The sequence below is a fragment of the Rhizobium laguerreae genome (assembly GCF_002008165.1).
GTDB lineage: Bacteria > Pseudomonadota > Alphaproteobacteria > Rhizobiales > Rhizobiaceae > Rhizobium > Rhizobium laguerreae.
In genome coordinates this window covers 611107-665935 of record NZ_MRDM01000002.1, presented here as the reverse complement: position 1 = coordinate 665935, position 54829 = coordinate 611107, and the positions used below count along the sequence as shown (strand labels likewise).

Annotated in this window: 45 protein-coding genes, 3 tRNA genes and 1 pseudogene (1 of these 49 cut by a window edge); 21 read left to right on the top strand and 28 right to left on the bottom strand. The window is 61.4% G+C overall.

Translation table 11 applies throughout. From position 1 onward, the window contains the following. The 3 genes and pseudogenes from BS630_RS37630 to BS630_RS03535 form a co-directional block, all read right to left on the bottom strand. Positions 1-79 (bottom strand): annotated as a pseudogene (locus BS630_RS37630) (GTP-binding protein); the annotation flags it as partial. Positions 80-425: 346 nt separating this feature from the next. Beyond that, positions 426-499: transfer RNA gene (locus tag BS630_RS03540), tRNA-Gly, on the bottom strand. Between the two features lie 24 nt (positions 500-523). Beyond that, positions 524-608: transfer RNA gene (locus BS630_RS03535), tRNA-Tyr, on the bottom strand. A gap of 200 nt (positions 609-808) precedes the next feature. On the opposite strand from BS630_RS03535, the gene rlmB reads away from it, so the two are divergent. Further along, entirely contained in the window at positions 809-1699 is an 891-nt protein-coding gene (rlmB, locus tag BS630_RS03530; RefSeq protein WP_017960032.1) for a 23S rRNA (guanosine(2251)-2'-O)-methyltransferase RlmB, read from the top strand. Positions 1700-1985: 286 nt separating this feature from the next. Continuing rightward, entirely contained in the window at positions 1986-2144 is a 159-nt protein-coding gene (locus tag BS630_RS37245; RefSeq protein WP_017960031.1) for a hypothetical protein, read from the top strand. A gap of 96 nt (positions 2145-2240) precedes the next feature. Here the strand turns inward: BS630_RS37245 and BS630_RS03525 are convergent, their stop codons facing one another. Then, positions 2241-2627, bottom strand: a complete 387-nt coding sequence (locus BS630_RS03525; protein ID WP_170269531.1) for a hypothetical protein — start codon at positions 2625-2627, stop codon at positions 2241-2243. A gap of 226 nt (positions 2628-2853) precedes the next feature. Further along, positions 2854-2929: transfer RNA gene (locus BS630_RS03520), tRNA-Thr, on the bottom strand. A 159-nt stretch (positions 2930-3088) separates the two neighbouring features. Here BS630_RS03520 and BS630_RS03515 point away from each other — a divergent pair. The 3 genes from BS630_RS03515 to BS630_RS03505 are packed head-to-tail and all read left to right on the top strand — an operon-like array spanning position 3089 to position 5460. After that, positions 3089-3862 (top strand): NAD kinase, encoded by a 774-nt coding sequence (locus tag BS630_RS03515; protein WP_025394132.1) that lies wholly within the window; start codon positions 3089-3091, stop codon positions 3860-3862. A 4-nt stretch (positions 3863-3866) separates the two neighbouring features. After that, a complete protein-coding gene (locus tag BS630_RS03510; protein WP_077976257.1) occupies positions 3867-4382 on the top strand; it encodes a hypothetical protein in 516 nt (171 codons plus the stop codon). 34 nt (positions 4383-4416) lie between these two features. Then, a complete protein-coding gene (locus BS630_RS03505; protein WP_077976256.1) occupies positions 4417-5460 on the top strand; it encodes an alpha/beta hydrolase family protein in 1044 nt (347 codons plus the stop codon). Positions 5461-5539: 79 nt separating this feature from the next. Here BS630_RS03505 and prfB read toward each other — a convergent pair. The 3 genes from prfB to BS630_RS03490 all read right to left on the bottom strand — a co-directional run bounded on the left by prfB (position 5540) and on the right by BS630_RS03490 (position 10985). After that, positions 5540-6671 (bottom strand): peptide chain release factor 2 gene (prfB, locus tag BS630_RS03500; protein WP_128404385.1). Its coding sequence is split into 2 segments (ribosomal slippage): positions 5540-6601 and positions 6603-6671, totalling 1131 coding nucleotides; the frame shifts between segments, so codons are not numbered across the junction. 228 nt (positions 6672-6899) lie between these two features. Then, entirely contained in the window at positions 6900-9359 is a 2460-nt protein-coding gene (locus BS630_RS03495) for a penicillin-binding protein 1A (RefSeq protein WP_077976255.1), read from the bottom strand. Positions 9360-9734: 375 nt separating this feature from the next. Next, complete coding sequence (locus BS630_RS03490; protein ID WP_077976254.1) at positions 9735-10985, bottom strand: N-acetylmuramoyl-L-alanine amidase; 1251 nt, start codon at positions 10983-10985, stop codon at positions 9735-9737. Between the two features lie 622 nt (positions 10986-11607). Between BS630_RS03490 and BS630_RS03485 the strand changes: the two genes are divergently transcribed. Then, positions 11608-14472, top strand: coding sequence for an Rne/Rng family ribonuclease (locus tag BS630_RS03485; RefSeq protein WP_077976253.1), 2865 nt, complete (start codon positions 11608-11610; stop codon positions 14470-14472). Between the two features lie 144 nt (positions 14473-14616). Next, on the top strand, positions 14617-14826 hold the full coding sequence (locus tag BS630_RS03480) for a type II toxin-antitoxin system VapB family antitoxin (RefSeq protein ID WP_077976298.1): 210 nt from the start codon (positions 14617-14619) through the stop codon (positions 14824-14826). Between the two features lie 67 nt (positions 14827-14893). On the opposite strand, the gene BS630_RS03475 is transcribed toward BS630_RS03480, so the two are convergent. After that, complete coding sequence (locus tag BS630_RS03475) at positions 14894-16552, bottom strand: acyl-CoA dehydrogenase family protein (RefSeq protein WP_028741374.1); 1659 nt, start codon at positions 16550-16552, stop codon at positions 14894-14896. A 179-nt stretch (positions 16553-16731) separates the two neighbouring features. Between BS630_RS03475 and BS630_RS03470 the strand changes: the two genes are divergently transcribed. From BS630_RS03470 to rpmG, 9 genes are all read left to right on the top strand, one after another. Then, complete coding sequence (locus BS630_RS03470; protein ID WP_007626148.1) at positions 16732-17688, top strand: aspartate carbamoyltransferase catalytic subunit; 957 nt, start codon at positions 16732-16734, stop codon at positions 17686-17688. Continuing rightward, on the top strand, positions 17685-18974 hold the full coding sequence (locus tag BS630_RS03465; RefSeq protein ID WP_077976252.1) for a dihydroorotase: 1290 nt from the start codon (positions 17685-17687) through the stop codon (positions 18972-18974). The genes BS630_RS03470 and BS630_RS03465 overlap by 4 nt, the downstream gene beginning before the upstream one ends. A gap of 78 nt (positions 18975-19052) precedes the next feature. Then, positions 19053-19673 (top strand): glycerol-3-phosphate 1-O-acyltransferase PlsY, encoded by a 621-nt coding sequence (plsY, locus tag BS630_RS03460; protein ID WP_077976251.1) that lies wholly within the window; start codon positions 19053-19055, stop codon positions 19671-19673. Beyond that, a complete protein-coding gene (gene dprA / locus BS630_RS03455) occupies positions 19673-20815 on the top strand; it encodes a DNA-processing protein DprA (protein ID WP_077976250.1) in 1143 nt (380 codons plus the stop codon). The genes plsY and dprA overlap by 1 nt, the downstream gene beginning before the upstream one ends. Before the next feature lie 249 nt (positions 20816-21064). Beyond that, the gene (topA, locus tag BS630_RS03450) at positions 21065-23719 is read left to right on the top strand and encodes a type I DNA topoisomerase (protein WP_077976249.1); all 2655 of its coding nucleotides are present in this window, start codon (positions 21065-21067) and stop codon (positions 23717-23719) included. Position 23720: 1 nt separating this feature from the next. Beyond that, positions 23721-26087 carry a ribonuclease R gene (gene rnr, locus BS630_RS03445; RefSeq protein WP_077976248.1) on the top strand — a complete coding sequence of 789 codons (2367 nt, stop codon included), beginning with the start codon at positions 23721-23723 and terminating at the stop codon, positions 26085-26087. 122 nt (positions 26088-26209) lie between these two features. Further along, positions 26210-26662 carry a DUF983 domain-containing protein gene (locus BS630_RS03440; RefSeq protein ID WP_077976247.1) on the top strand — a complete coding sequence of 151 codons (453 nt, stop codon included), beginning with the start codon at positions 26210-26212 and terminating at the stop codon, positions 26660-26662. A gap of 254 nt (positions 26663-26916) precedes the next feature. Further along, positions 26917-28101, top strand: coding sequence for an MFS transporter (locus BS630_RS03435; RefSeq protein WP_077976246.1), 1185 nt, complete (start codon positions 26917-26919; stop codon positions 28099-28101). A gap of 92 nt (positions 28102-28193) precedes the next feature. Next, on the top strand, positions 28194-28361 hold the full coding sequence (gene rpmG, locus BS630_RS03430) for a 50S ribosomal protein L33 (RefSeq protein ID WP_003547442.1): 168 nt from the start codon (positions 28194-28196) through the stop codon (positions 28359-28361). A gap of 747 nt (positions 28362-29108) precedes the next feature. On the opposite strand, the gene BS630_RS03420 is transcribed toward rpmG, so the two are convergent. Together BS630_RS03420 and BS630_RS03415 are read right to left on the bottom strand one after the other, a co-directional pair. Then, complete coding sequence (locus tag BS630_RS03420; protein WP_020049511.1) at positions 29109-30482, bottom strand: PleD family two-component system response regulator; 1374 nt, start codon at positions 30480-30482, stop codon at positions 29109-29111. 18 nt (positions 30483-30500) lie between these two features. Next, on the bottom strand, positions 30501-30872 hold the full coding sequence (locus BS630_RS03415; protein ID WP_003547430.1) for a response regulator: 372 nt from the start codon (positions 30870-30872) through the stop codon (positions 30501-30503). Positions 30873-31005: 133 nt separating this feature from the next. Between BS630_RS03415 and BS630_RS03410 the strand changes: the two genes are divergently transcribed. Then, positions 31006-31314, top strand: coding sequence for a DUF3572 domain-containing protein (locus BS630_RS03410; RefSeq protein WP_003547422.1), 309 nt, complete (start codon positions 31006-31008; stop codon positions 31312-31314). Between the two features lie 2 nt (positions 31315-31316). Continuing rightward, the gene (locus BS630_RS03405) at positions 31317-31991 is read left to right on the top strand and encodes a hypothetical protein (RefSeq protein WP_077976244.1); all 675 of its coding nucleotides are present in this window, start codon (positions 31317-31319) and stop codon (positions 31989-31991) included. On the opposite strand, the gene BS630_RS03400 is transcribed toward BS630_RS03405, so the two are convergent. Next, a complete protein-coding gene (locus BS630_RS03400) occupies positions 31966-32553 on the bottom strand; it encodes a GNAT family N-acetyltransferase (RefSeq protein ID WP_077976243.1) in 588 nt (195 codons plus the stop codon). The genes BS630_RS03405 and BS630_RS03400 overlap by 26 nt on opposite strands. A 76-nt stretch (positions 32554-32629) precedes the next feature. Here BS630_RS03400 and BS630_RS03395 point away from each other — a divergent pair, with 76 nt between their 5' ends. Beyond that, complete coding sequence (locus BS630_RS03395) at positions 32630-33922, top strand: DNA polymerase IV (RefSeq protein WP_077976297.1); 1293 nt, start codon at positions 32630-32632, stop codon at positions 33920-33922. A 92-nt stretch (positions 33923-34014) separates the two neighbouring features. Continuing rightward, on the top strand, positions 34015-35271 hold the full coding sequence (locus BS630_RS03390) for a L,D-transpeptidase family protein (protein ID WP_077976242.1): 1257 nt from the start codon (positions 34015-34017) through the stop codon (positions 35269-35271). Here BS630_RS03390 and dnaE read toward each other — a convergent pair whose 3' ends face one another. After that, positions 35272-38769 carry a DNA polymerase III subunit alpha gene (gene dnaE / locus BS630_RS03385; RefSeq protein ID WP_077976241.1) on the bottom strand — a complete coding sequence of 1166 codons (3498 nt, stop codon included), beginning with the start codon at positions 38767-38769 and terminating at the stop codon, positions 35272-35274. It abuts the gene before it with no gap. Positions 38770-39274: 505 nt separating this feature from the next. Between dnaE and BS630_RS03380 the strand changes: the two genes are divergently transcribed. Then, a complete protein-coding gene (locus BS630_RS03380) occupies positions 39275-39739 on the top strand; it encodes a DUF5680 domain-containing protein (RefSeq protein WP_077976240.1) in 465 nt (154 codons plus the stop codon). A 13-nt stretch (positions 39740-39752) separates the two neighbouring features. Here the strand turns inward: BS630_RS03380 and BS630_RS03375 are convergent, their stop codons facing one another. From BS630_RS03375 to nuoG, 15 genes are all read right to left on the bottom strand, one after another. Then, positions 39753-40436 (bottom strand): ABC transporter ATP-binding protein, encoded by a 684-nt coding sequence (locus BS630_RS03375; protein ID WP_025394108.1) that lies wholly within the window; start codon positions 40434-40436, stop codon positions 39753-39755. A 14-nt stretch (positions 40437-40450) separates the two neighbouring features. Beyond that, positions 40451-41755, bottom strand: coding sequence for a lipoprotein-releasing ABC transporter permease subunit (locus BS630_RS03370; RefSeq protein ID WP_077976239.1), 1305 nt, complete (start codon positions 41753-41755; stop codon positions 40451-40453). Between the two features lie 15 nt (positions 41756-41770). Then, positions 41771-43093 (bottom strand): proline--tRNA ligase, encoded by a 1323-nt coding sequence (gene proS / locus BS630_RS03365; protein ID WP_077976238.1) that lies wholly within the window; start codon positions 43091-43093, stop codon positions 41771-41773. Between the two features lie 591 nt (positions 43094-43684). Beyond that, entirely contained in the window at positions 43685-43960 is a 276-nt protein-coding gene (locus tag BS630_RS03360; protein WP_077976237.1) for a DUF1467 family protein, read from the bottom strand. Between the two features lie 113 nt (positions 43961-44073). Then, complete coding sequence (gene mce / locus BS630_RS03355) at positions 44074-44478, bottom strand: methylmalonyl-CoA epimerase (RefSeq protein WP_018494112.1); 405 nt, start codon at positions 44476-44478, stop codon at positions 44074-44076. Between the two features lie 2 nt (positions 44479-44480). Next, positions 44481-46151, bottom strand: a complete 1671-nt coding sequence (locus tag BS630_RS03350) for a ribonuclease J (protein WP_077976236.1) — start codon at positions 46149-46151, stop codon at positions 44481-44483. Positions 46152-46168: 17 nt separating this feature from the next. Next, positions 46169-46933 carry a biotin--[acetyl-CoA-carboxylase] ligase gene (locus tag BS630_RS03345; RefSeq protein WP_077976235.1) on the bottom strand — a complete coding sequence of 255 codons (765 nt, stop codon included), beginning with the start codon at positions 46931-46933 and terminating at the stop codon, positions 46169-46171. Further along, on the bottom strand, positions 46933-48378 hold the full coding sequence (nuoN, locus tag BS630_RS03340; protein ID WP_025394102.1) for an NADH-quinone oxidoreductase subunit NuoN: 1446 nt from the start codon (positions 48376-48378) through the stop codon (positions 46933-46935). The genes BS630_RS03345 and nuoN overlap by 1 nt, the downstream gene beginning before the upstream one ends. Positions 48379-48396: 18 nt before the next feature. Next, the gene (locus BS630_RS03335) at positions 48397-49908 is read right to left on the bottom strand and encodes an NADH-quinone oxidoreductase subunit M (protein WP_077976234.1); all 1512 of its coding nucleotides are present in this window, start codon (positions 49906-49908) and stop codon (positions 48397-48399) included. Beyond that, positions 49908-51908 (bottom strand): NADH-quinone oxidoreductase subunit L, encoded by a 2001-nt coding sequence (gene nuoL / locus BS630_RS03330; protein WP_077976233.1) that lies wholly within the window; start codon positions 51906-51908, stop codon positions 49908-49910. The genes BS630_RS03335 and nuoL overlap by 1 nt, the downstream gene beginning before the upstream one ends. Before the next feature lie 7 nt (positions 51909-51915). Further along, complete coding sequence (gene nuoK, locus BS630_RS03325; RefSeq protein ID WP_003547388.1) at positions 51916-52224, bottom strand: NADH-quinone oxidoreductase subunit NuoK; 309 nt, start codon at positions 52222-52224, stop codon at positions 51916-51918. Between the two features lie 23 nt (positions 52225-52247). Continuing rightward, the gene (locus BS630_RS03320) at positions 52248-52862 is read right to left on the bottom strand and encodes an NADH-quinone oxidoreductase subunit J (protein ID WP_003547387.1); all 615 of its coding nucleotides are present in this window, start codon (positions 52860-52862) and stop codon (positions 52248-52250) included. A gap of 144 nt (positions 52863-53006) precedes the next feature. Next, positions 53007-53498: an NADH-quinone oxidoreductase subunit NuoI gene (gene nuoI, locus BS630_RS03315; RefSeq protein WP_017959943.1), complete on the bottom strand. Its 492-nt coding sequence runs from the start codon at positions 53496-53498 to the stop codon at positions 53007-53009. 40 nt (positions 53499-53538) lie between these two features. After that, positions 53539-54582 (bottom strand): NADH-quinone oxidoreductase subunit NuoH, encoded by a 1044-nt coding sequence (gene nuoH / locus BS630_RS03310; RefSeq protein ID WP_077976232.1) that lies wholly within the window; start codon positions 54580-54582, stop codon positions 53539-53541. A gap of 11 nt (positions 54583-54593) precedes the next feature. After that, on the bottom strand, positions 54594-54829 hold the end of the coding sequence (nuoG, locus tag BS630_RS03305; protein ID WP_077976231.1) for an NADH-quinone oxidoreductase subunit NuoG. The gene runs 1846 nt beyond the window's last position; only the last 236 of its 2082 coding nucleotides appear in the window; its start codon lies off the right edge, out of view — the gene reads right to left on this strand; it ends in the stop codon at positions 54594-54596.

The window sequence follows — 54829 nt, the reverse complement described above, 5'->3', positions numbered from 1 at the left end:
ACGTCTTGCCGTGGTCAACGTGGCCAATCGTGCCAATGTTGACGTGCGGCTTGTTGCGCTCAAACTTACTCTTTCCCATTTGAATGCTTCCTGTGAACGAAATGGTGGCCCCGGCGAACCGGTTTAGTGCCGCCGTTTAAGGCTTTCGGCGACATTGCGCAAGACTTAATTGCAGACGCCAAACTTGGCCTGACAGCGCATATGGGAGACAATTCGCCTCCTGCAAGGCGATTCGCCAAAGCCCCCTCGAAAATCGCTGAAATCTTAGAGAAAATCGCATTGACCGCCGGAGACGCACCATAGACGTTCGGCGTCGAGCGCCCTTCCCTGCCAGCCGATAACCGCAATCATCAGCTTCTCAGGCGGCGCCGGAGACATCTAGGGACGACCGCTGCAGCGGTCATATGAAGTAGCGTAACGGAAACTGGAGCGGGTAGCGGGAATCGAACCCGCGTATTCAGCTTGGAAGGCTGCTGCTCTACCATTGAGCTATACCCGCGGGGTGGTCCGATCCGATGACGAATGGTGGAGAGAGTTGGATTTGAACCAACGTAGGCTGAGCCAACGGATTTACAGTCCGTCCCCTTTAACCACTCGGGCATCTCTCCAGTTTCGTCCGGATCGCAAGACCAAGTTCGTCAGACTTCGAAGCGTTGCCGCCCGTCGTCTGCGCCGCGTATATGACCGGAGCATTTCAGTCTGTCAACACGATGACAACGGAAAAAACACGAAAAATTTCATTCGCCACCGAAAGCCGGCATATGAAAGAAAGCCTATGCGGCAGCGAGCGCCATGGCTATAAAGCTGCATGAGCAAAGACAACAAATCCGGCGGCAAGACCGCGACAGACCCATCCGCCAAGGATACGCATTACGCCACTCTGCGGCGCGCCCACCGTGACGCCAAGCGCGAACGCGGCGAGATTCCGACACCTCAGCCGCAGAAGCGCAAGCGCGGCGGCGAGGACTGGAAGCCGCCAACGCTGGCGCCCGACCAAGTGCATCTCTATGGTCTGCATACGGTGCGTGCAGCGCTCGACAATCCCGAGCGCAAGAAGATCAAGCTGTTCGTGACGCAGAATGCACTGGCGCGCCTCGAAGTCGACGTCGAGGCGCTCGGCATTCCCTTCGAGATCGTCTCGCCGCAGGAGATCGACAAGGTGCTCGGCCCGGAGGCGATCCATCAGGGCGTGATGCTGGAAACACGGCCGCTTCCGGTGCGCCGGCTCGAAGCGCTGAAGGAAAGCCCTCTCCTGCTCGTCCTCGATCAGGTGACCGATCCGCACAATGTCGGCGCGATCATGCGCTCGGCCGTCGCCTTCAATGCGGGAGCGGTCATCACCACCCAGAGACATAGCCCGACCGAATCGGGCGTGCTCGCCAAGTCCGCCTCCGGCGCGCTGGAACTGATACCTTATATACAGGTCACCAATCTCGCCGATGCGCTCGGTGAATTGCACAAGCTCGGTTTCTCCACCATCGGCCTCGATTCGGAAGGGCCGGCGCCACTCGAAGGCACCTTCTCGGGCGAGAAAGTGGCGCTCGTGCTCGGCTCCGAGGGCAAGGGACTTCGGCAGAAGACGCGGGAAACCGTCAACGCACTTGCCCGTCTCGACATGCCGGGCTCGATCAAATCGCTCAACGTCTCGAATGCAGCGGCAATCGCGCTTTATGCGGCGCGGATCCACCTAAAGGCATAGGCTGGCCCGCAGGCAGTCATTCAAAGTGCTACAACGTCCTTTGCGCGTCTGAAAAGGCGCGTGACGCTGTCGTCGCGGCAATAGGGGAATTGTCATGATCCGTTTTATTCCCACGCTCGCGGCTCTGGAAGGCGGCAGGCCGCTTTCGCTCGTCCGCCGCTGCCGCAGTCCGGCTCCGATGCCAGAAAAATCCACTTTTGCCTTGGAATGACACCCCGGAGCACTATGATCGGCCAATGATTGGTCACAGCGACCCACTCAGAAGCAAGAAGGAACGATCCCTATCATGGCCATTCGACCGCTGATTTTCGGTATCCTCTTCATCGCGGTCTTCGTCGTGATTATCCTCAGCATCATCTGGGTGGACACGTCGCACCCCGTCCACCAGCCCGATCCCCTGTCACCGATAGTGCCCGGCCCCGCGACGCCGGGACCGGTGCAATAATTCTGGCAGGAACGCGGACGGAGATCAGGATCGAGGCGGCGTCAACGAGCCCGTCACTCATTAAAGTAACGGCCCGGATGATCCGGGCCGTTATCGTCAGCTGCGGTAGAGCCAGAACGGCATGCCGCGATCGCGATCGCGCCACTCGCGGCGCTCCTGCCAACGCTCGGCACGCCACCGCCGCCAATGACGGCGATCATCGCGCCAGTCGGACCGGCGCCAATCGCGCTCATGGCGCCAACCACGATCGTCACGGTCGCGATCACGTCGCCAGCCATCACGAATTTGAACGATTTCGCCCTCAGTCGACACCGCCGGCCGCTCGGCCGGCATGGCGGCCGCCGGTGCAACGGACGCGAAAGCCGCACCGACGGAAATGGTTGCGGCAAGAAAGAGATGTGCGAGCTTCATGGCTGTTTCCTCATTGATGATGAGGCGAAGATAGGCGGGCGCGGCTGAATTGGCGCTGAAGCAGCCCTTCACGCGCGGTTCATCAAACGATATGAACCTTCTGAAAAGTCTGCCGGTGCGATTGAGCCAAACAGCATCGAACCCAGACTATGGGGTAGCAGACGGTATTGTGGGGAAAAGATGGTGGCCGGATCATTCTCGAACCAGTCCGCCTTCGTTCCTGACGGAACTACGACGCGACAGCCTCCGCTTAGCTGCTCTCTTCGACTCGCCGAGCCGAAGCTCACAGAGCGTAGGCTGGTGCCCCCGCCAGGGTTCGAACCCGGGACCCCCTGATTACAAATCAGGTGCTCTACCAACTGAGCTACAAGGGCGTTAGTTGCCCCAACTAGCAGATTCTATAATTCTGTAAAGGGAAAATCCGTGTCTGCGCGGACAACTCGGCTGCAGCTCAAAACGCTTCGCGATAGAAAACGTCCTTGTCGCGCAAGGCCTTTATCCTTTAGCTAGGGCAGCATCATAAAGGGCATTGCATGGGCCGTTCATTTCAGACGCTTTCCTTTCTCGCCTCACCAACGACGGAGGCGCTTGCCGCGCGCGAGGAGTTGATTGGCATCTATGGCGACGTACCGGCTGACGAAGCCGACGTCATCGTCGCGCTCGGCGGCGACGGTTTCATGCTGCAGACGCTGCACAACACCATGAATTCCGGCAAGCTGGTTTACGGCATGAATCGCGGCTCGGTCGGCTTCCTAATGAACGATTATCGGACCGACCGGCTTCAAGAGCGAATCTGCGTCGCCGTCGAAAACGTCTTTCGGCCATTGCAGATGACGACGGCCAACGCCGACGGCACCAACTCGACGGCGCTCGCCATCAACGAAGTCTATCTTTTTCGCCAGTCCTATCAGGCCGCTAACCTGAGGGTCATGGTGGACGGGCGCGTCCGGCTGGAGGAACTGATCTGCGACGGGCTGATGGTGGCGACACCTGCCGGATCGACGGCTTATAATCTTTCCGCCCATGGCCCGATCCTGCCGCTCGAGGCGCCGCTGCTCGCAATGACGCCGGTCAGCGCTTTCAGGCCGCGGCGCTGGAGGGGCGCTCTGCTGCCGAACAAGGTGACGGTCGATATCGACATTCTCGAGCCTGAGAAGCGGCCGGTCAACGCAGTGGCCGACAATACCGAGGTCAAGTCGGTGCTGCATATCCGCATCGCCCAGTCGGAGCATGTGACGGCGCGCATTCTTTCTGATCCCGACCGCTCCTGGTCCGACCGTATTCTCGCCGAGCAGTTCAAGGATTGAGACGATGGCAATGCGACGGATATTGATGACCAGCCTCCTGCTTGCGGGATGGAGCGTCACAGCGGAGGCCGCGCCGGCGCAGGATGCCCTCCTGCCGGCAGCGGTGATTTTCGCGACCAGCACCGGTTATTGGGAGGACGACGGCAACGCACCTAATGTCGAGCGGGCGCCGACGGGCGCCGAGAGCGTTGCTAACCCCGAAGAAGAAGGGACGCAGCGCCACGGCTACTACAAGCTCTTTGCCGTGCGCCAGCCGGACAGGACCTCGAAGGTCTATCTGCAGCAGATTGCCCAGACCGAGACCGGCCCGGCGATCGCCTCGACCATCGAGCTGCAGGAGTTCAGCGACCTGAAGCCTTACGTGACCGATATCCGCCCCGAAAATTCGAACGGCATCATCAAGCAGCCGGGGCTCTTCGCCACAGTCTATCTGAAGACCGACCCTGCCGCGGAGCCAGATGGCTGGACCGTGCTGATCGACGAATTCGGCGACATCACCGTCGAGAAGGCGACGAATTGAACGGCTGGGAATTGTTCAGAGGGGCATCCAAGCGATGAAACTGGGCTTTCGCGACGGCGTCCTCTGCGACGAGAACAGGTCGAGCTGGGACGCCGCCGGCCCCAGACCCATCAGTTGGTCCCTCTGGTACCCCGCCGCCGACGACGCGCAAAGCGACGTCCCGGAAAGAAGCTGGTTCCAGAAGGCGGCCGTCGCCCGCGATGCACCCATCCGGCCGGAGGCCAGGCCCTATCCCCTCGTCCTGTTGTCGCATGGCACCGGCGGCTCCGCGGCCGGACTGGAGTGGCTGGCGCGACGCCTGGTCGATCGCGGATTTGCAGCGCTCGGCGTCAGCCATCACGGCAATACCGGCATCGAGCCCTACCGCGCTGAAGGCTTTGCCTGCCTTTGGGAGCGGGCGCCGGATCTAAGCTACATGCTCGACCATTGCGATGCGTGGCTCAGCGATCTCTCAGGCCATATCGATACGAACAACGTCTTCGCAGCCGGATTTTCGGCCGGAGCCTATAGTGTGATGCTGCTGCTTGGCGCTGTCGCCCAGTTCTCGCAGTTCGAACCGTCCAGGATGAAGCCGGGTGGCGCGCGCGGACCGAGGGAATTTCCCGACCTTGCCGATCATATCCCGGCATTGCTGCGCACCAGCGATGTGTTTCGCGATTCGTGGTCCCGGATGTCGGAGTCTTACCGAGACGACAGAATCAAGGCCGCACTCATCTGCGCGCCGGGCCGGTCCGTTCTCGGCTTCAGCGAGGAAAGCCTGAAAGCCGTCGATGCGCCTGCCTTTATCCTGGTCGGTGATGCCGACCGGGCGTCACCGGCCGAAGAATGTTCGTCGTGGCTGCATGCGCGACTGCGGCGCGGCGCTCTTAGAATCTTCGGCGGCGGCCTTGGGCACTATGTCTTCGTGCCAGAGGGCACAGCGCTCGGCCTCGCCTTTGCGGCGGAACTCTTTACCGATCCCCCGGGCATTGAGCGCGCAGCCATTCATGACGAGATTGCCGATCTGTCGGCAGCACTGTTTCAAGACAGCGGCATTACAGCGCCGCGCGTCTTTTCAGAGGCGCAAAGGACGCTGTAACATTTTGAATTGCTGCATAATGGTTTGAGCAAAAGGAAAGCCCCGTCGGGGCTTTCCAACTCATCCATCGTCAATCCGATCAGTCGACATCCTCGACAACCGCGTCGGCGGCGCCGCTGATGCGGTGAGCGAGTGCTGCTTCCATGAACTCGTTCAGGTCGCCGTCGAGAACGTCATCCGGCGCGCTGCTGGCGACGCCGGTGCGCAGGTCCTTGACCATCTGATAGGGCTGCAACACATAGGAGCGAATCTGGTGGCCCCAGCCGATCTCCGTCTTGGAAGCGGCTTCGGCGCTGGCGGCGTCCTCGCGCTTCTTCAGTTCGGCTTCATACATGCGGGCACGCAGCATGTCCCAGGCCTTGGCGCGGTTCTTGTGCTGCGAGCGCTCCTGCTGGCACTGCACGACGATGCCGGTGGGGATATGCGTGATGCGCACGGCCGAGTCGGTGGTGTTGACGTGCTGGCCGCCAGCACCCGACGAACGATAGGTATCGATGCGGCAGTCGCTTTCGTTGATCTCGATCTGGATCGAGTCGTCGACAACCGGATAGACCCAGATCGACGAGAAGGAGGTGTGGCGACGCGCATTGCTGTCGTAGGGCGAGATGCGCACCAGTCGGTGCACGCCCGATTCCGTCTTCAGCCAGCCATAGGCATTGTGGCCCTTGACGAGCAGGGTCGCGGACTTGATGCCCGCCTCTTCGCCGTCATGGACTTCGAGAAGCTCGACCTTGAAGCGCTGGCGTTCGGCCCAGCGGGTGTACATGCGCAAAAGCATGTTCGCCCAGTCCTGGCTTTCGGTGCCGCCGGCGCCGGAATGGACTTCGAGATAGGTGTCGTTGCCATCGGCTTCGCCAGAGAGCATGGCTTCCACCTGACGGCGCCCGGCCTCGGCCTTCAAGGCCTTCAGCGTGTCTTCGGCTTCCTTGACGACGCTCTGGTCGCCCTCTTCCTCGCCAAGCTCGATCAGCTCGATATTGTCGTTCAGCTGCTGCTCGAGCTGCTTGACGCCGTTGATGCCGTCATCGAGTTGCTGGCGTTCGCGCATCAGCTTCTGCGCTTCGGAAGCGTCGTTCCAGAGGTTCGGATCCTCTGCCTTGTTGTTCAACCAGTCCAGCCGTCTTATCGCCTGGTCCCAGTCAAAGATGCCTCCTCAGCAGGGTGATAGCCTGCTTGGTTTCATCGACCACGTTTTCGATTTCCGCTCGCATTTTCCTGCTTCTCTGTCTCGGTCTTCTTCAGGTGCTGGTGAGATAGCGCATTTCCGTTTTTCTCCGAGCCACGGAGATGCTCTATCTTTTTGGTTTCGCGCAATTCCCTGGGAAAGTCGCTTTGCGCTTTTCTCGGCAAAACCGCTATGCACTTTTGCTGGAATTGCTCTAGAGACGCCCACCGCGGATGTAAAGGGCCGCGGCGGGCATACAAAATTCAGGTCTCGGTCAGAACAGGCCGGGCGTGCCGGTCTGGACAGCCTGGTTTGCCTGCGGCGACGTTTTCAGGATTTCCTCCGGCGCCATGGTGCTGTCCATTCCGATGACGGAGAAGCTGTCGGCCGGGCCGGTTCCGGGCTTGAAGGCCTCGATGATGGTGTTCGGATCGCCGTCGACGGCGGCCATGCCGGTCTTGCGGTCGATCGGGATCAGGTTCATGCCTGATGGAATGACGAATTTCGATTCCGGCGTGTCCTTGACAGCCACCTGCATAAATTCGTTGAAGATCGGGGCGGAGAGACCGCCGCCGGTGCCGCCGCGGCCGAGCGGGCCCGGCGTATCGAAGCCCATATAGAGGCCTGCGACCAAATCCGGCGTGAAGCCGACGAACCAGGCATCCTTCTCGTCGTTGGTGGTGCCGGTCTTTCCGGCGACGTCGCGACCGCCGAGATCGATCTTGCCGGCAGCGGTGCCGCGCTGGATGACGCCCTGCATCATCGACGTGATCTGGTAGGCGGTCATCGGATCGAGAACGGTTTCGCGATTGTCGACGACATTCGGCTCTTCCTGGTTCTGCCAGTCGCCGGCATTACAGCCCTCGCACAGACGCTCCTCATGCTTGAAGATCGTCTTGCCGTAGCGGTCCTGGATGCGGTCGATCAATGTCGGCTTGATCTGCTTGCCGCCATTGGCGATGACCGAATAGGCCGAGACCATGCGCAGCACTGTCGTGTCGCCGGCGCCGAGCGACATGGAAAGAACCGGCAGCATGTGATCGTAGATGCCGAAGCGCTCGGCATATTCGGCGACGATGTTCATGCCGAGATCGTTGGCGAGGCGCACCGTCATCAGATTGCGCGAATGCTCGATGCCCGAACGCAGCGTCGACGGGCCGCCGGATTCGCCGCCGTAGTTCTCCGGCCTCCAGACTTGGCCGCCCGAGACGATTTCGATCGGCGCGTCCATGATGACCGAAGCCGGCGTATAACCATTGTCCATCGCCGCCGCGTAGACGAAAGGCTTGAACGAGGAACCCGGCTGGCGCATCGCCTGGGTGGCGCGGTTGAATTCGGACTGGGCATAGGAGAAGCCGCCGACCATGGCGAGCACGCGGCCGGTCTTCGGATCCATGGCGACCAGGCCACCCTGCACCTTCGGCGGCTGCTGCAGGCGATAGGAGGTCGACGCGTCGTCACCGAGCTTTGCGACATAGACAACGTCACCGGGGGACACGGCGCCGACCGGCGATTTCGTGGTCTTGCGGGCGCCGTCGGACGAACGGAAGGCCCACTGCATGTTCTTGGCGTCGATCGTGCCGCGCTGGCGATCGGCTGCAACCTTGCCGCTTCCATCCTTGGCCGGCTGCAGGCCGATGTCGACGGTCGACTCGGATACGGCGAGCACGACGGCGAGCCGCCATTCCGGCACGTCGGACAGTGTGGGAATATCGGCAAGCGCCTTGCCCCAATCACCGCTGGCATCGATCTGCTTGATCGGGCCGTGGAAACCGCGGCGCTCATCATAGGTGACCAGACCGTCCTGCAGCGCCTTGCGGGCAGCGAGCTGCATCTGCGGATCGAGCGACGTGCGCACCGAAAGGCCGCCCTCATAGAGGACCTTTTCGCCGTACTGGTCGATCAGCTGGCGGCGCACGGCTTCGGCGAAATAATCCGAAGCAAAGAGCGAAGGGCCGGTGGTGCGGGCGGTGACGCCGAGCGGCTGCTTCTTGGCTTCCTGGCCGTCGCTCTGGCTGACATAGCCGTTCTCGACCATGCGGTCGATCACCCAGTTGCGACGCTCGAGTGCAGCTTCCGGATGGCGGAACGGATGATAATTGGCAGGACCCTTCGGCAGCGATGCCAGATAGGCGGCTTCGGCGACGGTCAGTTCGGTGACGGATTTGTTGAAATAGGTGAGTGCTGCGCCGGCGATGCCATAGGAATTCAGACCGAAGAAGATCTCGTTCAGGTAGAGTTCGAGGATCTTGTCCTTGCTATAGGCCTGCTCGATACGGAAGGAGAGGATCGCTTCCTTGATCTTGCGGTCGATCGTCTGGTCCGAGCTCAAAAGGAAGTTCTTGGCCACCTGCTGGGTGATTGTGGAGGCGCCGACCGGGCGGCGGCCGGAACCGAAATTCTGCAGGTTGACGAGGATTGCGCGGCCGAGACCGGTCAGATCGACGCCCGGATGATTGTAGAAGTTCTTGTCTTCGGCCGACAGGAAAGCCGCCTTCACACGGTCGGGAACCGCCTGGATCGGCAGGAAGAGACGCTTTTCCTTGGCATACTCGGCCATCAAAGCGCCGTTGCCGGCATGGACGCGGGTCGTCACCGGCGGCGCATAGCTGTTCAGAACGGCATAGTCCGGAAGATCCTTCGCGACATTGGCGAGATAAATGGCAATACCCGCCGCCGCGACCAGAAACAGGACGCAGGCCATTCCGAAGAAATATCCAAAAAGTCTAACCATATTTCAGCTACCGGTCATTTCGATCTTCAATCGGCGCAGACGCAACGATTGCAAAGATCAAGGCAATTTGCACGTTGCGCGGCTTACTCCATGAGCGCTACCGCCACAAGCCGATTCCGCGCCTCAGGCTGCGAAACATAAGCCGGAGTAACGGCGCGAATGTGAGCAAAATAGGGCTGTCTGCGCCGCATTCACCGCTGCGGCGGCGTTTCATTAGAACTGTCACATCCAAGCAACGCCCGCTCCCGCCGCCAATCTGAGGTATCTTGCTCAGAATTTGATTCATGCGGCGCACTTAAATCTTTGTTTTTATGTATGTTTGTTTTCAGGTGGGCCGCCGTGCCGCAACCGCTACAGATTTTTAGGCGGCGGCCGTCAGCCGCCATTCGCCATGACGGCGGCGCGGTATCGCTTCACTGCGTCGGTCAAGAGACCGGCGATCTTGCCGCGCCAGCCCTCGTCGAGCAGCAATTTCTCGTCCTCGGCATTCGAGAGGAACCCGATTTCGAGAAGGATCGACGGCACGTCGGGGGCCTGCAGCACGCGGAAGCCGGCATGACGGTGCGGATTGTTGATGGTGCCGACCTGATCCTTGAAAGAATTCAACACACTCTCGGCCAGCGAGATGGAGAAAGCCTGGGTCTCGCGCCGCGTCAGATCGAGCAGGATGTCGGCGACCTCGGGCGGCTCGGCGACCGTCTCCTTGCCGGCGATCTGATCCGATAGGTTTTCACGTTCGGCAAGGTCGGCGGCGAGCTTGTCGGATGCCTTGTCGGAGATCGTGTAGACGGTCGCGCCGCGGATATCCTTCTGCTTCAGCGTATCGGCATGCAGCGAAATGAAGAGGCCGGCATGGTTCTGGCGGGCGATCAGCACACGCTGCGAAAGCGACAGGAACTCGTCGTCCTCGCGCGTCAGGAAAGCCTTGATGCCCGGTTCCTTGTTCAGCCGTTCGGTGAAGGCCTTGGCGAAGGCGAGCGTCACCTGTTTTTCCTCGGTCTTGGTGTCGACGCCGATCGCGCCGGTGTCGATGCCGCCATGGCCGGCGTCGACGGCGATGACGAAATCGCCGGGAGCAGCCTTTTGCGGTGCCGGAATGGCGCTTGTCGTCTGAGCCGCCTCAGTCCGATCGCTCCAGGATTGCGTCTTCACCAGTTCGGCAAAGGCCTTCTTGTCGATCATCTCCGCATCGAGCACCAGGCGATGGCCGTTGCCCGTCTCATCGGCCTGCACCTTGGCAAGCGCCAGCTTCACCGGCCCTGCCGTCGTCAGCACGATGCGGGCGCTCTCTTCGTCCATCTTGCCGTAGCGGATATCCTTGAACAGGCCGCGGGCGGCAAGATCCTTCGCCGGAAACCCGAAGGCGGTCGCCGGCAAGTCAACGACGATGCGTTCCGGATTGGCGATATAGTGGACGGAGAAACGCGGCTCGCGATCGAAATCGATGACGATGCGGGTCCTTGCGTCGTCGCCGACGATGCGCGCGCCATAGGCAAGCAGCGGATCCCTGGCCTCGACAGAGCTGGCCGGCAGGAGACTAGCAGTCAAAAGCGCCGCCAGAACCCGCCTTGCGAATGTCGATCGCCGCGCTGCGGATTTCGCCGCGATCCGAGCCCTCTTAAACAATAAACCGCCACACCCTATCTGTATTGCGAGGGACCCGACGCGGCTGCGGCCAACGTCCTGTGACGAAACACCCGCTGCAGCCTGCCGAATCGCGATCACTTTATCCCAGCTTGTATGCGTTGCGAAATCCATCAATATTATGGCACATTTGGCTTTCCCCTTGCTATTGTGACACGGAAAACATACAACGAATTTCAGGGTAAAGTGTTGACGGGATAGAGTCGCCGCAAAGGCTGCCAGCCAGATCAGGACCTGGCGCCACACCGGTCATCGTCCGCCGTCTCATGCGCTTCATCCCTAGAACTCGATCCTGATTTTCCGGCTTATTGTCGGAATTCATTGGTGGATCAGCCACCACGCTCTCAGGGAGCAAACTCATCGGACCCGAACGGGTCTTCGTATTTGTCGATCACGCTTGGTTGTTGATGGTTTCGCAGCAGGTTTTATCTGAAGTGTACAGGCCCCGGACCGAAATGGTTCCGGCTGCGGTCTGGCTGCTGCCCTCCCCCTCGCATCAGGCGCGACTTTCATTATCCGGCGCGGCCACAGTGGACCGCATTCTTTCTGTCTCAACAGCAGTCGGGAATGCGCTCTCGCGGCCACGCCGAGGAGCACAGCTTACATGGCAGACAAAATGCTTATCGATGCGTCTCACGAGGAAGAGACGCGCGTCGTTGTCGTTCGCGGGAACCGCATAGAAGAATTTGACTTCGAGTCCCAGCACAAGAAGCAGATCCGCGGCAACATCTATCTTGCAAAGGTAACGAGGGTCGAACCCTCGCTGCAGGCCGCTTTCGTCGATTACGGCGGCAACCGGCACGGCTTCCTGGCCTTCGCCGAAATCCATCCCGACTATTATCAGATACCGCTTGCCGACCGTCAGGCACTGCTTCGGGCCGAGGCCGAGGAGCATCGCCGCGACGAAGATGTCGAGCATGTCGAAACCGCACCGATGGTCGATCTTTCCAAACAGGATCAGCCGGATGTCGGCATCGTTCCGGCAGAGGCGCCGGAAACGGCTGCCGTAACGGAAGAGACCGCAGCGGTAGAGGCCGCGGCACAGGCCACCGAGGAAGCGCCGGCCAAGAAGGCAAGGCCGCGCCGCAGCCGCAAGAAGGTCGTCGAACCGGTTGTCGAAACGACCGCGACCGAGGATGCTGTTCCCACAGACGTCGAAGCCGAAGGCGCTTCGAGCGTCGACAATGAGGATGACGGTTCGACCGGCGGCGCGATGGCTGCGATGGTGGAAACCGACTCGATTTCCGAGGACGTCGATACCAGCAAGCGTCGCCACGATGACGACGACGACGATGACGATCACGGCGAAGAGGAAGTCATCGAATCCGTCGGCGCCGAAGACGCGATGGAAGAAGTGCCGGACCGCGTGCAGCGCAAGCCGCGCAAGCAGTACCGCATTCAGGAAGTCATCAAGCGCCGCCAGATCCTGCTCGTGCAGGTCGCCAAGGAAGAGCGCGGCAACAAGGGTGCAGCCCTTACCACCTATCTCTCGCTCGCCGGCCGCTATTCGGTGCTGATGCCGAACACGGCGCGCGGCGGCGGCATTTCCCGCAAGATCACCAACCCTGCCGACCGCAAGCGCCTGAAGGAAATTGCGCGCCTGCTCGAGGTGCCGCAGGGCATGGGCGTCATCCTTCGCACCGCCGGTGCCAACCGCACCAAGGTCGAGGTCAAGCGCGACTTTGAATATCTGATGCGCCTCTGGGAGAATGTGCGCACGCTGACGCTGGCGTCCACCGCTCCCTGCCTCGTCTATGAGGAAGGCTCGCTGATCAAGCGTTCGATCCGCGACCTCTACAACAAGGATATCAGCGAAGTCATCGTTTCCGGCGAAGAAGGCTATCGTGAAGCGAAAGACTTCATGAAGATGCTGATGCCGAGCCATGCCAAGGTGGTTCAGCCCTACCGCGACATCCATCCGATCTTTTCGCGTTCCGGCATCGAGGCTCAGCTCGACCGCATGCTGCAGCCGCAGGTGACGCTGAAGTCCGGCGGCTACTTGATCATGAACCAGACCGAAGCGCTGGTCTCGATCGACGTCAACTCCGGCCGCTCGACCCGCGAACATTCGATCGAGGACACCGCGCTACAGACGAACCTTGAGGCTGCAGACGAAGTCGCCCGCCAGCTTCGCCTTCGCGACCTTGCCGGCCTGATCGTCATCGACTTCATCGACATGGAAGAGAAGCGCAACAACCGCGCTGTCGAGAAGAAGCTGAAGGAATGCCTGAAGAACGACCGCGCCCGCATCCAGGTCGGCCGGATCTCGCATTTCGGCCTGCTCGAAATGTCGCGCCAGCGCATCCGCGCTTCGGTTCTCGAATCGACCACGCAGGTCTGCTCGCATTGCGGCGGCAGCGGCCATGTGCGTTCGCAGTCCTCCGTCGCCCTGCATGTCCTGCGCGGCATCGAGGAATATCTGCTGAAGAACACCACGCACAACATCACCGTGCGCACAACGCCTGACATCGCTCTCTACCTGCTCAACCACAAGCGCCAGACGATCGTCGATTATGAGAGCCGCTTCGGCGTCGCGATCATCATCGATGCTGACGGCTCGGTCGGCGCGCAACATTTCGCGATCGATCGCGGCGAGCCGGTGGAAAACCCGGTCAAGATCGAAACCCTCTTCAACTTCGCAGCCATTCCCGAGGATGATGACGACGATATCGTCATCGAAGTGGATGAGGAGGAAGACGAGGAACTCGAGGAAAAGCCGGCCGTCGCCGAGCGGCCCGTCGCGGCCCGCGCGGAAGGCGAAGCTGACGGCAACCGCAAGCGCAAGCGCCGCAGGCGCCGCCGCGGCCGCAACGGCAATGCCGAACAGCCGGTATCAGCAGGCGAAGCCGGCGACGAGGATGAGGAAGGCGACGACGAGGGCGGCGAAGGTGATGAAAACACCGAGGCCACGCCCGAGACACGCGCTGAAAGCGAGGAATCGCAGCGCCGCAAGCGCCGCCGTCGCGGCAAGCGTGGCGGCCGCCGCAATCGCGCCGAGGATGGCTCCGAACTGACAGCTGGCGAAGCCGGTGAAGACAATGGCGACGACGAGGACGAAGGCGACGACGTTTCGAACGACGGCGCTCCGAGCGAAGCCGTAGCGGTCGAGGCGATTGCCGAACAGGCCGACGAAGGCCAGGCCGCGATGGCAGCCGTCGAGAGCGCGCCTGTCATAACCGAAGAGGTAAAGCCCGCCCGCGCCCGCGGCCGTCGTAAACCGGCCGCAGCGCCGGTCGAGGAACCGGTTGCAGAGACGGCCCCTGTGGCCGAGGCCGAACCGGAATTGGTGGAAGCCTCCGCCGATCTCGAAACATCAGTTCAGGAAGAAGCAAAGCCGGTTCGCGCCAACCGCGAATCCAACATCTCCTCCTCCGAGCCAACGGTGAAATCCACCCGCGTCGAGAATGGCGAAGGCGATGACGGCAAGCCGAAGAAAGCCGGCTGGTGGCAGCGCCGTGGCTTCTTTTGAACGCTGATTTTCGGACGTAAACATTGATATCCGGCCGCGGCGACGCGGCCGGATTTTCGTTTATGGTGACGGCATCGTCGCCGAGCTTGAACCGCCGTGGCGTGGATGTATATCTTCTACGATGATCCCATATGGGGCGCGATCATGCGGACGAATATCGATATCGATGATGCCTTGCTCGACGCGGCAATGACCGCCGCGGGATTGGCGACGAAAAAGGCCACTGTCGAGCAGGCTTTGCGAACCCTTGTCGAGAAGCACCGGCGGAAAAATGCGATCGCAGATCTCGCGGGGATCGGCTGGGAAGGCGACCTCGACGAGATACGTCATGACCGGTCGGACGATACAAGGTGATCGTCGTCGACAGTTCGATCCGATGGCCGAGCGTCTCGGCCTTGAGATCGCCTGACCCTGCTTGCGATCAGGCGGCCGGGGGATAGAGCAGGTCGACGATGTAGCTGGCGTCGAAGCGGGAATCGAGCATGCCGTAGGTGGAGCGCCAGCCGCCGGCAAGACGCGTCTCGATGAAGGCATCGGCAATGCGCCCTGCCCCCAGCCGATAGAGTTCGGCGGCACCGGCGGCGAGCGCCAACTGCTCGACGAGCAGGCGCGCGGCGCCCTCATCCTGTTCGCACAGCGCGATTGCGGCGCGCAGCACGTCGATGGTCTTCTTGCCGGCGGGGCCGAGATCGCGGGCAAGGCCGGCAAAGACCGTTTCGAACAGATCCTTGCCGCGGTTCAGCACGCGCAGCACGTCGAGCGCCATGACGTTGCCGGAGCCTTCCCAGATGGCGTTGACGGGAGCCTCGCGGTAATGGCGGGCGATCGGGCGCTCTTCGATGTAGCCATTGCCGCCGATGCATTCCATAGCCTCATAGATCAGCGCGGGCGCAATTTTGCAGCACCAGTATTTGGCGACCGGCGTCATGACACGGGCATAGGCCGCTTCCTCGGCATTGCCGCGCGCCTTGTCGAAGGCGTCGGCAAGACGGAAGGACAGTGCCGTCGCGGCGGCAACATCGAGCGCCATGTCGGCGAGCACGCGCGTCATGATCGGCTGGTTGACGAGCATCTTGCCGAAGACGCTGCGGCCGCGGGTGTGGTGCACGGCTTCGGCGAGCGAGGCGCGCATCATGCCTGACGAGGCCAGCGCGCAGTCGAGCCGAGTCAGCGTCACCATGTCGAGGATGGTGCGGATGCCGGCATCCGGACCACCGAGCAGGAAACCGAACGTGTCTGTAAACTCGACCTCGGAAGAGGCGTTGGAGCGGTTGCCGACCTTGTCCTTCAGCCGCTGGAATTGCAGTCCGTTGGCGGAACCATCCTCCAGAAGGCGCGGCACGAGAAAGCAGCCCATGCCCTCCTTCGTCTGCGCCAACATAATGAAGGCATCGCTCATCGGCGCCGACATGAACCATTTGTGCCCGGACAGCCGGTAGATGCCCTCGCTGACCTTTTCGGCAGCGCTCCTGTTGGCGCGCACATCCGTGCCACCCTGCTTTTCTGTCATACCCATGCCGATGGTCACGGCGGATTTCTGCATGGCGGGCTTGTTCGACGAATCATATTTGCGCGAGAGAATTTTGGGCGCCCAGTCCTTCTGGACCGCGGGCGAGGCCGAGAGTGCCGCAACGGAGGCGCTCGTCATCGTCAGCGGGCAGAGATGGCCGGATTCCAGCTGCGATGTCAGATAAAACCGCGCGGCGCGAACCTTATGGGCCTCATCCTTGGCCTCGGTATCAGCCTGGGGATCCCAGACGGAGGAATGCAGGCCGACCGACATGGAGCGGCGCATCAGCGCATGCCAGGCGGGGTGAAACTCGACGACGTCGACGCGTTCACCGCGCGGACCGTGGGTGCGCAGCTGCGGCGCGCCCTGGTTCGCCATGCGCGCCATCTCCTGCGCCTCCGGCGAGGTGACGTAGCGGCCCATGTTTTCCAGGTCTTCGCGGATGCCGCGCGGCAAAGCCGCGGTCAGATCGACGATCAGCGGATCGGATCGATAGGCGTTGATGCCGGACCACAGGCTCGGCTGGTTGAGTTCTGCGAGTTTGTCGTCAGTCCGGTTGGCGGAGGTCATAATTCGCTTCTAGTGTAAGAACCCGACAAAGGGAAACCGGAAGTTATGATTCGGTTCATTCTGCTCTATCGGAATTCGGGCGAAAATGCATGGGGACATAAGCCTTTGCCCACAGCACATGCTTGCCCCGGCGGGCAGCACTCTTTATAGACCCGCCAGAGACAGCAAGAGGCAGGGTCATGGTCTTTTTCCCCCACCGCCACCTCATCGGCATCAAGGGCCTCACCGAGCAGGATATCACCTATCTTCTCGACAAGGCGGACGAGGCCGTCAAGATCAGCCGGCAGAGAGAAAAGAAGACGTCGACGCTGCGCGGACTGACGCAGATAAACCTCTTTTTCGAGGCATCGACTCGCACGCAGGCCTCCTTCGAGCTTGCCGGCAAGCGGCTCGGCGCCGACGTCATGAACATGTCGGTCGGCAATTCCTCGGTGAAGAAAGGCGAAACGCTGATCGATACGGCGATGACGCTGAATGCGATGCGCCCCGACGTGCTGGTGATCCGGCATTCCAGCGCGGGTGCCGCCGCCCTTCTCGCCCAGAAGGTCTCCTGCTCGGTCGTCAATGCCGGCGACGGGCAGCACGAACATCCGACCCAGGCACTGCTCGACGCGCTGACGATCCGTCGAGCCAAGGGCAAGCTTTCGCGCATCATCGTGGCGATCTGCGGCGACGTGCTGCATTCGCGCGTGGCGCGCTCCAATATCCTGCTGCTCAATGCGATGGGCGCCCGCGTGCGTGTCGTCGCGCCCGCGACCCTCCTGCCGGCCGGCATCGCCGAGATGGGCGTCGAGGTCTTCCATTCGATGAAGGAAGGGCTGAAGGACGCCGACGTGGTGATGATGCTGCGGCTGCAGCGCGAGCGCATGTCCGGCGCCTTCGTACCTTCGGTGCGCGAATATTATCACTTCTACGGGCTCGACGCCGAAACGCTGAAGGCGGCCAAGGAGGATGCGCTGGTCATGCATCCCGGCCCGATGAACCGCGGCGTCGAAATCGCTTCGGAAGTGGCGGACGGACCGCAGAGCGTCATCGCCGAACAGGTGGAAATGGGGGTCGCGGTGCGCATGGCCGTCATGGAGACGCTGCTCGTCTCGCAGAACCAGGGTCCCCGAAGCGATGGAATGATGGCATGAGCAACCCGATCGTCCTCAAAAACGTCCGTATCATCGACCCGTCGCGCAATTTCGACGAGATCGGGACGATCATTGCCGAAGACGGCGTGATTCTCGCCGCCGGCCACAAGGCGCAGAACCAGGGCGCGCCTGATGGCGCAGTCATCTGCGACTGCACGGGCCTTGTGGCGACGCCTGGCCTCGTCGATGCGCGCGTCCATGTCGGCGAACCCGGCGGCGAACACCGCGAGACGATAGCCTCGGCGAGCCGGGCGGCAGCCGCCGGCGGCGTCACCTCGATCATCATGATGCCGGACACCGATCCCATCATCGACGACATCGCGCTCGTCGAATTTGTCAAGAAGACGGCGCGGGATACGGCCGCCGTCAACGTCTATCCGGCAGCCGCCATCACCAAGGGACTTGCCGGCGAGGAGATGACGGAGATCGGCCTGCTGATGCAGGCGGGCGCCGTCGCCTTCACCGATGCCCATTCCAGCGTCCACGACACACAGGTGCTGCGCCGGATCATGACTTATGCGCGCGAATTCGGCGCCGTCGTCTGCTGCGAGACGCGCGACAAATATCTCGGCGCCAACGGCGTCATGCATGAGGGGCTTTTTGCCAGCTGGCTCGGGCTTTCCGGCATTCCAAAAGAAGCCGAGCTCATCCCGCTCGAACGCGATTTGAGGATCGCGCAGCTGACGCGTGGCCGTTATCACGCCGCGATGATCTCGGTGCCGGAATCCGTCGAGGCGATCGAACGCGCCCGCAACCGCGGCGCCAAGGTGACCTGCGGCATCTCGATCAACAATCTGGCGCTCAACGAAAACGACATCGGCGAATACCGCACCTTCTTCAAGCTCTATCCGCCGCTGCGTCCGGAAGACGACCGGGTGGCGATGGTCGACGCCCTTGCGAGCGGCGCGATCGATATCATCGTCTCCTCGCACGACCCCCAGGACGTCGATACGAAGCGTCTGCCTTTCGGCGAGGCGGAGGACGGCGCGATCGGCCTCGAAACCATGCTGGCGGCAGCGCTCAGGCTTCACCATAGCGGCCAGGTGAGCCTGATGCGCCTGATCGACGCCATGTCGACCCGCCCCGCTCAGATTTTCGGCCTGAATGCCGGCACGCTGAAGCCGGGCGCTGCGGCCGATATCGCGCTGATCGATCTCGATGAGCCTTGGCTTGTCGCCAAAGACATGCTTCTCTCCCGCTCGAAGAATACGCCGTTCGAGGATGCGCGCTTCAGTGGGCGGGCGGTCGCGACATACGTCTCGGGAAAGCTTGTCCACGCAATTTAGAACCGACACGATCGCCGTCCATCCCCCAGCGGGAGAAGGCTGACTCGAGGATAGGCCACGGAGAGGCTGAGGGGGCATATGTTATCCAATCTCATGTCATGGCAGATCACGCTGCCGATCGCGCTTGCCGCCGCCGTTATCGGCTATCTCTTCGGCTCGATCCCGTTCGGCCTGATCCTCACGCGCGCCGCCGGCCTCGGCGACGTGCGCAGCATCGGCTCCGGCAATATCGGTGCGACCAATGTGCTGAGAACAGGAAACCGGACGCTCGCCGCGGCGACGCTGCTGCTCGATGCGCTGAAGGCATCGGCGGCAGCCTGGGTCGTCGGCTATTTACTCGGTGAGGAAGCCGCGATCATCGCCGGCTTCTTCGCCTTTATCGGCCATCTTTTCCCGGTGTGGATCGGCTTCAAGGGCGGCAAGGGTGTCGCCACCTATATCGGCACGCTGCTCGGCGTTGCCCCGATCATGGTCGTGCTCTTCGCCGCCGTTTGGCTGGCGGTCGCTTTCACCACCCGCTACTCCTCACTGTCGGCGCTGGTTGCCATGCTTGTCATTCCAGTTGCACTGTGGATATTGGGCAATGAAAAGGTTGCAGCTGTCATGGCGATCATGACCCTCATCTCCTACTGGAAGCATAGAGCGAATATTTCGCGCCTGATGGGCGGGACGGAAAGCAAGATCGGGGCAAAGGGATAATGGATGCGCTAAGCGCCGGACCGAAAGGCGTCGTGCTGACCGAGCGGCAAAGAATTGCCTGGCTGCGCCTCATCCGTTCCGACAATATCGGCCCTGCCACCTTTCGTGACCTCATCAATCATTTCGGTTCGGCCGAGGCAGCACTTGCCGCATTGCCGGAGCTTTCGGCGCGCGGCGGCGCGACACGGGCAATCCGCATCGCCAGCGAGGCCGAGGCGCATCGGGAGCTGGAGGCGGCACGTCGCTTCGGCGCCCGCTTCGTCGGCATCGGTGAACCGGACTATCCGCAAGCGCTGAAGCAGATCGACGGCGCGCCGCCGCTTCTGGCCGTCAAGGGCGCGCTGGCCGCTGCCAAACGACCGGCCGTCGGTATCGTCGGCTCGCGCAACGCCTCGATCGCAGGCGCGAAATTCGCAGCGATGGTGGCGCGTGACTGCGGCCGGGCGGGTTACACCGTGGTCTCCGGCCTGGCGCGCGGCATCGACACATCAGCCCATCGGGCAAGCCTCGACACGGGCACGATCGCAGCACTCGCCGGCGGCCTCGACCAACCCTACCCGCCAGAGAATATCGGCCTGCTCGAAGAGATAACCGGTGGCAATGGCCTGGCGGTGAGCGAGATGCCCTTCGGCTGGGAACCCCGCGCCCGCGACTTCCCACGCCGAAACCGGCTGATCGCCGGCATCGGGCTCGGCCTCGTCGTCATCGAAGCGGCGACGCGTTCGGGCTCGCTGATCACGGCGCGGCTTGCCGGCGAGTTCGGCCGCCTGGTGTTTGCCGTGCCCGGCTCGCCGCTCGATCCGCGCTGCCATGGCACCAACGGCCTGCTGAAGGACGGCGCTTCGATCGTCACCGCGCCCGCCGATGTCATCGAGGCCCTGGCGCCGCTTGCGCAATTCGACCTGTTCCCATCGTCGATGGCGGAGAAACCGGCACCTGACGGCAAGGCAATGTCGGTGCCGCCAGGCGATTCCGATCGAAACCGCATCATCGATGCGCTCGGGCCGACGCCGGTCGAGATCGACGACGTCATCCGCCATACCGGCCTGTCGGCATCCGCGGTCTATCTCATCCTTCTGGAACTCGATATATCAGGCAGGCTGCACCGGCATCAGGGCGGTCTCGTCTCGCTTTCCGATTGAACCTGGGTACGACATCAGGCGGCGGCTTTGCGAATTGCCGAACCGTGAGTCGAAAACCTTCGATAGACTATCTATAATTGTATTCCATCGATACTCTCCCTTCGGCTGCAGAAGACACAAGAGGTAAAATTGTAGCAAACCCCTTGACCGCGGCGATTTCCCTGTCCATGTCGGAGGGCCGATATCCATGTTGCGGTGTGTGTCGCGCTGGCTTCAACGCTGGCGTCGTTTCCTTTTTAGAGAATCATCATGAATGTTGTAGTGGTGGAATCGCCTGCCAAGGCCAAGACGATCAATAAGTATCTGGGTCCGGGATACAAAGTGCTCGCCTCCTTCGGTCATGTGCGCGATCTGCCTGCCAAGGACGGCTCAGTTCTTCCTGATCAGGATTTCGAAATGCTTTGGGAGGTCGACAGCGCCTCCGCCAAGCGGATGAAGGACATTGCCGACGCGGTGAAGTCCGCCGATGGCCTGTTTCTCGCGACCGACCCGGATCGCGAAGGCGAAGCGATTTCCTGGCACGTTCTCGACATGCTGAACAAGAAGCGCGTGCTGAACGGTAAACCGGTCAAGCGCGTCGTCTTCAATGCGATCACCAAGAAGGCGGTGCTCGACGCGATGGCCGATCCGCGCGACATCGACGTGCCGCTGGTCGATGCCTATCTCGCGCGCCGCGCGCTCGATTATCTCGTCGGCTTCAATCTTTCGCCGGTACTGTGGCGCAAGCTGCCCGGCGCACGTTCGGCCGGCCGCGTTCAGTCGGTGGCGCTTCGCCTCGTCTGTGACCGTGAATCCGAGATCGAGCGCTTCATTTCGGAAGAATACTGGAACATCTCGGCGCTTCTGAAGACGCCACGCGGCGACGAGTTCGAGGCGAGGCTGGTTTCGGCGAACGGCAAACGGCTGCAGCCGCGCGCAATCGGCAACGGCGAAGATGCCGGCCGGCTGAAGGCCTTGCTCGAAGGTGCGAGCTATGTGGTCGACACGGTCGAGGCGAAACCGGTCAAGCGCAACCCGGGACCGCCGTTTACGACCTCGACGCTGCAGCAGGCCGCCTCCTCCAATCTCGGCTTCTCCGCTTCGCGCACCATGCAGATCGCGCAAAGGCTCTATGAGGGCGTCGATATCGGCGGCGAGACGGTCGGTCTCATCACCTATATGCGAACCGACGGCGTGCAGATGGCGCCAGAGGCGATCGACGCGGCGCGCAGCGCCATCGTCGACCAGTTCGGCCAGCGCTACGTGCCGGAAAAGCCGCGCTTCTACTCGACCAAGGCGAAGAACGCCCAGGAGGCGCACGAGGCGATCCGCCCGACCGATTTCGACCGCTCGCCCGACCGTGTGCGCAAATTCCTCGATGCCGACCAGATTCGGCTCTACGAGCTGATCTGGAAGCGCGGCATCGCCAGCCAGATGGCGTCGGCCGAGATCGAGCGCACGACGGCTGAAATCACCGCCGACAATAAGGGAGAGAAGGCCGGTCTGCGCGCCGTCGGTTCGGTCATCCGCTTCGATGGTTTCATCGCCGCCTATACCGACCAGAAGGAAGATGGCGAGCAGAGCGACGACGGCGACGAGGATGGCCGCCTGCCGGAGATCAATGCGCGCGAGGCGCTCGCCAAGCAGAAGATCAATTCAACGCAGCATTTCACCGAACCGCCGCCGCGCTATTCGGAAGCCTCGCTGATCAAGAAGATGGAAGAGCTCGGCATCGGCCGCCCCTCCACCTATGCCGCGACGCTCGCGACGCTGCGCGACCGCGACTATGTGATGATCGACAAACGCAAGCTGATTCCGCAGGCCAAGGGCCGTCTGGTGACGGCTTTCCTCGAGAGCTTCTTCACCAAATATGTCGAATACGACTTCACCGCCGATCTCGAAGAGAAGCTTGACCGGATTTCCGCCGGCGAGTTGAACTGGAAGCAGGTGCTGCGCGATTTCTGGAAGGATTTCTTCGCACAGATCGAGGACACCAAGGAACTGCGCGTCACCAACGTGCTCGATTCGCTGAACGAGGCGCTGGCACCCCTCGTCTTCCCGAAACGGGAGGACGGCAGCGACCCGCGCATCTGTCAGGTCTGCGGCACCGGCAACCTGTCGCTGAAGCTCGGCAAATACGGCGCCTTCGTCGGCTGCTCGAACTATCCGGACTGCAACTACACCCGCCAGCTCTCCTCCGAAAACGGCGGAGAAGCAGACGGTGCTGCGCTCAACGAGCCGAAGAACCTCGGCACCGATCCGACGACCGGCGAGGAGCTGACGCTGCGTTCCGGCCGCTTCGGCCCCTATATCCAGCGCGGCGACGGCAAGGAGGCCAAACGCGCCTCGTTGCCAAAAGGCTGGAAGCCCGAGGATATCGATTATGAAAAGGCGATGGCGCTGATCTCGCTGCCGCGCGATATTGGCAAACATCCCGAATCAGGCAAGATGATCTCGTCCGGCATCGGCCGCTATGGGCCGTTCCTCCTGCACGACGGCTCCTATGCCAATCTGGAAACCGTCGAGGACGTGTTCTCGGTCGGCCTCAACCGCGCCGTGACTGTTATCGCTGAAAAGGCGAAGCAGGCCCCAGGGCGGGGTGCGCGCGGCACGCCGGCGGCACTGAAGACGCTCGGCGATCATCCTGATGGCGGCGCCATCACCGTGCGCGACGGCAAGTACGGCCCCTACGTCAACTGGGGCAAGGTCAACGCCACGCTGCCGAAGGGCAAGGATCCCCAGGCGATCACCGTCGAGGAGGCGCTTGCGCTGATCGCCGAAAAGGCCGGCAAGGCGCCTGTGGGCAAAGCGGCCAAGGCGAAAGCCAAGCCGAAGGCGGCGGCGGCCGAAGCCAAGACCACCAAGACGGCTGCCAAGCCGAAAACAACGAAGGCGAAAGCGCCCGCGAAATCGAAAAAGGGCTGACGTGAGCAGGATACCGCGCGAGAGAACGAACCCTGCGGGCAAGCGTCCGGGCAAGATCGGCCGCAAGGATGCTTCCGCCGTCGAGCCGCTGAACATCGTCCATGGCACGCTGCCTTCGCGCGAGGTGATCCTGCGCTTCATCGCCGACCATCCGCAGAAAGCGTCCAAGCGTGAACTCGCCAAGGCTTTCGGCCTGAAAGGCGATAGCCGCGTCGAGCTCAAGCAAATGCTGCAGGAGCTCGAGCAGGATGGCATGCTGCAGAAGAACCGCAAGTCGCTGATCCGTCCCGGTGCGCTGCCGCCCGTCACCGTTCTCGACATCACCACACGCGACAAGGACGGCGATCTGATCGGACGGCCGGCGGAATGGCCGGAGGATCAGGGCGTAGCACCCGCCGTCGCCATCCGCCAGCAATCGCCCGCAGGCCGCCAGGGCAAGGGCAAGGCGCCGGTCGCAGGCCTCGGCGACCGCATCCTGGCGAAGATCTTCCCGGCTGTCGATCGCGGCGGTCCGGCTTATACGGCGCGGATCATCAAGGTGATCGACAGGCGCCGCGGCGCCTCGATGGGCGTCTTCCGTACGGCACCCGGCGGCGGCGGCCGGCTGCTGCCGATCGAACGGCGCGGCGAGGAGATGGTAATCGATCCCGACTTCACCGGCGGCGCCACGGACGGCGATCTGGTCGAAGTCGAAATCGCCCGTCTCGGCCGTTTCGACCTGCCGCGCGCCAAGGTGCTTTCCGTCGTCGGTTCCGTCGGTTCGGAAAAAGCGATCTCGATGATCGCGATCCATGCGCACGGCATCCCGCATGTCTTCCCGCCGGCCGTCATCGCCGAGGCGGAGGCCGCAAGGCCCGCCAGCATGTCGCATCGCGAGGATTGGCGCGACGTACCGCTGATCACCATCGACCCGGCCGATGCCAAGGACCATGACGACGCCGTCTATGCCGAGCTCGACCCCTCGCCCGACAATCCCGGCGGCGTCATCGTCACCGTCGCGATTGCCGACGTCTCCTGGTATGTCCGCTCCAATTCGCCGCTCGACCGCGAGGCGCTGAAGCGCGGCAACTCCGTCTATTTCCCCGATCGCGTCGTGCCGATGCTACCGGAGCGCATCTCCAACGATCTCTGCTCGCTGAAGCAAGGCGTTGACCGCCCGGCGCTCGCCGTGCGCATGAGTTTTTCCGGGGAAGGCCGCAAGATCGGCCACATCTTTCATCGCATCATGATGAAAAGTGCCGCAAAGCTATCCTACCAGCAGGCGCAGGCGGCGATCGACGGAAAGCCGGACGATCAGACCGGGCCGATGCTCGAGCCGATCCTGAAGCCGCTCTGGCACGCCTATGAGGTGATGAAGCGCGGACGCGACCGGCGCCAGCCGCTGGAACTCGACATGCCGGAGCGCAAGATCCTCCTGAAGCCCGACGGCACGGTCGACCGGGTGGTCGTGCCGCCACGCCTCGATGCGCATAAGCTGATCGAAGAGATGATGATCCAGGCGAACGTTTGCGCCGCCGAGACGCTCGAAAAGAAGCGTCAGCCGCTGATCTACCGCATCCATGACGGTCCGACGCTTGCCAAGCAGGAGATCCTGCGCGAGTTCCTGGCCACGCTCGGCATCTCGCTTGCCAAGGGCGGCAACATGCGCGCCAACAACTTCAACGGCATTCTGGCGAAGGCGGAGGGCACGCCGCATCAGACCATGGTGAGCGAGATGGTGCTGCGTTCGCAGAGCCAGGCGATCTACGGCCCGGAGAATATCGGCCATTTCGGCCTCAACCTGATGAAATACGCCCACTTCACCTCGCCGATCCGCCGCTACGCCGATCTCATCGTGCATCGCGCCCTCGTCGGCTCGCTCGGCTTCGGCGAAGGCGGCATCACGCCGGACGAGGAGGCAGCACTCGACGATATCGCGGCCGAAATCTCGACATTCGAGCGCCGGGCCATGGCAGCCGAGCGCGAGACCGTCGACCGGCTGATCGCGCATCACCTCAGCGGCCGGGTCGGCGAGGAATTTGCCGGGCGGGTCTCGGGTGTGACGAAATCGGGGCTTTTTATCGCCCTGCCGGACTATGGCGCCGACGGTTTCGTCCCTATATCTACGCTCGGCACCGATTACTTCATCTATGACGAGGCGCACCAGGCGCTTTCCGGTGAAAAGACGGGGCTCGGCTATCGCCTGGGCGACAGCGTCACAGTAAAGCTTGCCGAAGCGATCCCGCTTGCCGGCGCGCTGCGTTTCGAGATGATCAGCGAGGGCCGCGAAATGCCGGCGGCGATGCGCTCCTTCCACAAGGCGGGGCGCCGCGACAGGGGCCAGGTTCGCAAGAAACCCGGAACGAGGCCGCCACGCGGACGGCACTAAAGCACGTCGCAATCTTTCAGATTGGCTCCCCGCGCTATAGGCCCTTGTTTTCACGCATGTCGTTATCGCAAACCGCTGCAGAGTTTCGCGCGACGTGTTTTAGATCCGAAGAGGAACATGCGATGAGCACACCGACCGATCCGGCCCTCCGCTACGGCGATACGCCCGAGGTCGAGCGTCCGCTTGGGCGCTCCGTCTTGCGCGGGCTGATGAACCGCTGCCCGGCCTGCGGCAGCGGCAAGCTCTTTCGCGCCTTCCTGAAGCCGGTCGATCATTGCGCAGCCTGCGGCGAGGCGATGCATCACCAGCGCGCCGACGACCTGCCGCCCTATATCGTCATCCTCGTCCTCGGCCACGTCGTGGTCGGCGGCTATATGCTGACCGACCTGACTTTCGTGCTGCCGGTCTGGGTCCATCTGGCCATCTGGGCGCCGATCACCGTCATCACCGCGCTTGCCTCGATCCAGCCGATCAAGGGCGGGGTCATCGGTCTGCAATGGGCGCTGCGCATGCACGGCTTCGGTGGCGAGAGCGACGGTCCGGACGATTACGACATCCCCGGCCGGCCGAATTAGCGCCTTCACCTTCCAGACATATTTAACGTGTAGTGCCAGCCCTCCACCGACCACCACCCAAATGCGGGAGCCGACGATCCTCAAGACCTGACATGGTAAGCATTTCTTGCCCGAACGGGCTTTACATTCCGCAGATGGTCACTCACATCGGAAATACTGCGAAGCGGCATCCGTCACCTGGATTTGGCACGTCCGTGTCTATCTATCTGACGGGATCGGCCGATGCGTTCGCGCACCTCTCTAAGGATGGATAAATGTCTCAGCCGAGAACCGGCACACCGGGCGATGTCGAAGAAATCCATTGGCCTTCTCTGGTGGCAGCCATCTCGTCCATATCAGCCGTTGGCATAGCAATCGGCCTCGGTCTGCCCCTCCTCAGCATCATCCTCGAAAAACGTGGCATCTCGTCCACCCTGATAGGGCTGAACACGGCGATGGCCGGGGTCGCGGCGATGGCCGCCGCACCGATCACCACCAAGCTCGCCCATAAATATGGCGTGGCTCCGACAATGATCTGGGCCGTGCTGATTTCGGCGCTGAGCGCGCTGGGTTTCTATTACGCCCAGGATTTCTGGATGTGGTTTCCGCTGCGTTTCGCCTTCCACGGCGCGACGACGACGCTGTTCATCCTCTCCGAATTCTGGATCAACGCCGCTTCGCCGCCTTCCAAGCGCGGTTTCGTGCTCGGCATCTATGCGACGGTGCTTTCCCTCGGCTTCGCGGCCGGACCATTGCTCTTTTCCATCCTCGGCAGCGACGGCATCTTTCCCTTCCTGATCGGCGCCGCCGCCATCCTGCTGGCGGCCATCCCGATCTTCATCGCCCGCGACGAAAGCCCGGTGCTCGAGGAAAAACCGGAGCTGCATTTCATGCGCTACGTTTTCCTGGTACCGACGGCGACGGCGGCGGTCTTCATCTTCGGCGCGGTCGAAGCGGGCGGGCTGTCGCTTTTCCCGATTTTTGCGGTGCGCGCCCATTTCACCGAATCGCAGGCCGCACTTCTGCTCACCATGATGGGCGTCGGCAACGTCATCTTTCAGATCCCGCTCGGCCTGCTTTCCGACCGCATCGCCGACAAGCGGCCGCTTCTGGCCGGCATGGCGCTGATGGGCTTCATCGGCTCGATGATGTTGCCGCTGTTGCTCGACAACTGGCTGCTGATGGCCGGGCTCCTGCTTTTCTGGGGTGGCTGCGTCTCGGGCCTCTATACGGTCGGCCTCAGCCATCTCGGCTCGCGGCTGACGGGCTCCGATCTTGCAGCGGCCAATGCCGCCTTTGTCTTCTGTTATGCGATGGGAACCGTGGCCGGGCCGCAGGCGATCGGCGCGGCGATCGATCTCGCCGGAAATAACGGTTTTGCCTGGGCGATTGCGGCTTTCTTCGGTCTTTACGCCCTACTTTCCGGCATCAGACTGATGTTCATTCGAAAACGGGCTTGACTTTTCGGGCGGGATTCGTAGTTTCGCGCCAGGATTTGCCGTGGAGCCCATCCGGCTTCCACGGCTTTCATTTTCTTAAAGGCAGGACGACCATGGCCAAGGCTACAACAATCAAGATCAAGCTGCTGTCGACAGCCGACACTGGTTTCTTCTACGTCACCACGAAGAACAGCCGTACGATGACGGACAAGATGACGAAGACGAAGTACGACCCGGTTGCAAAGAAGCACGTCGAGTTCAAGGAAACCAAGATCAAGTAATCACTTGGCCTGACGGATTTCAAAAAAGCGCGCGCCCTCGGGTTGCGCGTTTTTTATTGCCCGGATTGATCGTCTTTAAAAAATGATAGCGCAAACAGAAAAACGCCGCCCTTCCATCTTCGGGAAGTGGCGGCGTTTTCTTGAAAGGGGGTCGGCCAGCATGCAAAACGGCACGAGGAACCGCTATAACTTGCCTACTAGCCGACCGACCCCACGACCCAGGAGATGCGGCGGACCTGAGCATCATGGGGTATCGACAACTCCTCAACGGGAGCGCTTCTCTTATGAGCCGATAATTTGCGCAAAAATGAAAGAAAATCAACAAATTCTTAATGGTGAATGTTTGCAGCTTGATTCTATGGTTAAAAGCCCAGATTTGGGACATACAAAGATTTATCCGCTCTGCTTGGACTCGAAGCGTAGCGCCTGACGTTTGGAAGAAATTCGACAATATAACTGAACAACTTACGCCTCGCCTCCCCCTACGTGAGGTGACGCCGCCGCAATCTATTTGATCCTGTTGGCGACAGGCATTCTTTATAGTCTTCATTTCATTGTGAGCTACGGCCTGACACTCTCAAGACTATCGCGCGGCAACACATCCGCAGCAACGCGGCGAGTCCATTTTTGGGCTATTGAGTTGCGAAATTTTAGCCCTGCATTGCACAGGCGAAATTAAAAATCGGTAACAATTGGCTTACCGCAGTGGAAAACTCGCAAATGGCACATATGGCGGCAAGTGATTCGTCACGCGGCCGCGGCCACCACACGGTTGCGACCGGTATTCTTGGCCTCGTAAAGGGCCAGATCCGCCTGTTTCATCAGCTGGCCCGGGGTCAGCACCGACGCAATACGCGAGGCGATGCCGAAGGAAGCAGTGACATTCAGCGCTTCCCCGGAGTGTTTCAGCATGAAGGGAGCGCTTTCGATCGCCGCGCGCAAACGCTCGGCGACGGCGGCGGCAATTTCCGGCGAGGTGTCGGGCATCACGACGACGAATTCTTCACCACCGTAGCGGCAGGCGAGATCGGCGCCGCGGATGGTCGAACGGACGCGATTTGAAAATTCCCGCAGCACCTCGTCGCCGCCATCATGGCCGTAGGTGTCGTTCACATGCTTGAAACGGTCGATATCGGTGATCAGCACCGAAAGCGGCCGGCCCCGCGCCATCGAACGGTTGAAGAGCACGTTCAGGTGATTGTCGAGATAGCGCCGATTATAAAGGCCGGTCAGCGGATCGGTCACGGCAAGCTCGATCGTCTGCTTGACGCTGGCGCGCAGGCGGTCGTTATAGCGCTTGCGGCGGATCTGCGTCAGGCTGCGGGCAACCAGTTCGTTGGGATCGACCGGGCGGATGATGTAGTCGTTGACGCCAAGATCGAGCGCGCGCACGACCATTTCGTCAGCGCCCTGCTCGGTGATGATCAGGATCGGCAGGAAGCGGGTGCGCTCCAGCGAGCGCAGCTGCGAGCAGAGGCGAAGCGGGTCGTAATCGTCGAAGTTGGCGTTGACGATGACGAAATCGAACGCGCTTTCGGCCGCCTCGAAGAGGGCGGCCTGCGGATCGGAGAGGGCAAGCACGTCGGCGACGGGCTTCAGCGCCTTGATGATGCGCTCCTGCGAATTGGCGCGGCCGTCGACGAGCAGGACCTGAGCGGTCTCGTCGGCGCGGCCCTCGCCTGCCCGTGTGAGGTCATCGATGCCCATCGTATGGGCAGTGTCGGCGCGGATACGCAGCTCATCGCTCAACGTCTTCAGCCGCAGCAGGCTCTTCACCCGGGAGATCAGCTGCAGATCGTTGACCGGCTTGGTAAGAAAATCGTCAGCGCCAGCTTTCAGGCCGCGTACGCGATCGGTCGGCTGGTCGAGCGCGGTGACCATGACGACTGGAATATGGGCGGTCTTCTGGCTGGCCTTCAGCCGCTCGCAGACCTCGAAACCGTCTATGCCGGGCATCATGATGTCGAGCAGGATGAGATCGACCTGGTTGCGCTCGCAGATCGCCAGTGCCGTGTAGCCGTCCGCTGCGGTCATCACGTCGAAATACTCCGCAAGCAACCGCGCTTCGAGCAGCTTCACGTTGGCCGGAATATCGTCAACCACCAGTATTCGCGCAGTCATCAGCGTCTTTCCGATGCGTCAGGCATCGCCCAGATAGGTCTTGATCGTCTCGATGAATTTCGGAACCGAGATCGGCTTGGAAACATAGGCCTCGCAGCCGCCCTGGCGGATCCGCTCTTCGTCACCCTTCATCGCGAAAGCCGTAACGGCGATGACGGGAATCACGTGCAGCTCGTCGTCTTCCTTCAGCCATTTCGTGACTTCGAGGCCGGAGACTTCGGGAAGCTGAATATCCATCAGGATGAGGTCGGGGCGATGCTTGCGCGCCAGATCGAGCGCCTCCATACCATTTCTGGTCTGGATCGTCGTATAACCGGACGCCTCGATGAGGTCGCGAAAGAGCTTCATGTTGAGCTCGTTATCTTCTACAATCATCACCTGTTTGGGCATGACAAGCTGTCCCTACGTCCGTTCGCGCAGCGGTTCGTCCCATGAGAAAGGCACATGCGGACAAATAGCTCCGTGAAACCGATAGCGCACGCTACCGGTATTTGGTTGAAGAAAAGGTAACTTACCCAGCGAAATGCAAAGCAACTTCAAGACTTCGAAACAACAGGCCGCCGACCCGCACGAGACGGCGATCGCCGTGCTCGGCTGGCTTGCCGACGATCCCGACATGTTCGGCCGCTTCCTCGCCCTGACGGGTGTGGCGCCCGGCCAGGTGCGCAACGCCGTCGACGATCCCGGATTCCTCGCCGGCATGATGGATTTCCTGATGAACCATGAACCGACGGCGATGGCCTTCTGCGCGGCGAGCGGGATCAGCCCGGAGACGGTGACGGCGGCCTGGCGGCATTTCTCTTCACCGGGCCTCGATTCCGGAGAATACTGACCGTGACCTCCGGGGAATTCGACATCTCGCATATCCGCCTCGGCGAACGGCCTTTGATCGTCTGCGACGTCGACGACGTCGTGCTGCAGTTCATCGGTCCCTTCCAGCTTTTCCTTCAAAGCCAGGGTTGCGCGTTTCTGCCGCGATCGTTCCGGCTGCACGGCAACATCGTCTCGCAAGCCGACGGCGTGGAGATCGAGGATCAGGAGGTCAGCCGGCTGATCGAGGAATTCTTCGAAGCCCAAGAGCTGTGGCAGACGCCGCTCGACCGCGTCGTCGAAACGCTCGACCGGCTTTCGGAAGAGGCCGATATCCTTTTCCTGACAGCCATGCAGCCGCGGTTCCAGAACCAGCGCCGTCGCCTGCTCGACAGGATGGGCCTGCTCTTTCCGCTGCTTGCTACCGAACAACCCAAAGGGCCGATCGTTCACGCATTGCATGCCAGCCGCTCCCTTCCCGTCATCTTCATCGATGATATGGCGCTCAATCTGCATTCCGTCAGGGATCACGTCGCCGATTGCCTGCTGATTCACCTGGTGCCGAACTCGCCCGTCCATCGCTTCGCCCCGGCCGCCGCTAACGACATCACCCGCGCCACCGACTGGACGCATGTGGCCGCGCTGATCGAGGCGCATTTTGTTTCCGGCACCTTCACGCGCGCAGTTCCAGCCGCATGAGCGGACGGCCGTCCTTGCGCCGCGCAACCGTCTCGAAACCGGCGGCATCGAAGATCGCCGTAGAGCCGATGCAGAGCGTCACGGATTTCGACTGCTTGACATGATCGATCGGACAGGCTTCGAGCAGCCGCGCTCCCTGGCGCCGGGCATGGTCGATCGCGCCGGCGAGCAGACGGTGGCTCATTCCCGTGCCGCGAAGTTTGGGCAGCAGGAAGAAGCAACTGACGGCCCAGATGGATGGATCATGCGCATCGCCCTCCTCCAGCGGCCGCGAGACGGTGCGCGGCGAATTGAACTGCGGTACGTCGTGGCGCGGCCCGACCTGCACCCAGGCGACCGGCGCGCCGTCCGCATAACAGAGGATGCCAGGCGGCGGACCCGCCTTGATCCGCTCCCGCATATGCGCCTTGCGTTCGTCGGCCGCCATCTTCGTCCTCACCCCATACGGCAGACGCAACGCGACGCACCAGCAGTTATAGAAGGCACCCTGCGGCCCGAACATGACTTCGAAATCGTCCCAGCGTTCTGGCGTTACCGGCTCGAAACGAAGATTGTTATCCAAAGGCAAAGCTCCCGCCCTCTCTTGAGACTCGGAAGCTTAAGGCGTAATGTCCCGGCGTTCAATCTTTGTTCTCATCATGACGCCTGCGCCTGACAAGACACCCGGCTTCTGTCGCGACTGCCTTGCCGAGCAGAAGGGCGAGGCGCGCCGTTGCGTTTCCTGCGGCAGCCCCCGTCTCGTGCGCCACCGCGAACTCTACGCCTTGACGCTTGCGCATATCGATTGCGACGCCTTTTACGCAGCGGTGGAGAAACGCGACAATCCGGAACTTGCCGACAAGCCTGTCATTATCGGCGGCGGCAAACGCGGTGTGGTTTCCACCGCCTGCTATATCGCCCGCATCCACGGCGTACGGTCGGCCATGCCGATGTTCAAGGCGCTGGAGGCATGCCCTCAAGCGATCGTCATCCGCCCCGACATGGAGAAATATGTCCGGGTCGGACGGCAGGTGCGCGCCATGATGCAGGATCTGACGCCGCTGGTGCAGCCGCTATCGATCGACGAGGCCTTCCTGGAGCTCGGCGGCACCGAGAGGCTGCATCACGATCCGCCGGCGCGCACCCTGGCCAAATTCGCCCGTCGCATCGAAAGGGAGATCGGCATCACAGTTTCGGTTGGGCTTTCCTATTGCAAATTCCTCGCCAAGGTCGCCTCCGATCTGCAGAAGCCGCGCGGCTTTTCGGTCATCGGCCGAGAGGAAGCGGTCGAGTTCCTGGCGCCGCGTCCCGTCACCACCATCTGGGGCGTCGGCAAGGCCTTTGCGGCGACGTTGGAGGCGGACGGCATCCGCACCATCAGCCAGTTGCAGCAGATGGAGGAAAACGACCTGATGCGCCGCTACGGCAGCATCGGCCAGCGGCTGGCACGGCTGTCGCGCGGCATCGACGACCGCGAGGTGCATCTTAACGATGCGGCCAAGAGCGTATCAGCCGAGACGACCTTCTTCGACGACATATCGCGCTACGACGATCTGGTGCCGATCCTGCGCAACCTTTCCGAAAAGGTCTCCTGGCGGCTGAAGAAAAACGACATTGCCGGCCATACCGTCGTCCTGAAGATGAAGACCGCCGATTTCAAGTCGCGCACCCGCAACCGCAAGCTCGAAGACCCGACCCAGCTTGCCGACAAGATCTTCCGCACCGGGCTCGAGCTTCTCGAAAAAGAGACTGATGGTACGAAATTCCGCCTGATCGGCATCGGCGTTACCGATCTCGGCGATGCCGCCCTCGCCGATCCGCCCGACCTCATCGACCGGCAATCGGGCCGGCGGGCGGCAGCCGAAGCGGCGATGGACAAGCTGCGTGACAAGTTCGGCGAGAAAACGGTCGAGACCGGCTACACCTTCGGCAGCGGCAGGCGCGATCACTAACGCGTGAGGGCAGCCGGCGATCCGGCCTATAAAATCTTCGTTAAACTTCGTCCCATAATGTGCCGGGCAAGTATTGCGTATGGTTGGGTATCATGTTCTCGCGTCTCGTCTTCGGCCTCGGCTTGCTGTCGGCCACCGCACTCGTGCACCCCGCTCTTGCCGTGGATGCGCGCACGCTGCAGATCATCGTCTCGAAGGACAAGCAGTCGCTTGCGGTCTATGATGGCACCGAGGTCGTCGCGACCTCGAAGGTCTCGACCGGCAAGGACGGCCACACGACGCCGAGCGGCATATTTTCGGTGCTGGAAAAGCAGAAATACCACGAATCCAATCTCTATTCCAACGCCCCGATGCCGTTCATGCAACGGCTGACCTGGTCCGGCATCGCGCTGCACGAATCCAATTCGGTGCCGCGTTATCCGGCCTCGCATGGCTGCGTGCGCATGCCCGGCGCCTTCGCAAAAATGCTCTATGGGATGACCGACCGCGGTGTCCCCGTCATTATCAGCGACGGTGAACTGGCGCCGCAACCGATCGACCATCCGACGCTTTTCCATCGGCAAGCACCGGCGGCGATGCCGCTGCTTTCGGATGTCGAGCTGCGGCCTTCCATGCCCGACGGCCTCGGGGAGCCGGTACAGGTGGCGATGAACGACACGGCTGCGATGCCGATGCCGGCCGTGCCGCCGATTGCAGCGCCCGAACCCGAGCCGCCGTCCGAGCCGATCAGCATGCTCGTTACGCGACGGACACTGCGCGAGACGGTGATCGACATCCAGACCCTACTCAACCAGCTCGGCTTTTCCGCCGGCAATCCGGACGGCTTGCTTGGTCCGTCGACCGTGCAGGCGATCAAGGCTTTCAAGACATTGCGGCCGACGGAATTCGCCGCCGACAGGAACCTGGTCTCAGACACGCTCCTCAGGGAAGTCTATGCCGCGGCAGGCAAGGGCGAGCCGCCGAACGGCGTCATTATGGTGCGGCAGGCCTTCAAGCCCCTCTTCGAAGCGCCGGTGACGATCGCCGATCCGGGATTGGCGCTTGGCACGCATTTCTTCACGTTGCATGCCGTCGATGCAAAGGCCGGCACGGCGGACTGGTTCGCTATCACGCTCGAGAACAATCTCTCCCGCGAAACGATGAAGCGGCTCGGCATCACCAATCAGGAAAGCTCGATCATCACAGGCAAGCCGATCGCCCGTTCGCTCAGCCGGATTGCCATCCCCGATGAGACCCGCCGCAAGATCGACGCCCTCATCGCGCCGGGCTCGACGCTGACGATCTCCGATACCGGCCTCGGCCGGGAGACCGGCGAAGGCACGGATTTCATCACCATCACCCGCGGGTGATCAGACGAGCTCGACGTCGACGACGCCGGGGGCGGCGCGAAGGGCGGCGGCAATCTCCGGCGTGATGCGGTATTTCTCCGACAGCGCCACTTCCACCTCGCGTTTGCCATCCTCCTTGATGACGATGAAGGAGACGAGGCCGTCACCCTTGGCGTTCAGATGGCCGGCGACCATCCGCAGCGGTCCAGAATCGCGGACATAGACGCGCAGCGCCTTCTGCATCTGCAGCGACTTTTCCTCCAGCGACTGGATCGTCTGGATGCGCAGGCCGATGCCCTCCGGCCGCTCCTCGCCCGTCGCGGTCAGCACAAAAGATTTTCCCGACTCGAGCACATCGCGATACTGGTTCAGCATTTCCGAAAACAGCACCGCTTCGAACTGGCCTGAAGAATCCGAAAAGACGATGATGCCCATCTTGTTGCCGGTGCGAGTCTTGCGCTCCTGCTTCGAGATGACGGTACCGGCAAGCCGCGCATTGGCCGCGCCCTGTTTGATGGCGGCGGAAAACTCGGCAAAGGTCTGCACCCGCATCTTCTGCAGGATGTTGTTGTAGGAATCGAGCGGGTGGGCTGTCAGATAAAAGCCCAGCACCTGGAATTCCTTGAGCAGCCGCTCAGAGGGGAGCCACGGCGAGAACGGCGGCAGGGAGATCTTCTCGGGCCCCGACGTCAGCGTACTGCCGAAAATGTCCGACTGGCCGCTCAGCTTGTTCTCCTGGGCGCGCTGGGCATAACCGAGAACACGGTCGAGGCCGGCTGCCAGCTGGGCGCGGTCCATGTCGAAACAATCGAAGGCGCCGGCATAGATCAGGCTTTCGAGCACGCGACGATTGACCTGGCGCGGATCGATGCGCAGGCAGAAATCCTCAATGCTGGCAAAGGGCTTGTCGCCACGCACCTCGACGATATGGTCGACGGCGGATTCGCCGACGCCCTTGAGTGCGGCGAGCGCGTAATAGATGCGGTTGTCGCCGGTCTCGAAATGGCGGAAGGAGGTCTGCACCGAGGGTGCGATCACCTCGATGCCGAGGCGCTTGGCATCCTGACGGAAATCATTGACCTTTTCCGTGTTGGACATGTCGAGCGTCATCGAGGCGGCGAGGAATTCGACCGGATAATGCGCCTTCATGTAGGCCGTCTGGTAGGAGACGATGGCATAGGCGGCGGCATGCGACTTGTTGAAGCCGTAATTGGCGAACTTCGCCAGCAGTTCGAAGATATTGTCGGCCTGCGGTTTCGACACACCATTCTTGACCGCGCCAACGACAAAGCGTTCGCGCTGCTGGTCCATCTCGGCCTTGATCTTCTTGCCCATGGCGCGGCGCAGAAGGTCGGCTTCGCCAAGCGAATAGCCTGATAGTACCTGGGCGATCTGCATCACCTGTTCCTGATAGACGATGACGCCTTGCGTTTCCTTGAGCAGGTGGTCGATCATCGGATGGATCGATTCCAGCTCTTCGTCGCCGTGCTTGCGGGCATTGTAGGTCGGGATATTCTCCATCGGGCCGGGACGATAGAGCGCCACCAGCGCGATGATGTCCTCGATGCAGTCCGGCTTCATGCCGATCAGCGCCTTGCGCATGCCGGCACTTTCCACCTGGAACACGCCGACCGTCTCGCCGCGCGACAGCATCTCGTAGGTTTTCTTGTCGTCGAGAGGAATGGCCGCGAGATCGACCTTGACGCCGAGCTTGGCGACGAAATCGACGGCGACCTTCAGCACCGTCAGCGTCTTCAGGCCGAGGAAGTCGAATTTGACGAGGCCCGCCTGCTCCACCCATTTCATGTTGAACTGGGTAACCGGCATATCCGAACGCGGATCGCGATACATCGGCACGAGCTTGGAAAGTGGCCGGTCACCGATGACGATGCCGGCGGCATGGGTCGAGGCATGGCGGTAAAGCCCCTCGATCTTCTGGGCGATGTCGAGCAGGCGCGCGACAACCGGTTCCTTTGCCGCCTCCTCCTGCAGTTTCGGCTCTTCCTCGATCGCTTTGGACAGCGGCGTCGGGTTGGCCGGGTTGTTCGGCACGAGTTTGCAGATCTTGTCGACCTGGCCGTAGGGCATTTCCAGCACGCGGCCGACGTCGCGAAGGGCGGCGCGTGCCTGCAGCGAACCGAAGGTGATGATCTGCGCCACCTGCTCGCGGCCATACTTGGCCTGGACGTAGCGGATCACCTCTTCGCGGCGATCCTGGCAAAAGTCGATGTCGAAGTCCGGCATCGAGACGCGTTCCGGATTGAGGAAGCGCTCGAAGAGCAGCGAAAAACGCAAGGGATCGACGTCGGTGATCGTCAAGGCATAGGCAACCAGCGAACCGGCGCCCGAACCGCGGCCGGGACCGACCGGAATGTCATGCTGCTTGGCCCATTTGATGAAGTCGGCAACGATCAGGAAGTAACCGGGAAAACGCATGCGCTCGATGACGCTGAGCTCGAAATCCAGCCGTTCGCGATAGTCCTTTTCCTCGTAACCCGGCGACATGCCGAGCGTTGCAAGCCGCATGTCCAGTCCTTCGACCGCCTGGCGGCGCAGCTCGCCCGCCTCGGCGCGTTCGGCCTCCTCGGCATCGTCGGTCGCACCGGTGAAGCGTGGCAGGATCGGCTTTCGCGTCTTCAGCACGAAGGAGCAGCGCGTGGCAATCTCGATCGTATTTTCCAGTGCTTCCGGCAGGTCGGCGAAAAGCTTGACCATCTCGGCCCGGCTCTTCAGATAGTGATCCGGCGTCAGGCGAAAGCGGCTGTCGTCGGAGACTATGGCGTTGTGCGCGACCGCCATCAGCGCATCATGGGCGTCGTAATCGTCGCGGGTCGGAAAAAAGGCCTCGTTGGTCGCAACCAGCGGCAGGTCGTGGGCGTAGGCGAGCCCGATAATCTTCTGCTCGTGCCGCTTGTCGTAAGTGCCGTGCCGTTGCAGCTCGACATAGAGCCTGTCGCCGAAGAGACGCTTCAGCGTGAGCAGCCGGACTTCCGCCTGAGCGGGATGGCCTTCCTTGATCGCCACGTCAACCGGCCCGGTCAAGGCGCCGCTCAATGCGATCAGTCCTTCCGTGCCTGCCTCCTCCAGCCAGGAGGAGCTGATATGAACAGCCTGGTTGCTCTCGCCGCCGAGATAGGCCCGGCTGACGAGATCGACCAGGCGTTCGTAACCGGCATCCGTTGCGGCAAGAAGAACGATCGACGGCAGCTTGACCAGGGCCTGCTGGCCGCCGCGCTTTTCCGTTTCCAACCCGTCTCCCATATCGATCGAGACCTGACAGCCGATGATCGGCTGCAGGCCGTCTTCCATCGCCTTCTGGGAGAATTCGAGGGCGACGAACAGATTGTTGGTGTCGGTAATCGCAATCGCCGGCTGGCTGTCGCCGGTCGCTTTGTAGAGGATCTTCTTCAGCGGCAGTGCGCCCTCGAGAAGCGAATAGGCTGAATGGACCCTCAGATGGATGAAACCTGGCGCACCGCCGGTCGCCTCACCCGTTGAACCCTTTGCCGTATCCGCCATAACATGCCTTCCCAATCACCCGAATGAATCGGACGTATTGTCGGCAAAGAGGGCGATGATGTCCAGAAGAAGTCCCGCGTCCGGACCGCATGATTACCATGCGATCCCCTGAAAACTTTAGAGCGCCATGACGATGAGCGAGAAGCTGGCAACGAACATTGCGATGGAGGTGAAGGCTGCGATATCACGGATCATGTCAGTCATCGGTCTCTCCTTTACTCGTTATGTTTTCAATTTGTTCCATGTATGTTCTGTTGTCAACAGGAATCTTTTCCTTCTTTCTTGTGGTCGAAAATCCCAGGAAAATAGGCGCCGAATCGGCTAAAGGCCGGCGCTCGACGTTATCGGCAGCACCCTTGCCCTTTTCCCGATCCGCCGCAGATCGGCAATGGTGCTCAGGCGGCAGACCTCCTCAGGGCGACTCTTTATTTCTCACCTATGTTCCCTTTTTGTTCTTTACATGCCGCGGCATATTTGCCAGCATCGGGGCCGAGAGGAGAATGACATGGTCGAGCTTGCGATGCTGAACGAATTCGTCGTGGAGGCGAAGGCTGCCACCTATGTCGGCGGCGGCGTGGCGCGCGTGCCCTGTCGGCCGGGTGCCCACGATATCGGTTACGAACGCGGCGACTGGCGCTATCTCGACAGCTATTTCGGCGGGACCGATTTCGCCGGACAGGAAGTGGTGTGGCTTGCCGACGAGCCCGCCTGGGCGATGAATTATTTCGGCTGCATCATCGCAGCGAAGCTGATCGACGGCACAGCAGCCGGAGCAGTGATCAAGGCCGCACTTTCGGCGATGTATCGCGATGGCCGGTTTCTTGGCGGGATGGAATTCGACCATCCGTTCGGCCGCTATATCGACAGTAGCGAAGGCGGCTGCGAGCGGTTCATCGGCCACGAATGCATCATGGTCGATGGCCAGAAGGCCTATCAACTCGACTATCGCGGCGGATTGATCATCCCTTGATGTGATCTGGGCCTCAGAAATCGACGATCTTGCCGTCCGAAATCGTCACGCGTCGATCCATGCGGCGGGCGAGTTCGTGATTATGGGTGGCGATGAGGGCAGCAAGGCCGGACTGGCGCACCAGCGCTTCCAGCGCGTCGAAGACGTAGCTTGCCGTTTCGGGGTCGAGATTGCCGGTTGGCTCGTCGGCAAGAAGCAGGGTCGGCGCATTGGCGACGGCGCGGGCAATTGCGACGCGCTGCTGCTCGCCGCCGGAAAGCTCGCCGGGGCGATGCGAGCCACGATGGCCGATGCGCATATAATCGAGAAGCTGGCCGGCCCGCTCTCCGGCCTCCTTCCAGGAAAGCCCGGCGATCAGTTGCGGCATCATGATATTTTCGAGCGCCGAGAATTCCGGCAGCAGGTGGTGGAACTGGTAGACGAAGCCGATTTCGCTGCGGCGGATGGCGGTGCGTTTCTCGTCGCTCAGGCCGTCACAGGCATGGCCGTTGATGTTGACCTCACCACCGTCCGGATGCTCCAGCAGGCCGGCGACATGCAGCAGTGTCGACTTGCCGGTGCCGGAAGGGGCGACGAGAGCGACAATCTCCCCCTTCGATATCGAAAAATCCGCGCCCTTCAGGATCGAGAGCAGCGTACCGCCCTGCCCGTAATGGCGCTCGACGCCGGTAAGCTGGAGAACGACGTTGCGTTTCATGAAGGCGGCATTCCTTATTCGTAGCGCAGGGCCTGCACGGGATCGAGCTTGGAGGCACGCCAGGCGGGGAAAATGGTCGCGATGAAGGAGAGCGTCAGCGCCATGACGACGATCGAGATCGTTTCGCTCAGATCCATCTCGGCCGGCAGCTGGCTGAGGAAATAGACCTGCGGATTGAAGAGTACGGTGCCTGAAATCCAGGAGAAGAACTGGCGGACGGATTCGATGTTGACGCAGACGAGAACGCCGAGCAGCACACCGGCAATAGTGCCGACGATGCCGATCGCCGCTCCGGTCATGAAGAAGATGCGCATGATCGCGCCGGCGCTGGCGCCCATGGTGCGCAGGATGGCGATATCGCTGCCCTTGTCCTTCACCAGCATGATGAGGCCGGAGATGATGTTCAGCGCCGCGACAAGCACGATCAGTGTCAGGATCATGAACATGACGTTGCGCTCGACCTGCAGCGCCGAGAAGAAGGTCTGATTGCGTTGGCGCCAGTCGGTGATGGCGATCTGGCGACCGGCCGCTTCCTCCACCTTGGGCCTCAGATCGTCGATATCGTCGGGGTTATCGACGAAGAGCTCGATCGACTGCACCAGTCCCTCGGCATTGAAATAGAGCTGCGCTTCCTCGAGGGGCATGAAGATGATCGAGGAATCATATTCCGACATACCGATCTCGAAGAGGCCGGAGATTTTGTAGGATTTGATGCGAGGGCTGACGCCCATCGGCGTGATGTCGCCATCTGGTGACGTCAGCGTAATGAGATCGCCAACGCGCAGACCAAGTTGATCGGCCATGCGGCTGCCGATCAGCACGCCGTCGCCGGAGGCATAACCCACCATGTCGCCTGATTTGATGTTGTCGGAGACCGTCTTGAGCTTGGTCAGGTCCTCGGCGCGGGCGCCGCGCACCAGAGCGCCGGTGCTACCGCCGGCCTGGGCGGAGGCGAGCACCTGGCCTTCTACCAGGGGTAGCGCCATCTTGACGCCGGGTACGGCGGCGAGCTTGCTGCTGAGGCCAGGATAATCGGTGAAGGGGCCGTCGACCGGCTGGACGATCATGTGGCCGTTGATGCCGAGGATGCGCGAGACGAGCTCGGTGCGAAAGCCGTTCATCACGGCCATGACGATGATCAGCGTCGCGACGCCGAGCATGATGCCGACGAAGGAGAAGCCGGCGATGACCGATATGAAGGCTTCCTTGCGGCGGGCGCGCAGATAACGCCACGCCACGAGGCGTTCAAAGGTGGAAAATGGCTTGCCAGCCGGACCCAAGCCGGATTTCGAACTCCGGTCCACTGCTGCCTCTGCCATTTCGCCTCCGTTTCCTTAAGCCACGAACCGATTGATCGCCGCTTCGATGGTCATCGTTTCGCGGGCGCCGGTCTTGCGGTCCTTCACTTCCACTTCGCCGTTTGCGACCGCGCGCGGGCCGGCGATGATCTGGACGGGCACACCGATCAGGTCGGCGGTCGCGAATTTCGTGCCGGCCCGGTCGTCGGTATCGTCATAGAGCACATCCTTGCCGGCCTTGCTCAGCGCGGCATAGATCAGCTCGCAGGTATCGTCACAGGCCTGATCGCCCGCCTTCATGTTGATCACAACGACATCGAAGGGCGCGACCGATGCCGGCCAGATGATTCCGTTATCATCATGCGATGCTTCGATGATGGCGGGAACAAGGCGTGTCGGGCCAATACCGTAGGAACCCATGTGAACGAAGTGTTCCTTGCCATCAGGTCCCTGCACTTTCGCGCCCATCGGCTCGGAATACTTCGTACCGAAATAGAAGATATGGCCGACCTCGATGCCGCGCGCCGACAGGCGATCACCTTCGGGAACGGCGTTGAAAGCCGCCTCGTCGTGCATTTCCGAGGTCGCCGCATAGAGCGAGGTCCATTTGTCGAAGATCGCCTGCAGGCCCTCGACACTGTCGAAATCGGTGTGTTCGCCAGGAATATCGAAGTCGACGAAATCCTTGTGACAGAAGACTTCGGATTCGCCGGTATCGGCGAGGATAATGAATTCATGGCTGAGCTTACCGCCGATCGGGCCGGTGTCGGCGCGCATCGGAATGGCGCGCAGGCCGAGCCGGTCGAAGGTTCTGAGATAGGCGGCGAACATCTTGTTATAGGAATGCTCCGCCGCTTCGCGCGTCAGATCGAAGGAGTAGGCATCCTTCATCATGAATTCACGCGAGCGCATGGTGCCGAAGCGCGGACGGATCTCGTCACGGAACTTCAGCTGGATATGATAGAGATTGAGCGGCAGGTCCTTGTAGGACTTGACGGAAGAGCGGAAAATATCCGTCACCATCTCTTCGTTGGTGGGACCGTAGAGCATCGGCCGATCCTGACGGTCCTTGATGCGCAGCATCTCCTTGCCGTAGGCGTCGTAGCGGCCGCTTTCCTGCCAGAGTTCGGCCGATTGCAGGGTCGGCATCGACAGCTCGATGGCGCCGGCGCGGTTCTGCTCGTCGCGGATAATAGCGTTGACCTTGTCGAGCACGCGCTTGCCGAGCGGCAGCCAGGAATAAATGCCCTGTGACTGCTGGCGGATCATGCCGGCACGCAGCATCAGCCGGTGGGAGACGATTTCCGCCTCCTTGGGGTTTTCCTTGAGGATGGGCATGAAATAACGGGACAGACGCATGGCGGATTCCGGAGCAGTTGAGATCCCGCAGCAGGCGGAATCGAAAGACCATTGTTAATGTCGGGAGCGTTCATAGCCGCTTCGCGGCAGGAAGGAAACCCGCAACGGATGCCGGCAACCTCCCGGAAGCGCATGTTCGCACCCGCAAAATGAAAGGGCATGAAAAAGCGCGTGTTTATAAGGGCTTGAACGAAAATCTTGTCAACAGAAAAATTTTGCTAGAGTGTAGCAAAAATGCAAAAAAAGCAGATGACAAAGCCCAATGTTTGAGCTAGTTTTAGCTCACAAAACAGGCAGGAAGTTAAATTCTTGCCGAATTCGCGGTCAAGTCTTGGGAGGATCAGATCTTAGGCGCGCTCGTCGCAGCCCCGGCAACGGTTACAGATCACGCGATACTTAAAACAAGGCTTTTAGCCTTGTTTTTTTTTGGCTTTTCGGCCTTGATCCCAACCAAAAATCCAGCCGGGCTTCCGTAAGGGAATAACCGTCATTCCGTTACGCGAGCTCTTTGCCGCAACAGCATGACAGTGGTATGGCGAAGTTCGATTTCGATAGGTTTACATCTGCTCAAAGTTTGAGCAAAAGCTATGCTCAGTAGAAGCTGGGGGCGAGTTGCGGCAGGGCATCGAAGCCCCAGCCGAAATAGGTGTCGCAGACATACCAGAGGCCGTAGATCAGAGCCGAGATCAGTGTCGTCAGCGAAAACACGAAAGCGGCGCGAAACCGGGCGGGCGCACTCGGAACGGTGCCGAGCACGACGTCGTTGTCGTCCGCCTGGGTGCGCAGGCCAATCGGCAGAACGGCAAAAAGCGTCATCCACCAGATGATGAAGTAGACGGCAAATCCCTGAAGAAAGATCTGGAGCATTGTGGTTCCCGTTGATGCCGCGCTGATATCGCGTCCTTATACGGCAGAATGGCGACTAGCTCAAAGCGGGCGAAGCGTTTAGCCGCCTGCGGGTCACTCTGCCGCAGCAGGGCTCAGGCCTGTTCGAGTTCGATCAGCGTGCCGAAGAAATCTTTGGGATGCAGAAAGAGCACCGGCTTGCCATGGGCGCCGGTCTTCGGCTGGCCATCGCCAAGCACCCTGGCACCCGCCTCTACCAGCCGGTCACGGGCAAGAAGAATATCGTCCACCTCGTAGCAGATATGGTGCATGCCGCCGGACGGGTTCTTTTCGAGGAACGCTGTGATCGGCGAGGTAGCCCCGAGCGGCTGCAGCAACTCGACCTTAGTGTTCGGCAATTCGACGAAGACGACGGTGACGCCGTGTTCCGGCAGAGCCTGCGGCTGCGATACGGCAGCACCCAGCGTATCGCGATAGGCCGCCGTCGCCGCGGCCAGATCGGGCACGGCGATGGCGATATGGTTGACCCTGCCGAGCATGCTCAGACCTTGGTAACGAAGGCGGTGACAAGAGGTTTCTTGCCCCAGGTGTTATTCGCGGCCGAGCGGATAGCGCGGCGCACGGCCTCCTGCAGCATGTCGATATCCTTGCGGCGGGCGCGCGGAATGCTCTCGATGGCGCTGACCGCCGCGTCGAAGAGCGTATCCTCCATATCCTCGCCCTCATCATCGTAGGTCGGCAGGCCGATCGAAATGAGGTCGGGTTCGCCGACGATGTCATAGCGGGCATCGAGCACGACGTTGACCGCGACATGGCCGACATAGGAGAGCTTCTTGCGCTCGCCGATACCCATCTCGTCGAAATCGCCGATCAGCGTGCCATCCTTATAAATCCGGCCATGCGGCGCCTCGCCGATCACCTCGACGGGACCCGGCGCCAGCCGCAGGATGTCGCCATTGCGCACCCGCGGCACCAGCGCGATGCCGGATTGCTCGGCAAGCTCCTTGTGGGCCGTCAGATGTATCGCTTCACCATGCACCGGCACGACGATCTTCGGCCGCGTCCACTCATACATCCGCTGCAGCTCGTTGCGGCGCGGATGGCCGGAAACGTGGACCAACGCCTCGGTATCCGTAATGATGTGCACGCCTTGCTCGACGAGGCCGTTCTTGATGTCCTGGATCGCCTTCTCGTTGCCGGGAATGGCGCGCGAGGAAAAGACGACGATATCGCCCGCCGCAAAGGCCACATTGCGCATCTCGTCCCGGGAGAGCTTGGCAAGGGCTGCCCGCGCCTCGCCCTGGCTGCCGGTGAGGATGACGACGACCTTGTCACGCGGGATATAGCCGTATTCCTCCTCGGAGATGAAGGGCTTCACGCCTTCCATGAGACCGACATCCTGGGCGACGTCGACGACGCGCTTCAGCGAACTGCCGAGCAGCAGCACTTCGCGGCCTGCCGCCTCGGCCGCCTCGGCTACGGTGCGGATACGCCCGACATTCGACGAGAAGGTGGTGATCGCCACCCGGCCCTCGGCATCCTCGATGATCTTGCGCAGGCTTTCGGACACATCCTTCTCGGAGGGCGAGACGCCGTCGCGCAGCGCATTGGTGGAGTCGCACATCAGCGCCAGCACGCCCTCGTCGCCGAGCTGGCGGAAACGCGTCTCGTCAGTCAGGGGCCCGAGCGAAGGCTCGTGGTCGATCTTCCAGTCACCGGTATGGATGACATTGCCGACCGGCGTGCGGATCATCAGCGACATCGGCTCGGGGATCGAATGGTTGACGGCGACGCCTTCGATGCTGAAGGGGCCGACATTGATCGTATCGCCGGCCTTGAACGGCGTCACCGGCACTTCGCCGATCTTAGCCTTCTCGAAATTGCGCTTGGCTTCCAACAGACCAGCGGTAAAACCAGAGGCATAGACCGGCACGTTGAGGCCGGGCCAGAGGTCGGCGAGCGCACCATAATGGTCTTCATGCGCATGGGTGATGATGATCGCCTTGAGGTTCTTTCGTTCGCTGGCGAGGAAGCGGATATCGGGCAATACGAGGTCGACACCCGGCAGGTCTGGCCCCGGAAAAGTGACGCCACAATCGACCATGATCCACTGGCGATGCTCGGGCGGGCCGTAGCCGTAGAGAGCGAGATTCATGCCAATCTCACCGACACCGCCCAGAGGCAGGAATACCAGTTCGTCCTGTTTCGCCATAATTTTCGTTTTTTCCGCTATCCAAAAAACACATCACCGGCAGCAATGGGCATTATCCTGCCAGCGCCGGTATCGAGCATCAACAAGCCATTATCATTAATTCCGGCGAATTGTCCGGAAATCGATCGGTCCGGCAAATTGACCGTAATCTTTTCGCCGATGCCGCAGGCGATCGCGCGCCAGAGCGCCGTGATCTCGCCGATGCCGCGGCCCTCGTCCCATATTTCAAGCACTTCCGCCGTGGCGGCGAAGAGATGCGCGAAGAGTTCCTCCGGCGACGCCGCACTTCCCTGCTGGCGCAGGCAGGTAACGGGGTAGAGCGGATTGTCGGGCATCACCGAGATATTGATGCCGATGCCGACGATCAGCGCGTAACGTCCGTCCGGCAGCCCCTCGCCTTCGACGAGGATGCCGCAGGTCTTCTTTCGGCCGATGAGGATATCGTTCGGCCATTTGACCTCGAGCGGCTCGGCGCCCAGTGGCAGCACCCTGCGGATCGCCTGGTGCACGGCAACGGCGATCGCCAGCGGCAGAGAACCAAGGCGCTCCATCGGCGCCGGGTCGATCAGAAGAAGGGAGGCGTAGAGATTGCCGCGCTCGGAAACCCAGAGCCTACCGCGGCGGCCGCGGCCGCCCGTCTGCCTCTCGGCGGTCACCCAGAGATTGCCGCCATCGCCCGCCCGAGCCCGGGCGAGGCATTCGCTATTGGTAGACGATGTTTCCGACAGAGCCTCGTGCCTGAAATCGCCGAGCGATATCCGGCGCCGTCCGTCGGAAGCCATCAAAAGAGCGTCGCAGCGGCAAGCTCTGCCGCGCCGCCGATCGGGCCGCCGATGAGGACATAGGCGGTGACGAAGAGACCGGAGAGACCGAAGACCAGACGCAGCGCTCCGGAGACACGGGCGAATTCGCCGGTCGCCTCATCGAACCACATCAGCTTGATGACACGCAGATAGTAGTAGGCGCCGACGACCGAAGCGAGAACACCGATGATGGCGAGCGCATAGAGCTTGGCTTCGATGGCGGCAACGAAGACGAAGTACTTCGCGAAGAAGCCGGCGAGCGGCGGGATGCCGGCAAGCGAGAACATCAGCGCCGTCAGCACAACGGCCATGAACGGGTTGGTTGTAGAGAGGCCGGCGAGATCGTCGACATTCTCGACGACGGTGCCGTCCTTGCGGCGCATCGACATGATGATCGCAAAGCTACCGAGCGTCATCACCATGTAAATGACCATATAGAGCATCACGCCGGTGACGCCGGTCTGGTTGCCGGCGGCAAGACCGACCAGCGCATAACCCATGTGGCCGATCGAGGAATAGGCCATCAGCCGCTTGATATTCTTCTGGCCGATCGCCGCAAACGAACCGAGCAGCATCGAGGCGATCGAGATGAAGACGACGACCTGCTGCCAGTCCGCCAGAACCGGCTGGAAGGCGGTGATGACGATACGGGTCATCATCGCCATGGCGGCGACCTTGGGTGCTGCGGCCAGGAAGGCGGTGACGGGTGTCGGCGCACCTTCGTAAACATCCGGCGTCCACATATGGAAGGGAACGGCCGAGATCTTGAAGGCGATGCCGGCGAGGATGAAGACCAGGCCGAAGATCAGGCCGAGCGAACGCGCGCCCTCGACGGACAGCGCCTGGGCAATTTCGGAGAAGTGGGTGTGGCCGGTGAAGCCGTAGACCAGCGACATGCCATAGAGCAGCATGCCGGAGGAAAGCGCGCCGAGGACGAAATATTTCAGGCCGGCTTCGGTCGATTTCAGGCTGTCGCGGTTGATCGCGGCGACGACGTAGAGCGCCAGCGACTGCAGTTCCAACGCCAGATAGAGCGAGATCAGGTCGTTGGCCGAGATCATCAGCAGGATGCCGAGGGTCGCAAGCACCAGGAGAACCGGGAACTCGAACTTGTCGAGCTGATTTTCGCGGGCATGGCCGATCGACATGAAGATGGCGACCAGCGAACCGATCAGCGCCACCAGCTTCATGAAGCGCGAGAAGCCGTCGGCCATGTAGACCCCGCCATAGGCAAGGCCTTCTGCGGGCACGAAGAGCAGCCACAGGCCGGAGGCCAGCAGCAGGACGATGGCGAGGCCGGTGACGAGAAGGCCCGACCGCTCGCCGGAGAAGACGCCGACCATCAACAGGACAAGGGCGCCGACCGCGAGGATGAGCTCCGGCGCGGAAAGATGCAGACTGAGGAGAATTGTTTCAGCGGTCATGTCCAATAAGTCCCGTCATCATTTCATCGACAGCGCAACGTTCTGCGCTGCGTGCACGGCGGCCGTGTAGTTGTTGACCAGCAGATCCACCGAGGCGGCTGTCGCATCGAAGACCGGAGCAGGATAAACGCCGAAGAAGATAGTCAGCGCGACCAGCGGGTAGAGGATCAACTGCTCGCGTGGAGAAAGATCGAGCAGCGCCTTCAGCTTTTCCTTTTCCAGCGCGCCGAAGAGCACCCGGCGATAAAGCCAGAGCGCGTAAGCGGCCGAGAGGATGACGCCGGTGGCGGCAAAGAGCGCTACCCAGGTATTGACCCGGAAGACACCGATCAGCGTCAGGAATTCGCCGACGAAGCCCGACGTGCCGGGAAGCCCGACATTGGCCATGGTGAAGACCATCATCGCCACGGCATATTTCGGCATATTGTTGACCAGGCCACCATAGGCGTTGATCTCGCGGGTGTGGGTGCGGTCGTAGACGACGCCGACGCAGAGGAAGAGCGCGCCGGAGACGATGCCGTGCGAGAGCATCTGGAAGATCGAGCCCTGGACGCCCTGCATGTTAGCAGCAAAGATGCCCATGGTCACGTAGCCCATGTGGGCCACGGAGGAATAGGCGATCAGCTTCTTGATATCGTCCTGCATCATCGCCACCAGAGAGGTGTAGATGATGGCGATGACGGACATGGCAAAGACGAGCGGCGCGAAATAATCGGACGCGACCGGGAACATGCCGAGCGAGAAACGGATGAGACCGTAGCCGCCGAGCTTCAAAAGCACGCCGGCCAGGATCACCGAGCCAGCCGTCGGCGCCTGAACGTGGGCATCGGGAAGCCAGGTATGGACGGGCCACATCGGCATCTTCACCGCGAAGGAGGCGAAGAAGGCAAGCCATAACCAGGTCTGCAGCGCCGGCGGGAACTTGTAGGCGAGCAGTGCGGTAATATCGGTCGTGCCGGCCTGCCAGTACATCGCCATGATGGCGAGCAGCATCAGCACCGAGCCGAGCAGCGTATAGAGGAAGAACTTGTAGCTCGCATAGACGCGGTCCTTGCCGCCCCAGACGCCGATGATCAGGAACATCGGAATGAGGCCCGCCTCGAAGAAGACGTAGAAGAGCACGATATCGAGCGAGACAAAGACGCCGATCATCATCGTTTCGAGGATGAGGAAGGCGATCATGTATTCCTTCAGGCGCTTCTCGATCGAGAGCCAGCTCGCCAGCACACAGAAGGGCATGAGGAAGGTCGACAGGATGACGAACAGCATCGAGATGCCGTCGACGCCGACGTGATAGCCAATGCCGGTGCCGAGCCAATTATGCTTCTCGACCATCTGGAAGCCGGGATTGGCATTGTCGAAGCCGATCCAGATTACGAGCGAGACGACGAAGGTGAAGACGGTGGTGATCAGCGAGATCCACAGCACGTTCTTCCGGCCGGTTTCGCTCTCGCCGTTCATCAGCAGCAGGAGCACCACGCCGACGAGCGGCAGGAAGGTGACCGTTGAAAGAATAGGCCAATCGGTCATCAGAAGGAACTCCCGAGCATCATCCAGGTAACGAGCGCCGCAATGCCGATCAGCATGGCGAAGGCGTAGTGATAGAGGTAACCGGTCTGCAGGCGGACCACGCGATCGGTGACGGCGACGACGCGGGCGGCGACGCCGTTCGGGCCGTAGGTGTCGATGACGCCGACATCACCCTTCTTCCACAGGAAGCGGCCGAGCGCCTTGGCGGAGCGGACGAAAAGGAAGTCGTAGAGTTCGTCGAAATACCACTTGTTCAACAGGAACTTGTAGAGCACGCGGTGCTGCTGCGCGAGGATACGCGGCGTCTGCGGCGAGCGGATATACATGTACCAGGCAGTGACGAAACCGAGCACCATGGCGATGAACGGGCTCAAAGCCACCAGCGCCGGAACATGGTGGAACTCTTCGACCAGTTCGTTCTCGGCGCCGGTAAAGAGCGCACCCTTCCAGAACTCGGCATATTCCTCGCCATAGAACCGGCCTTCGAAGATCACGCCTGCAAGCACCGCACCGATCGCCAGGAGATAGAGCGGCACAAGCATGACCTGCGGAGACTCATGCACGTGGTGCATCACCTCGTGCGAGGCGCGCGGCTTGCCGAAGAAGGTCATGAAGATCAGGCGCCAGGAATAGAAGCTGGTGAACAGAGCCGCGATGACCAGCAGCGCGAAGGCGAAGCCCGAGACCGGCGAATGCGATGCATAAGTCGCCTCGATGATCACGTCCTTGGAGAAGAAGCCGGCAAAGCCGATCGGCGTGAAAGGAATGCCGACGCCGGTGATTGCCAGCGTGCCGATGATCATCAGCACCGCAGTAACTTTAATATGCGGCCACAGGCCGCCCATGTAGCGCATGTCCTGCTCACCATCGACGGCATGGATGACCGAGCCGGCGCAGAGGAAGAGCAGCGCCTTGAAGAAGGCGTGGGTGAAGAGATGGAAGATCGCTGCGCCATAGGCCCCGGCTCCCAGTGCCACGAACATATAGCCGAGCTGCGAGCAGGTGGAATAGGCGATGACACGCTTGATGTCGTTCTGCACGAGAGCGACGGTTGCCGCGAAGAAGGCGGTGATCGCGCCGATCACGGTGACGACAACCAGCGCATCGTGCGACAGTTCGAAGAGCGGCGACATGCGGGCAACGAGGAAGACGCCGGCGGTGACCATGGTGGCGGCATGGATGAGGGCCGAGACCGGGGTCGGGCCTTCCATGGCGTCCGGCAGCCAGGTGTGCAGCAGGAACTGCGCCGACTTGCCCATCGCACCCATGAAAAGCAGCAGGCAGATACCGGTCAGCGCATGCGCCTTGTCGAGCTGCATGCCGAAGAGATTGAGGATCACCTCGCCCGCTTCGCCGCCGCCTTCATGCGGGGCGAAGTTCGAGGCATTGGCGAAGATCGTGTCGAGGTTGATCGAGCCGAACAGCACGAAGACGCCGGCAATGCCCAGCACGAAGCCGAAGTCGCCGACACGGTTGACGATGAAGGCCTTCATCGCCGCGGCCGTCGCCGAGGGCTTCTTGAACCAGAAGCCGATCAGCAGATAGGAGGCGAGACCGACACCTTCCCAGCCGAAGAACATCTGGGCGAGGTTGTCAGCGGTCACCAGCATCAGCATGGCGAAGGTGAAGAGCGAGAGATAGGCGAAGAAGCGCGGGCGATGCGGATCGGTGTGCATGTAGCCGATCGAATAGACATGCACCAGCGTCGAGACCGTGTTGACGACGATCAGCATCACTGACGTCAGCGTATCCACTCGCAGCGACCAGGAGACGTCGATGCCGCCGGACTGGATCCAGCGCAGCACCTCGACCTTGATCGGACCGCCTTCGGCATGGCCCATGCCGACGGTGAAGAAGACGACCCAGGACAGGATGGCGGCGATGATCATCAGGCCGCTGGTGACGTATTCCGAAGCCTTGGCGCCGATCGCGCGGCCAAAAAGGCCGGCGACGATCGCACCGATCAAGGGAAGAAAGACGATAGCCTTATAGAGGAACATGAGCCACTCAGCCCTTCATCATATTGACGTCTTCGACCGCGATCGAGCCGCGGTTGCGGTAGAAGACAACGAGAATTGCAAGACCGATCGCCGCTTCGGCTGCCGCGACCGTCAGGATGAACAGCGCGAAGACCTGGCCGACGATGTCGTTCAGGAAGGAGGAGAAGGCGACCATGTTGATGTTGACGGCAAGCAGGATCAATTCGATCGACATCAGGATGACAATGACGTTCTTCCGGTTCAGGAAGATGCCGAAGACGCCGAGCGTGAAGAGGATGGCGCTGACCGTCAGGTAGTGGGAAAGTCCGATGACCATGTTCTTTGTTCCTTGACCTGCCTTTAGACGCCCTGCCCGGGCTTGACCGAAACCACCTCGACGGCGGTGGCGGGCGTGCGGGCAACCTGCCTGGGAATATTCTGCCGCTTGATGTTGGTGCGGTGTCTCAACGTCAGCACGATCGCGCCGATCATGGCGACGAGGAGCACCAGACCGGCGATCTGGAAGAAATAGACGTAGTTGGTGTAGAGCACGTCGCCGAGGGCGGCCGTATTGGTGCGCTCGCTCAGCGCCGGGATCGGCATGGCGACTGATTTGGCGATCTCAGGCGAGATGACGCTGCCGCCGATGACGACGATCAGTTCGGCTGCGAGGATCACCCCGATCAGCCCGCCGATCGGCGCATATTCGAGAACGCCGGCCCTCAGTTCGGTGAAGTCGATATCGAGCATCATCACCACGAAGAGGAAGAGGACGGCGACGGCGCCGACATAGACGACAAGCAGGATCATCGCCAGGAATTCGGCACCGAGCAGCAGGAAGAGGCCGGCCGCATTGAAGAACACCAGGATCAGGAAGAGAACCGAGTGAACCGGGTTCTTCGCCCAGATGACCATGAACGCCGACGCCACCGCGACAAAGGCGAAAAGATAGAAAAATAGAGCCTGCAGACCCATGTTGGTGCCTTTTTCATCTTCCCCCGGGCAGCCGGGAGTTTCCCTGCCCGATGGAGCTCTCCCTGGCGTTAACCGGAAAAGCTCCTGTGCATATTGACCGCGACAGGAGCGCTTAAGCTCCACCGCGGCATTTCAAAATCTCAATCAGCGGTACGGCGAGTCGATCGCGATGTTGCGGGCGATTTCGCGCTCCCACCGGTCTCCGTTATCCAGAAGCCGTGCCTTGTCGAAGTAGAGCTCTTCGCGGGTTTCCGTCGCAAATTCGAAATTCGGGCCTTCGACGATCGCGTCGACCGGGCAGGCTTCCTGGCAGAAGCCGCAATAGATGCACTTCACCATGTCGATGTCGTAGCGCACCGTGCGGCGCGTGCCGTCATTGCGGCGCGGACCGGCCTCGATGGTGATCGCCTGGGCAGGACAGATCGCCTCGCAGAGCTTGCAGGCGATGCAGCGTTCCTCGCCGTTCGGATAACGGCGCAACGCATGCTCGCCGCGGAAACGCGGGGAGACCGGACCCTTTTCGAAGGGATAGTTGATCGTCGCCTTCTGGCGGAAGAAATAGCGCATCGACAGAAAGAACGCGCCGACGAATTCCTTGAGAAACAGCGAGTTGATGGAGCCGGACAAGCTTGCCATCTTCAACCTCCAATTTTGCCGAAAACGAGAGCGGGCAGCATCATGCCCAACCCATCAGTTTCAGCACGAATGCAACGATGACGACCATGGCGAGCGACAGCGGCAGGAACACCTTCCAGCCGAGGCGCATGAGCTGGTCGTAGCGGTAGCGCGGAACGAAGGCCTTGACCATCGCGAACATGAAGAACACGAAGCAGGCCTTCAGCGTGAACCAGATGATGCCTGGGACCCAGTTGAGGATCCAGATATCGACCGGGGGCAGCCAGCCGCCGAGGAAGAGGATCGTCGTCAGCGCGCACATCAGGCAGACGGCCGCATATTCGCCGAGCATGAACATCATGTATGGCGATGAGCCGTATTCGACCATGAAGCCGGCGACGAGTTCCGATTCGGCTTCCGGAAGGTCGAAGGGCGGGCGGTTCGTTTCGGCAAGTGCCGAAATGAAGAAGATGATGAACATCGGGAAGAGCGACAGCCAGTGCCAGTCGAGGAACGACGCCGGCAGGCCGAGCATGGTGCCGAGGCCGGTATGCTGCGCATTGACGATATCGGTCAGGTTCAGCGAGCCGACGCAGAGAAGCACGGTGACGATGACGAAGCCGATCGAGACTTCATAGGAGACCATCTGTGCCGCCGAGCGCAGCGCGCCGAGGAACGGATACTTCGAGTTCGAAGCCCAGCCGCCCATGATGATGCCGTAGACCTCGAGCGAGGAGATCGCGAAAATATAGAGGATGCCGACATTGATGTTGGCGATCACCCATCCGTCGGCCAGCGGCACCACCGCCCAGGTGGACAGCGCCAGAAGCACCGTTACCAGCGGGGCCAACAGGAACACCGCCTTGTTGGCGCCGGCCGGAATGATCGGCTCCTTGAAGACGAACTTCAAAAGATCGGCGAAGGACTGGAACAGGCCGAAGGGACCGACGACGTTCGGGCCGCGGCGCAGCTGCACGGCTGCCCAGATCTTGCGGTCGGCGAGCAGCACATAGGCGATGAAGACGAGCAGGCAGACGAGAAGCAGCAGCGACTGGCCGACCATGATGATCGCCGGCAAGACATAGCTTGAAAAGAAAGAATCCATAGTCCCTGCCCTTACTCTGCCGCGACTTTGAAGTTGTTGCGGGCCAATGCCGAGCACTCCGCCATGACAGCCGAGGCACGCGCTATCGGGTTCGTCAAATAGAAGTCTTTCACCGGCGACGCAAACCCGGATTTGTTCATCTTGCCGGCTTTTTTCGCAACTGCGGCAATTTGGGCGCTATTGGCTTCGGCGATCTCGTCGATGGCAGCGAAATGCGGGAAAGCGGCATAGAGCCGGACACGCAATT

What these genes read in the sequence shown, in the direction of transcription:
- BS630_RS37245 (WP_017960031.1), top strand. Translation starts at nt 1,986, where the DNA reads ATGGCCATTCGACCGCTGATTTTCGGTATCCTCTTCATCGCGGTCTTC.
- dnaE (WP_077976241.1), bottom strand. Translation starts at nt 38,769, where the DNA reads ATGGCGGATACGGCAAAGGGTTCAACGGGTGAGGCGACCGGCGGTGCG.
- BS630_RS03350 (WP_077976236.1), bottom strand. Translation starts at nt 46,151, where the DNA reads ATGGCGAAACAGGACGAACTGGTATTCCTGCCTCTGGGCGGTGTCGGT.
- BS630_RS03375 (WP_025394108.1), bottom strand. Translation starts at nt 40,436, where the DNA reads ATGAAACGCAACGTCGTTCTCCAGCTTACCGGCGTCGAGCGCCATTAC.
- BS630_RS03370 (WP_077976239.1), bottom strand. Translation starts at nt 41,755, where the DNA reads ATGGCAGAGGCAGCAGTGGACCGGAGTTCGAAATCCGGCTTGGGTCCG.
- BS630_RS03320 (WP_003547387.1), bottom strand. Translation starts at nt 52,862, where the DNA reads ATGGGTCTGCAGGCTCTATTTTTCTATCTTTTCGCCTTTGTCGCGGTG.
- rlmB (WP_017960032.1), top strand. Translation starts at nt 809, where the DNA reads ATGAGCAAAGACAACAAATCCGGCGGCAAGACCGCGACAGACCCATCC.
- BS630_RS03335 (WP_077976234.1), bottom strand. Translation starts at nt 49,908, where the DNA reads ATGACCGATTGGCCTATTCTTTCAACGGTCACCTTCCTGCCGCTCGTC.
- BS630_RS03480 (WP_077976298.1), top strand. Translation starts at nt 14,617, where the DNA reads ATGCGGACGAATATCGATATCGATGATGCCTTGCTCGACGCGGCAATG.
- BS630_RS03435 (WP_077976246.1), top strand. Translation starts at nt 26,917, where the DNA reads ATGTCTCAGCCGAGAACCGGCACACCGGGCGATGTCGAAGAAATCCAT.
- BS630_RS03380 (WP_077976240.1), top strand. Translation starts at nt 39,275, where the DNA reads ATGGTCGAGCTTGCGATGCTGAACGAATTCGTCGTGGAGGCGAAGGCT.
- topA (WP_077976249.1), top strand. Translation starts at nt 21,065, where the DNA reads ATGAATGTTGTAGTGGTGGAATCGCCTGCCAAGGCCAAGACGATCAAT.
- BS630_RS03515 (WP_025394132.1), top strand. Translation starts at nt 3,089, where the DNA reads ATGGGCCGTTCATTTCAGACGCTTTCCTTTCTCGCCTCACCAACGACG.
- nuoL (WP_077976233.1), bottom strand. Translation starts at nt 51,908, where the DNA reads ATGTTCCTCTATAAGGCTATCGTCTTTCTTCCCTTGATCGGTGCGATC.
- BS630_RS03415 (WP_003547430.1), bottom strand. Translation starts at nt 30,872, where the DNA reads ATGCCCAAACAGGTGATGATTGTAGAAGATAACGAGCTCAACATGAAG.
- nuoH (WP_077976232.1), bottom strand. Translation starts at nt 54,582, where the DNA reads ATGGATTCTTTCTTTTCAAGCTATGTCTTGCCGGCGATCATCATGGTC.
- BS630_RS03420 (WP_020049511.1), bottom strand. Translation starts at nt 30,482, where the DNA reads ATGACTGCGCGAATACTGGTGGTTGACGATATTCCGGCCAACGTGAAG.
- BS630_RS03470 (WP_007626148.1), top strand. Translation starts at nt 16,732, where the DNA reads ATGGTCTTTTTCCCCCACCGCCACCTCATCGGCATCAAGGGCCTCACC.
- mce (WP_018494112.1), bottom strand. Translation starts at nt 44,478, where the DNA reads ATGCTCGGCAGGGTCAACCATATCGCCATCGCCGTGCCCGATCTGGCC.
- nuoN (WP_025394102.1), bottom strand. Translation starts at nt 48,378, where the DNA reads ATGACCGCTGAAACAATTCTCCTCAGTCTGCATCTTTCCGCGCCGGAG.
- BS630_RS03510 (WP_077976257.1), top strand. Translation starts at nt 3,867, where the DNA reads ATGGCAATGCGACGGATATTGATGACCAGCCTCCTGCTTGCGGGATGG.
- BS630_RS03390 (WP_077976242.1), top strand. Translation starts at nt 34,015, where the DNA reads ATGTTCTCGCGTCTCGTCTTCGGCCTCGGCTTGCTGTCGGCCACCGCA.
- nuoI (WP_017959943.1), bottom strand. Translation starts at nt 53,498, where the DNA reads ATGGCAAGCTTGTCCGGCTCCATCAACTCGCTGTTTCTCAAGGAATTC.
- proS (WP_077976238.1), bottom strand. Translation starts at nt 43,093, where the DNA reads ATGCGTCTGTCCCGTTATTTCATGCCCATCCTCAAGGAAAACCCCAAG.
- BS630_RS03395 (WP_077976297.1), top strand. Translation starts at nt 32,630, where the DNA reads ATGACGCCTGCGCCTGACAAGACACCCGGCTTCTGTCGCGACTGCCTT.
- BS630_RS03465 (WP_077976252.1), top strand. Translation starts at nt 17,685, where the DNA reads ATGAGCAACCCGATCGTCCTCAAAAACGTCCGTATCATCGACCCGTCG.
- BS630_RS03440 (WP_077976247.1), top strand. Translation starts at nt 26,210, where the DNA reads ATGAGCACACCGACCGATCCGGCCCTCCGCTACGGCGATACGCCCGAG.
- dprA (WP_077976250.1), top strand. Translation starts at nt 19,673, where the DNA reads ATGGATGCGCTAAGCGCCGGACCGAAAGGCGTCGTGCTGACCGAGCGG.
- BS630_RS03360 (WP_077976237.1), bottom strand. Translation starts at nt 43,960, where the DNA reads ATGCTCCAGATCTTTCTTCAGGGATTTGCCGTCTACTTCATCATCTGG.
- BS630_RS03485 (WP_077976253.1), top strand. Translation starts at nt 11,608, where the DNA reads ATGGCAGACAAAATGCTTATCGATGCGTCTCACGAGGAAGAGACGCGC.
- BS630_RS03345 (WP_077976235.1), bottom strand. Translation starts at nt 46,933, where the DNA reads ATGGCTTCCGACGGACGGCGCCGGATATCGCTCGGCGATTTCAGGCAC.
- nuoK (WP_003547388.1), bottom strand. Translation starts at nt 52,224, where the DNA reads ATGGTCATCGGACTTTCCCACTACCTGACGGTCAGCGCCATCCTCTTC.
- BS630_RS03505 (WP_077976256.1), top strand. Translation starts at nt 4,417, where the DNA reads ATGAAACTGGGCTTTCGCGACGGCGTCCTCTGCGACGAGAACAGGTCG.
- rpmG (WP_003547442.1), top strand. Translation starts at nt 28,194, where the DNA reads ATGGCCAAGGCTACAACAATCAAGATCAAGCTGCTGTCGACAGCCGAC.
- plsY (WP_077976251.1), top strand. Translation starts at nt 19,053, where the DNA reads ATGTTATCCAATCTCATGTCATGGCAGATCACGCTGCCGATCGCGCTT.
- BS630_RS03495 (WP_077976255.1), bottom strand. Translation starts at nt 9,359, where the DNA reads ATGGTTAGACTTTTTGGATATTTCTTCGGAATGGCCTGCGTCCTGTTT.
- BS630_RS03475 (WP_028741374.1), bottom strand. Translation starts at nt 16,552, where the DNA reads ATGACCTCCGCCAACCGGACTGACGACAAACTCGCAGAACTCAACCAG.
- BS630_RS03410 (WP_003547422.1), top strand. Translation starts at nt 31,006, where the DNA reads ATGCAAAGCAACTTCAAGACTTCGAAACAACAGGCCGCCGACCCGCAC.